Raw genomic sequence first — 57,671 nt, 5'->3', positions numbered from 1 at the left:
GGACGTTTATATTTTGTAAGCTCGCATGTGGAAGCCAACGCATCCAATCCCATTCTTTCCTCTCTTGCTCTTTGAAGACCATCACAAACTGCAATTCATGATAGCTATGAAAGAATGCTAGTTGTGCGATCATTTGTTTCAGTTGCTGCAAGACAAGTGGACGTTTTCCGATATAACCTACTGCACCGCTTCTTAAATCAGCTATAACCGGTGCATCGTCAACATGATTATACTGACGTTCTAATTCAATGGCTTTTTCCATCAGCGGATCTTCTTCTAAAGTGAATTCTTCTACATTAATTTTGATGGGAAAGCTACCATCCACTGGTCCCTTACCTAAGCGATAGGATAAGAAATCATTATGAAATGGCGTTTTTTCATACATTCTTGCAGATTGCTCCTGCAACAGCTGTAATAGCTCAGGTATCTGTGGAAAATGATAGGTTAATGCATCCGCCTGCTCTTTTTGTGCAAGATATAATTCCTTCGATTTCTCTCGAAGATATGCTTTGAATTTTTCATCTCGTTCTTTCATATTTTTTTTGTATTTTTTCACATTTCGTACATAAGAGGTAACCGAGAAAATGACAGTCACAATGGTCGCTGAAAGCATAACAACAATATAAATACCATAAGGCCTAAAGATGGATACCAAAATCATGGCAGCCAACATCACTAATGGCGGCACAATCAATCTTCCCAGCTGTTCGCTTGGTTTAGATGGCCTTGTTGGCGGATTGGCAATAATTTTTTCCTCATCAGGTTGGTGGTATCGGACACGCGGTGAACGATGATACGTATGTTTTACTACTGGATGTTTAATGGCCAGGCTTGGCAAATGAATCTTACAGCTGTTTTTCGGAGTATACACGAATAACTGTGAATCCTGAATAGTGAATAAAATATCGGCAATTGCTAACAGATCACCATCAAAAAATTGTCCTTCTTCTTTAGCGTACATATTGACAATAAGCTTGCTATTAACAGCAAAGAAGGAATATTCCTGCTGCCCTGTTTTTTGGATAAATATTCTTCCTGGATTCTCCTTATGTAAATAAATTGAATCATCTTCCTCATTTCCGATTGTCCATTGTGTTATATCTAGTAAATCAAAACACATTTCTTCCATTTCATAGACAATAAGTGAGAGGGATCCAATCGTTTCGACTTGGTTAAAGTTTAGTAATCTATCATCTGCAGTTAACTCTCGGCCATCCCACTTGCAAATAATCTCGCTCTTTGCAGAAGACATCGTAATCGTTGCTTTTGTATTTCCACCAATCGTGATTTCCTCTGGTTGAGATGCGAGGAATTCATATCGATGGAAGGAGTCTCCATTAGATACCGTCAATATATATTTCATTTCCTTCACCTCCTATTCTTTGTCTGTTTTTTTATCTTGTTTATCCTTGCTTTGCTTCTTTCGCTTTTCTACTTTCTGTTTTTCTTGTGCCTCTATTTGTTTTTGTTTTTCTTCAGCTGCTTTTTGCGTTTCAGATTCTTGAGCTTCTTGTGCAGCTGCTTCTTCTTCAGTTATTTCATTTAATTGAACTTCAAGATCTTTTAATTTATCCTCTTTTTCTTGTTGATTCATCTTTGTATTTTTTTTCAACTGATTTTCATACAAGATGATGCTGAACTTTTTCAAATCGTTTACATCTAGGCTTTTTGCAATCTTTAAGCTTCCATTAAAATCGTTTCTTGCAATATCAATCCAATAATTTAAAAGACGCTCATCTGAAATAGACGATATAGAATTTATTGCGTTTGTTTGTTTTTCTTCCTCTTGCAAACTAGTTTTGATACTAGAAATCGCATAAATCTTTTTTATACTTTTGGGTATATCCTCTATTTTTTGATCTTTCAAAGATTCTTTTACATCTATATAATTTTCATTGATATAGGATGCATTTGCTTGGTTGTACAGCTCTTCTGTTGGGATTTTAGAGCTAAAAGCATATAAAACAAGAGAAATTAACACAATACTAACAACACCTAAAGCAATCGTTGCAATTTTAAAACCTTTAAATTGAGCTTTTGATACTTTTTCAAACTTTAGAGCTGCTTTCTTATGTTCTTCCTCATAATATATTTTTAATAATGCTTGCAGCTCTTCTACGTTCTGTGACTGATGGACAGCTTTTTCGAAGGATGTCTGCTTTGCTCGTTCATAAGCACCGTTCATAAGATCATCAAATTTAAATTCCTTAGAAAACGTAGCAATCGCTAGACATTTATAAGCCTTTAAAAACACTCCTTCTTCATGCTGGAATGGCGGAAGAATATTTTTTATGCCACGATAAAGCATATAAGGCATTAAGTTGATATCAAAGACTAGATTATCCGGATGTAAAACGAGAGTTGTACGCCCGTTTAACATAGAGCTGAAACGCCCTATATTAAAGAGCATGCGTAATTTGTGCTCTCGGTCTAATTGTTTTATCTGTTCAAAAAAACGCATATCTGTTAATAAGTAATGAAACTCTAAGTTCTCGTCTTGCACCTGAGCATCAGCTTGTATAAAGTAATTTTTGTCTTGATTTAAAAGCTGTAATTCCTGTGTATTGCGAAGAGAGGTATCAGCTTGTGGCAAAGATAGAATTAGTCGGTCATCTTTCTTTTTTGCAGATAATTCGACCGCTCCTAATATTAATTTGTCTTCCATTATGACTCCCCTTTTTTGTCTTGTTCGATGTAGACGACCAGTAGTTCTCCATTCGATATTGAATAATCCATGAATCTGTCTTCAGGCATCATTGTTTTTTGTTTTAAAGGTAATTTAATAACGCTATTCAAATCGATTGAAGTATGCAAACTTGCGGCAAGAGCCTGCAATAATTGTTTGACAGTCATTTTTTGAGAAATGGCAATATCGTAGCTGCCGCCACCGCTCTGCATAAAATCAATTGTGACGCGTTTATGATTCATCATATGTTTCACCTACACTTAGCTTTTTAAGTAAAAGGAACAGTCCTGTACAAAAAAGACTGATAATCAGAGCAATAATAGTGACAAAGAGCCAGCTAATCGCTGGACTCTCTGCAGTTTCTTCTCGTTGTATATTACTCAGACTAATTGGCTGCTTGAATAATTGATCTGTTGAAGGTGTTTGTTGTTCCATAAAGTCATTTCGAAAAAGGGAATGTAGCGTCTCTGATTTCTTATCTGTCTCTTTTTGTCTGATCTCTTTATCCAGTTGAAGACTTTCATCAGTAAATAAATCTTCCGTCCCTTCAACAGAATGATCGGTTCTGTCGACTTTTGTTTTGTTTTGATTAATGCGATGGATATCAATGTCTAACTGTCCATTCTTTTCATCAGCTTGGACAGACACTGCTTGCATGATCCAAGCGATAACAATTAACAGTAATATAATCCCCTTACGCTTCATACATCACTTCTTCTTTCGGACGTATAAATTTAAAAACAAATAGGTTTAATACAAAGAAAATCAAACCTAAAATAACGATTATAGATATGGTTAAAAGACTGCTACTATTTGTATTTAAAATAGTTGAAATTGCTTTTTCTAAATAATGCAATGGTGATAGACGAGAAAATTGTTGAATAATATGGGATCTTTCAAAGTCAAAACCAAGCGCTTCAGTAAAGAATAGGTACATACTAATCACCAATAAGATAATAAACATACCAACCATTTTCCATTGGCGAAGTAAGTATGTTGCTGCAAGTACGAATAAAACCATACATAATGCTGTAAGCGCCATCCATATCGACGGTGAAACAATGGCTGACTTATTAATGCTTAGGGAAATCGCACCAACAATTAACCCTTCTATAGTAGCAATAACTGTCGTAAATAAAGTGATTGGCAAATTGGTTGCCATTATACTTTGTTGTGCAGCGTCTTCAAAATCTGATTTCTTAAAGCTGAATCGTTTAAATCCAGCAATTACATATGCTGTAAACAAAGCTAAGAATGAAGAAATTATAAGTAAATAGAATGTTGAACGAGTATCTCGTGCATTTTTTATCGATGATTTTGACATATCAATAGGGCTTGATAAGAATGCATAGAGTGCTTCATTTGATTTATTACCAATTTTGCTATTCGCAAGGACATTGCTAAAGTTTGATGCATAATCATTATCATTTGATACCTTTTGAATAAGATTATCAGCTAACTGATCAGCTTTGTGAGCAATGTTTGTTCCGCCTATTTTAATTTGCTCTGCTTTTTGATTTATGCCATCAAATGTATCATAAACAGTGCCAGCTTGAAGAGATGCTGCCTCTGCTCGACTAGCTACCGTGTCGCTTGCGGTTAATAAATCACTAAGACCATCCTCCAATTCTATGCTTATTTTTCCTCCTTTTTCATTTTGCTCAGTTAACTTCGAGCCAGTATCAGCTAGATGACCACTTGCTTCTTTCCATTCTGCAGCAGTTGGTATTAGTGCATCAATATCAGCTACTTGTTGTTCTGCGACTTCTTTCGAATCATTTAGTTGTTGCGATAGGTTAGGTATCTTCTCTGCAATACCATTCAGTGCATCATTATAAGAAATGACTTGTTTATTAAGAGATTCCATATCATTCGTTAGTTTTGCAGTAGTACGGTCTATTAATGTTTGTTTAAGAGTAGAAATGATGAATTCCTTCATCCCTTTATTCGAAAGAGCATAATAAAGGGAATCAGCATTCGCACTACCTACTTGCTCAAATGAGGAGTGGCTTAATTGTGCAAATTGCTCCGGATTCGTTACATCGATACTATAATAAAGGTTCAATAATGCTTGTAATCGCTGATAATTCCAAATGGACATGACTAGTTGAGTCGGAATATCCTCCTGCGATGCAAGTATTGTTGTTACCTCATGGTGTATCGCATTATCGGTAATAGTTTTTGTTTCGGTACTCTTTGGTTTTTCAGGTGACTCTTTTTCGTCTGAATCGCCTGTTTTTGTGGATTGTTTCTCCTTAATCGTTGCATTTTTAGAAGAGTTTGATTGTACATTTGGATTCTTTTCCTCTGATTCCTTTGGTTCGTTCGTTGACTCTTCATTTTTATCAGTTGTTTGATTAGATTCATTTGTCTTGCCAGTATCTTTATTATCTTCTGGTTTTTCGATAGTTGTTTCTTGGGCCTCCTCTTCAATAATAGGTGCATCTTGCGAGGGAACAGGTGCCTCGTTTGTATTTAGTGAATTAGCTGGCAGTGACACACGTGTCACCATATTCTTCATCAATGCTGTATTTGTCTCTTCGCTATGGCTATTAATTGACCAAGACCAATGAACTGGAGCCAGAATATCTGTAGCGTAATCAGCTAAGACAAACGTTGCATATACTTTCATTTTTCCTTGCGGTACGGTGGGCAAATCAATTTTACCTGGTTGAATATTATTTAAAACAACGCCATTTGGCAGCATTAATACAATATTCTTTGTTACAAATCCATTTGGAGCACTAATAGCGAATGTTCGGCTGCCAGCTTCTTGCGCAGGAATATTTACTTCATCAGCGATTACTGCCCCTTCGGTCGCAAGCTTTTGTTTCATTTGTTGCATATAATCATTAATAGATAACTGGCCATTTGAAATAATAGGATGCTTGTTTTCAACAGCATATTGTTTAGCTGCAGCCATAATCTTACGTAATTGATCTTTCGTTGTATCAGATACATCTAAATCTTTTAATTGCTCTTCGTCTAGGGAAGGTAGTTGATCAATGCTGTTTAAAATATTTTTTTCGATCGTGCCCTTAGGAACAGAGAAAAGAGCATTCAATTTTGCTTCATTTTTAGGATCTGATAAAGAATCGTTTAATGATTCATTAATTAAATCTGAAGCTTCTTTCGATAAATCATTATAAATTCGTTCCTTTAAAGTTACGGTAGAGCGAGATATTTCATCTCTTGTAGAATTTAAAGATGTTTGAATCTCTGTTAGTAAACCTGTATCTGCTTCAAATGATTCGTTTAATTGTTTTTGTTGGTCTTTGATATATTCTAATGATTCCTCAGTATTGCCGGCCATTAAAGAATCATTGTTTTCGGTAATTTTGCTTATAAGCGAATTAAGTCCATCATTTCCATCCGTTATATACTGTTGCATCATTGTCATCGTATTCGATAATCCTGAAGTACCATTGACACTTTTTTGAGCTTCTTGTGCAAAGTTGTTTAACCCTTTGTTCAGTTTTACAAATGAGTTTCTTGTTCCATTCGTGCTGTCTTCAATTTGCGTTAAGGTAGAAGAATAGTCTCTTAATGGATCATGGATATCTGAGGTGTAAGTTGCTGCTAGTTGGTCTTGCTTTTTCACAATGCCTTTTACATTATTTTGAGCAGATTGCAGGTTCCCTATCACGCTTGCAAAAAAGACATCAATTACTTTTTGATTAAATGAGTTTAATAAGTCACCTGATATTTTTTGAGCCTGTGCTTTTGTAATTTCATTATCTGATTCGTTTAATTTGTAGGAAAGCTCTATTGGCTCAGGGCTTACCTTATCGATTGAAAGTGCTCTTTTTGTAAAATCATTTGGAATGGTAATTGCCATATTATAACGTTTATCTGCAATACCATCCTCTGCTTCTGCTGTATCTACTAAATGGAAACGATGTGAATCGTCATTTTCCAAACTCTTTTTAAATTCTTCTCCAAAGTTATATTTCTTCCCATTATAGTCTACAGGTTCATCCAGATTAACAATTGCGACATCCATTTTAAAATCTGCTTTTTCTGTTCTTTCTTTTGTTGCCGATTGAAATGGTATGTATGCAATGATTGCCGCTAAAAGGAGAGCTAAAACAATAAAAAATGGCAACCGATATTTCTTCATTTCTACACCTCATTATTTTTCATCTAAAGAGCAATAGGACCGTCGAAAGTTTTCAACGGTCCTCAAGCTAGTAGGTTTACTACTAATTTATTTCGTTTACACCAGTGAACCATCGTTGAATAAAATGACACCTCACTCAGCAGTCGTTTCTACACAGCTGAGCATTATTCCGTTCGCAAACATTCCGATCTTGCTAAATATTTGTTCTCCGGGCAGTTAACCCTCACTTTTGTTGTTTCGTTAGAGGTGAAGGTAAGACTGCAAAATGCTGGATAACGAATTTTTATTGTAATCCGAAGTTTTTAGAAAGTTGTACATCATGTTGTTCTACAGCATCTGCTGTTTGGTCAAGTTGATCTTTGATTTGATTAAGTAGTTGTGCAAAGTTCTTAACCTTTGGTTTCAGTTGTTCGAATTGGTCGTCAAATCGTTCAAATGCTTTACCTTCCCATTCAGAACGTAATTGTTCTTGAAGGTTTGATAACTCATCTAATATTGTTCTAATTTGATCACTGCTTGACCCATATTTTGTAGCTTTACTTTTTAATTCTTGGGGGGTCATACGAATTTGTCCTGACATTCTCAACAGCTCCTTATTTCTTAAAATTTCCTCCATACTTAGCAAATGGAAAATTGATTACTATAAAAATTTTATTTGACAAGGTCACTATGGTCAACATAAATTATATTAATATACTTATAATCTCGAATATGAGATAACATATTCCTTATGTATGAAACCAGCTATATCAAGAGTTTTTTTCCATAATGGTAAATGATAATCACATTAATCCAAAAGTACCTTTTTTTCTCAACTCCCTCTTTAGAGGGCTAACTATCGGACAATTTTTTAAAATTAAATAGGCAAAAATACTTAAAACTATCTTAAATAATAGAAAATACCTTTCCAAGCTATATAATACTCCAAGTACATTTGCTCCATAAACTAACTGAGCTTCTCTTTCTTTTCTCTTATTTATCCAATTACATATAAATACAGCATAATAATGGATATAAAATTATATTAAAATAATTAAATAGGTTATATTATTTTACAAAAAAACCTCCAAGCAAGTATACTGACGTTTTTGCTTTGAAGGTTATAATCTATATTAGAAATCCTTGAGGAGTTTTCTTTTTCAAATCACATTTTTCTTTTGACAGACTATTGGAAACATAGCGAGAACATTCTCAATGATAAACGTGCGAATACTACCCTTACTGAAACAATACGCTTGAAACTTGTTGCCTACAATCTTAATTACTCGAACTCGCCTCTTAGTCATTTTACCACCCTTAGCCATATATACCACCTCGATCAATTGGTTATACTGCATGGCTTTTATCAGCTGCTCTTTCATTTCATTGCCTCCAAAAATAAGAATATATGTTCTTATTAATTATACCGAACAAACGTACTTACTTCAATTAGTAATGTTTGGTATGACTTTAAAATAGACGTTCTCTTTACTCCCCTTTTAATTCTCTCAAAAATCGCGTTAGCGCTTCCTCGTTATTGTTCACATTCTTCCGAAAATGACGGAATAAATCTCCCTTAGCGCGTACCCTTTCGATCATGACTGGTATTGTAAATTGATCCGGTGTTAAGCCTGGTTTCACTTCTTCCCATTCAAGAGGGGTTGCAATAAACCCGCTTTCGTTCCCCCTTGGTGAATAAGGAGCGATAATGGTTTTTCCTTCACGGTGTTGGACATAATCCAAGTAGAGTTTTTTCCTCCTATTTTTCTTGAGCCGCTCAATTGTATAAAGTGATGGAGCTTGTTCGATTAAAAAGTCGCAGATAAACTTTGTAAACAATCCTGTGTCTTCATAGGTAAAAGAATTTGCAGGTAATGGGATATAGATCTGCATTCCTTTACCTCCCGATGTTTTTATAAAAGATAAGAAACCTAGCCCATCAAAAATTACTTTCATTTGTTTTGCGGCCTCAAGGGTTAAATGAAATGCTTCAACAGAGGGAGGGTCGAGATCAAAGACAATTTCCGTGGGACCACTTGAATTCACTGGCTGAAAAGGAATATGATATTCAATTGCTAGTTGATTTCCAAGCCAAAGAAGCGTTTCAACATTATTGCAATATAGCTGATCATCTTTTACTGTCACAAATGAAGGTACATGGACTGGGGCACTTTTTTGGTAAAAGCTTTCTCCCGGCACACCATGTGGGTAACGAATTAATGTGAGTGGACGATTGAATAAAAATGCCAATAGATAGGGGGAAATAACTTGCAAGTAGTACAAATAATCATCCTTTTTAATCCTTACCAATGGGAAAATTGGTTTGTCGGGATGAGTTATTTCAACAGAGGAAGGTAAGGGGTATAGATCTTTTTCTAGTTTATGCCATGTACAATCTTCTGGCTCTATATTGAACTGAAATGCTTCAAATCTAGGCTCTCTCAATTTCCCTCCAACAAAATCGATACAGGCAATTTTAACACCAATCGATGGAGATAGCTCCCACCGGTTTTGGTTTATTTTGACTCCATTTTGTTTGAATAACTGGGAAAGAATTTTTATCTCCTCTTCTTTCATGCCATGTTTAAATGTTACAACTTCTACAAATTCTTTTTCACTAAGAACACTTCCTATAAAAAAGTTATTTTCCTGTTCATATGCGGTAACCATAACATTTACATATCGCCAGTTTTTTATTTTTAGCCAGCTATTGGTACGAGTATTTTCTATCCACTGGCTTGATATTTCTTTCGCAACCAATCCTTCCCCATTATATATAACTAGTTGTTTCCACAATTGATTGGGATCGTCAAAAGGTTCTACCATTTGCACTGATGCTAAATTATTCTGCATCACCGTAACTGGTAATGATACTTTTTCAAATAGTTCCTTTAGCTTTTCTTTTCGCTTTAAGAAAGAAAGATTCGTGATATCTTTCCCCTTTATTTGTAATATATCGAAAACAACAAATTGACATGGAAAATGATTGCGTTGATCATTAATTTTTTCCTTGCTACGAAGACGCGCTCTGCTTTGTACGATGGAAAATTCACTTTTGTAATCATTGGCTAAATAAACTAGCTCGCCATCCAGAGCTAATGGTAAATAACTTTTCATTTTCTCTTTAATAGATGCTAAAAAATCTAAAATCTCAGGAAATTGCTTACTTAGATTCCCTTCATTCCTGCTATATAGCTCTATATCCTTATTCCATTCAAGAATGCAGCGAAACCCATCATATTTTGTTTCAAATAGCCAGTCAGCACCAGAAGGAATAGTCTCTGTAGCTGTTAAAAGCATTGGTTTCAAAAAAGTACACCTTCTTTCTTTTTCCATTTATCCTGAATCAACTAGCATTAATTACTTCCCCATTTTGTTAGATATGAAAAACTTATACGCTCAGTAGTTTTCACTTAATTTAATTTGGCATACATAAAACCTAACATCCATTCAATACTAAAGGAAAAGAGGGTGATGATTATGCATACCGTTTGGAAAGGAAGTATCAGCTTTGGATTGGTAAATATTCCAATCAAATTGCATGCTGCAACAGAAAACAAAGATGTGAAGCTACGCCAGCTTCATAAAAAATGCAATACTCCAATCAGCTATAAAAAGGTGTGTGAGGGGTGTGATCAAGAGGTCACAGAGGATGAAATTGTTAAAGCATATGAGTATGCAAAAAATAAGTTTGTGGTATTAGATCAAGAAGACCTTGAGAATTTACGAAAAGAAAATGAAGACAAGGCAGTCGAAATAATTGATTTTGTAAAACTTCAAGAAATTGATCCAATCTATTTTGAAAGAAGTTACTATATGTCACCAGATGCTAATGGCAGTAAAGCATACACTTTATTAAGAAAAACGCTAGAAGAATCAGGTAAAATCGGAGTGGCCAAGATAATTATTCGTTCAAAAGAACAATTAGCCATCGTAAGAGTGTTTAAAGATGCACTTGTAATGGAAACCATTCACTTTCCAGACGAAGTAAGAAGCATCGGTGAAGTACCAAACATTCCAAGTGAACAAGCTGTTGTTCAAAAAGAATTGGACACTGCTTTGCTATTAGTGGATCAACTCACAACAGCATTTGACCCTAATAAATATCAGGATGAATATCGTCTACGTTTGATGGATTTAATTGAAGAGAAAAAAGCAGACAGTACGGTTACTGCATCTGAAGCTAAGCGGCCTTTGCCTGATAATGTCACGGATTTAATGTCAGCATTACAAGCATCCCTTGATAAAACAAAGCCGAAGAAAACAACACGTAAACGCAAAACTTTGAAAGAAAAAACTTCTTAAGTTAAAGGCCTTCAGAGATAATTCTGAAGGTCTTTTAGCATTTCCTTATTAAGTCGATTTCAAGATGCCTTAAAAGGTTTAATTCTAAAGACATACTTAGAGTACTTTCATTATATATTAAAGAAATCTGTTCTAAGAAAGTGAGGTTTAAAATGGAAAGGCCAGCGGGAGTTACTTATATTAGCTTTTTATTCATCTTAGGAAGCACTTTCTTAATATTCATTACTTTTTTTACCCAGCAGTTGCCTCTTTCAATTGAACACGCACCTATTCTCGGCATTTCTGACTTTCCAGAGGATTTGCTTCGTATATTGCTAGCCAGCATTGTATTGGGTATAGCATACGGCTATATGCAATTAAAGAAGTGGGCATATATTGGAATGATTATTTTTTGTCTATTGAGTTGGTATACATTTTTTCTCGCTTCTCATTCCTTCTTTAATCTTTTCGGCACTCTTTTTGTTGTTTGGACTGTAATAGTGATGATGTATACATTGCTTCAGTATAAATCTTTCTTTAAGCCTGTTAGAAAAGTCGCTCAACAAAAGAAATTTTTATAGTTCGACAGAAAATCTTTTTACTTGCCCTTTTATCTCATTCTGGTGAATCATGTCGAATGAAGTACAGGAATTGTTTACTTTTTAATTAAGTATCACTTTAACTACCAACCAAATTTCGACAACGGTTATTCGACATTGAGTTTCATTCATAATAATTATGTAAACTATTAAATTTCAGCTTGTGAACCACCATTTGTTATCAAAAATAAAAGCTCCAACTTAATGCTTAAAGCATCAAATTGGAGCTTAATAAAGATAACCCAACTAATCGTTATTTAAGCTTCTCAGTAATAAGTTGAATAACCTTTTCCTGTGTTTCTTTAATAGAAAGCATTTTATTTTCTAATTTTCTAACTGTAATGTCAGCAGTTGTAAAGTCTCATCGAGTTGGTGTTGCAAACGCAATTGCTTTTTCCTCTTTTTATAATATTTCTTATCCTAATTTTGTTATTAAGGGCTGAGGATTCCTTACAATCTATTGAACACTTCAGCTTTATTTTGAATAGCTTCCTCTAATTGAGTTGTAATTTGATCGACAATCTTAAAATCAGTAGCATTTACATAAATGTTTTCTAGTTTTTCATGTGCAGCTTTTGCTTTTGCCAAGTAGACTGTCGCTTCATCCATTGAACTTTTATAGGCCTCTTGAATCTCTTGAAGTTCGCTTTCATATTTTTCATCTGTACCCGAAGTGATGGCTAGGTTATATAGATCAATGATTTCATCACCTTCCCGGGTAGGAAAATATTCATGAGGCGCTGTGCTATCAAAGATTGCTATACCTAATTCTCTAAAAATCAACATATCTAGACTGTTTGGATCAAAACCACAATGGTATATTTCTACGTCAAAGCCCTTTGCTTTCGCCGTTTTAGCTAATCTTTTGAGTAGTGTAGATTTACCAGTACCTGGTCTTCCTTTTAAGAAATAGCGCTTGCGCACACCTTCTGTAAGGTTTGGTACAAAATCAACTGCTCCGATAGGTGTGGCAGCACCTAAGAATCTATGAAAGATTGCTGAATCTTTATTTAAAGTTAGATCGCCAAAAAATTGTTTTTGAAGATCTTCTGCTAATTCATCTAACTGATCGTAGTCTGTATTGCTGATAAATATAGCTTCCCATTCATCATGGATTGCAAGCGCCTTGTTATAGTTTTCATACGCAGTAGTATAAGCTTTTTGTTTTTCAGCAGATAATTGTTGAATGACATCCTTATTTTCTGCAAGCTGTTTGGTATCCCATGCTTCACTTAGATTAACGTATTCCTCAACAGCACCTGGAATCTTTGGCTCAATTACATGGGGAGCTGTTCCATCAACTATTCCAATTTTTAAAGAAGGGATGACTATACCATCCAATGAATCAGCATCTGATGAACAGTGAAGATATTCTGTATCAAAGCCTGCTGCCACCATTGACCCAGCAATCTTCTTCATTAAAGTCGACTTGCCGTTTCCTGGTCCTCCCTTTAAGATATATAACTTATCTAACTTGTTAAGTGCAGATTCAAATAAACTATAAAAACCCTTTGAGGTATTGCCCCCTGCAAAATAATGAAATTCATTTCCTTTCAATGATGTATTGCCCCTCTCATAGTAGATGTATTACTTAATTAGCATATGCTAAGAAGGGCCTATAGGTGACTGCCTAACAAAACTTTTAAAGAGGGAAAACATTACTTTATCTATAAATTGCTGATTTCTTAACCTCAAAAGAAATAATACTCAACTCTAAGTTTATTCTACCTATTGAATCTTCTCTAATTTTAATTCTTCTTTTTCCCTATCTTCAATAGCTTGATTTAATTCTTGATGAGATGACTTCTTTCTATATAACAGACCGCCTGCTACAAATCCTAAAATAGCGGGAACCAACCAAGCAAATCCATTCTCACTGAGTGGTAAATACTTTAAGCCGTTAAATAGTAATGGCACTTTAATACCTATCCCTCCAAAGGTCTCAACAAGACTAACAATAAACGTCAAAAGTATCGCTCCTCTATAGGAACCTGAATTAGGTACAAAACGATTGAATGTACCAAGCAAGATTAATACAATGGCGACCGGATAAAGAGCTGTGAAAATCGGCATAGTATAATCAACTATTCTAGCTACACCTAACGACCCCATACAAATACCAGTAATGCAAACAATCGCAGCCCATACTTTATAGCTCAACACTTTTTTAGTTAAATCATCTAAGAATTCCGCTATTACTACAATGACACCTATAGCCGATGTCAGACATGCCAAAGCAATGGCGATCGCTAAGAGTACACCTCCAAAGTCCCCCAAGATCGCGTGAATTAGCTCCGATACAAGCGCTGTATCAGCCAAATCTTTTGGAAATATACTGCTCCCTGTTGCCCCAAGGTATAACAAACCTCCATAGACAATGAATAACCCTGCCCCAGCAATTGCTACTCCTCGCCATGCTATCTTTTTCATAGAAGCACCTTTATAACCATACCCCACTATGGCAGCGATAAAGATGGGTGCACAGAAAATGCCTGTTACGACATCTCCAGTTTGGTATGCATGAATAAATGCATTCGAAAAAGCATCTTTCACTGAAGGAGGAGCCGGCATACCAATTGGACTAAACATACCTTTAAAAACGATGATGACTAAAACAACAACAAGAACAGGTGTAAGCCATTTCCCTATACGATCAATTACATTCGACCGATCCATTACGAAATAGAAGCTAACGGCAAAAAATAAAACAATCGTAAAGAAAGAAGGTATATAAGGAAAAATTTTAGATACTCCTAACTCATGCGTAGTAGCTGCCATACGTGGAATAGTAACAAACATACCGATTCCTACCATGAGCAATAAATTAAACACTTTATGAAACCATGGGCTAATAGGTTTTGTTAAGTTTTCAAATTTCCCGCCTACATTTAGGATGGCAATGACCGCCATGAGCGGTAATGCAATACCTGTTATACAAAACCCAATAAGAGCAGGTATCCAACTGGTGCCAGATACATTACCAATGGAAGGTGGAAAAATCAAATTCCCAGCACCGAAATATATCGCAAACAAAGCGAGCCCGACAATTATACTGTGTTGAAACATTTTAGACATTGAAAAACCTCCTTTTTCAAGTAAACATTTGTCCTTCCCCAAGAACATTAAGTGTCAAATTTTGTTGACTTTTTTATCTTAAATTAAATATTCAGATAAAAAAAGAAGGGAAAAATTTCCCCTCCTCCGTAAAAATTTTTTTACCTTAAATGATATTTTTGCATCTTATACTTTAATAATTGTTTTGAAATCCCTAATTTTCTTGCAGTTTCAGCTAACTTGCCATGTGAATTTTTTAATTCCTTAACAATTAAATCCCTTTCAAAAAAATCTACACATTCTTTTAGATTACCTTTACTTTCATATTTATTTATTACTCTTGATTCCTGTTGAAAATCACAATACGTTTAGGCAAATCTTCTATTTTTATAGAAGAATCTTCTGTATGGTTATATGCTGTTTCAATTGCATTTTTTAGTTCCCTAACATTCCCTGGCCATGGATATTGCTCAAAAAGCTCAAGCACCTTCTCATCTATATGAGTAATTTGGACATGCATATGTTGATTAAAGAAATGAATAAAATAATGTACCAATACACTAATATCTTCTTTTCTTTCTACTAAGGGAGGCATTTGAATCGACACTACACTCATACGATAGAAAAAATCTTCTCTAAGTGTTTGTTCTTTAATTAATTCTTCCCCTTTTATTGGTGTGGCAAAAACCAAACGAACACTTACTTTTGTTGGGTCATTACTATTTACATTAAAAACTTGTTCTTCAATAACTCTGTATAGTCTCACTTGTGTAGTTAATGGCAGCTTGTGAGCATCATCAATATACAAAGTTCCACCCTGGGCCTCTTTAAGAATACTAGGTTTTGTATGTTCAGAATGACCAAATAAAACAGCATCAATATTCTCTTGTTCGATGGCACTACAATTAAAATATATATATGGCTTTGTAAATCGATCACTTAAATTATGTAAAGACTGAGCAATGATTTCTTTTCCCGTGCCTTGTGGACCCTCTATCCATATTGGTGAATCGGTTTTAGAAATTTTATTAATGATATCTTTAATATGTTGCATAGATGGACTGCAAGTTAATAAATCATCAATCGTGTAAATGGTATTATTTTTTCGATAAATTTTGTGAGATGAATAACTTTCAAGAGTTTGTATATTACCATTTCCATAATAAATTTTGGAAAACTCTATTGCTCCCATTGTCTTCCCATTCACTTTAATCGGAAACGTAGAATTAAAGGAAGAATATGAAAAACCATTCTGTGCGGTTAATCGCTGGGTTACACCACACAACGGCTCCCCTGATTGAAGCACGCTTAATATGGTACTTTCTTCGTTAGGTAAATCTTTATATAGATGGATCACTTTTTCCCCAATGAAGTTCTCAGGTTTAAATCCTAAATGTTGAAGTATAGATAGATCAGCCATATCATAAAAGATTGTTTTTCCTTCTTCATTAACGATCAAAATATTCTCATAATCATGTAGAGGCGTAATTCCTTGTAAGTGCATCACTCGCACTCCTTTTGGATATTTTTCTATAATAATATCACAATTTTCGAAACTCTGGACGTAACCAAACTTTATAGAACTAGTAAAAAACCTTTCAAACTGTAAGCAGTTCGAAAGGTTTGAGATTGAATAAAAGTTAATCTACATATATATTAGACTTTTTAATACATTTAACCATTTTGCTATTCATTTGCTGGCTGACTCTGTATATTGGTTAATGCTAGCGAAAATCGTTCCGCTATATTTTGTTCCATCTTCTTTCACTTTGGACATATTGCCTGTGTAGTCTTTTAATAGTAACCAGTGGTCCTTTGCCTCTATGTTTTGTAGAGGCATCACGTGCTGAAGAAGAACTGATTTTTGTCTTGTAGTTGTATTCCACTTATATAGATTTGAATCATTTGGTAATGTATAAAAAACATTATTGTTGTCTACTGTAAATGCTTGAGCATTCATCAAACCTTCGTATTTTTTGCTTTTCGCTTGAAAGAGCGAGTCATAATTCCACATATGATCTTTTGCAAGTTGATTATCACTAATCAAAAAGTAGTTAAGTCTATATCGTTCACCTCGGTCAGGCATAGGGTCATTCCAAGTGATATCAAGGTTGTACCATTTACCATCCAGCTTTACTTTATTCCAGGCATGGTTTTCACCTTTAACTTTACCTGTAATGTATTTGGTTTGCAGTCCTGATTCTCTTAAAAGCAAATCTGCAGCTAATGCGTACCCCTGGCATACTGCTTTATGGTCAAATAATGCAGCATATGCAGAATGACCACCATGAGTTGCATTTTCGCTATACTCAATATGTGAGGCCAAATAGCCATTGATGAAAAATACCTTTTCAAAATCCGTCATCTTCTGAACATGATTATTTTGAATTATTTTTTTTACTTTGTGGTGTATCTTTTTCTCTTGATCTGCAGTAGTTAAATAGAATGTTTTTATTTCGATTTTAGTAAAGCCCATATTGGAAGATATATAGTAAGAGTAACCATCTAAATTGCCAAAACCATAATTGCCGACAGAACTTATTTCTTTAAAGACGCTTTTCAGCTGTTGTTCTGCTTCTTTAGCCTTATAGATGGGGTATTTTGTTTGAATGGTGAACTCTGGTTTTACTTCATTCAAGTTTTTTAAGATTTCGTGCTTTAATTGCTGCTGAGACTCAACTTTCGGCGTACCACCTGATGCATATACATTTAAATGGATATAATAAATGGCAGCACCTAAAAAAATGAAGATTCCAAGCAATACGGCAAGAAATTTCTTCATATGCTTTCCTTCTTTCAATATTATAATCTATCAAAAACATATCATTTTAAGTGAATCTATATATTAACTATAATACAAAATCACTAAATTGAAAGAAGCATATTTTGCCACTCTATCCAACGTATTGTCTATGTTATGCAGTGTCTTGATATTTGCCACAAGAAAAGATACTGAGACAAGAGTATTTTAGGTATTAAAAAAACCGAACTCTATGTGAAATCAATTTCACATTTGCCGGTTTTTTTTTAATAATTTTTCTCTTGAATGTAGTCATAATGAAAAACTTACATAAAATTACGATCAACCGTGTTCCGTTCCATTTAAAATTATTATATAAAGTTCAATTATTCAACATTGGAAGGAGCTAATTTTTTATGTCCCAGCCTCTTGCGCTTTTGACGTTTATAAATAATCAATAATACACCAATACATCGATGCACTACCTGCTAAGACAAATAAATGCCAAATTGCATGGTTGTAGGGAATTTTATTGTTTTGGTAAAAATAAGCACCGACAGTATAAAAAATGCCACCTGCTAGCAAAATCAAAAATCCCGTCCATGTAATATGTGCAACTAATGGGTTAATAGCAATAACTACAAGCCATCCCATGCTAATATAGAATAATAAGGATAGCTTTTTGTAGCGATAGATGAAAAAGCATTTGCAGACAATTCCAATGCACGTCAGTATCCATTCAATCAAACAAATGGTTATGCCTAGCTTGCCACCTACCCCAATAAGCGCAATTGGCGTATATGTACCTGCTATGAAAAGATAAATAGAAAAGTGATCTAACTTTGAAAAAATATGCTTATATTTCTTAAATCCGTGAAATAAAGTGGAAGACAGATAAAGAATCATCATAGTTAATCCAAATACTATAAAGCTTGCCATATATATTGATGATGAAACAAGATTTGCTTTGTGCATTAACAAAAATAAAGCGGGAATGGATAGCAAAAAACCCACACCATGTGTGATGACATTCCAAAACTCCTCGTTTTGATTATCATGTTCTGCCATATTTATAGATTCGCTCATAACTAATCCCCCTTCGTTGTTGCTTGTATAATTATTATGAAGGTTCTTAGGTATTTTACCAACTGCCCGATGTCACTAATCGACTATTACAATTATCATATTGGTGGAAAAAAGAAAAGAAAACTCCCCATGACGAACATACCCAAAATAAGATATTTCAAAACATATAAAAATGAAGTGCGTCCTGCTGCTTCCATTATAATTTCCTTCCAAACTACGCTTATAATCATTCCTATAGAGAAACTAAGAAGAATAGCCCAAAAAATTGGATAGGACGCTCCAATGACACTCCCAAGAACTGCTCCAAGTCCTACTGGAAATGATACTGCTAGCAGAATGAATATGTGTCGTTTAAATGATATCTTTGCAAGTGATAAAGGAATAAATATTGCCATCCCTTCAGGAATATTATGTAAAATAATAGGAAACAGTAATGAACTACTCATTCCAGTTGTTTCACCGAATCCTAATGACAAACCTAGAGGTAGATTGTGAATTGCTATACTTAAGGCTAAAATAGCTCCTGCCCTACCATGTTGCTCCCTTTGAAAATTCATTGATTCCATCTCACCGTGCATGAATCCATGCAATACGCTAAACGCAATTATTCCCCAAAATACACCTATGCCAAATATCATCACACCACTTAACTGTAAGCTTTCTGGAATGATTTCGATAAAAAGCAGCCCTAGGAGAATACCTGCGCAAATGCCATTAATAGCAGCCGCTTTTCGTATTGTTCCTTTAAAAATAGTTGCAAGTATACCTCCAACACCAAGGCCGCTGGCAGTTGCCAAAAAGCCAATAATTCCCATCCCCATATATCCACCTCCACATTCTGTTAAATATATGGATATAAGCTTCATTTTATTCAAGTTGTTGGAAAGGGATATGTTACAATTGTAGAAAAACTTGAAGGAGATTGTAAATTGCGAGTCCTAGGAAATGTTATTGATCAAGAAACACGGTGTACTCACTATCATACAGTTCTCGATGTCATTGCTATCAAATTTGCTTGCTGCGGCGAATATTATCCTTGTTATAAATGCCATGATGAAAACGCCAATCATCCAATTCAAAAATGGACTAAAGGAATGTTTGATGTACAAGCCATATTATGTGGGGTTTGTAAAACTGAGCTCACTATTCATCAGTATATGAATTCAAATCGCTGCCCCTCTTGCAATGCAAAGTTTAATGACGGCTGTGTAAATCATTACCCGATTTATTTTGATATGGATTGATAATTTTTAAAATTTAATTGACCCGTTTCTACTATAAAAACCGACGTATATGTGACATTAAATATATTTTGGTTTAATTTTTTTTATCATCTTTTCTCCTTTGCATTTGTGTACTTAACGCTGTTTGAACATTGGCTTTTAATTGATTTATCCAAAAAACCTAAAAAACACCCCACAATTCAAATTACTGAATTGATGGAGTGTGTTGGTTAAAAAATCGACCTAAAAACAACGTAATTTTAATGGAGATAAGGGGAATCGAACCCCTGATTCCACAATGCCATTGTGGCGTATTCCCGCTATACTATATCCCCGAGAAAATATTTGGAGTTTGCTAATGCCCCGTTTTTATAGATTTATTATATCTTATTCTCTGTGTTTCAAACAAGAGAATATTATCTTGTTATTAGTTAGAAATAATCTTAAGTCTATAGACAAAACGCCCAATCTTATGATTGAGCGTTTTTTTGAATTCTAATTTTCTTGTGATTTCCCAAATATTCCTTTTAGGAGTGGAGGTGTAGCTAATGTTGTAATAACGACAACAATAATCATTGGCGTATAATACTCTGTTGGCAATAGTTTTGAGTCTAGTCCCATTGCTGCAATAATTAATGCTACCTCCCCACGAGATATCATACCTGCTCCTATACCCATTGATGATCGCATAGAAAAGCCTGACATTTTTGCGCCAAGACCCGACCCGATGAATTTCGAAAGAAGCGCAATCAATGAAAATACAACGATAAGCCATATTTGATTTCCGATACCTGCAAAACTAACGGATAAGCCAATGCTTACGAAGAAAAATGGTACAAATAAGCCATTTGCAATCGGCTCAACCCTTTCCTCAATTTCCTCTTTAAATTTGGTTTGAGATATGGCAATCCCCGCGAAAAACGATCCAATAATCGCTGCAATACCTAAAGAATCTGCGAAATAGGCAAAGCCAAAGCAAATAATTAACGCTCCACTAAGCAATGGCACTGTTACTTTTAATTTTGAAAACAGTCTCAAAAACGCAGGTACAACCCAGATTGATACTAAAATAATGATAGCAAAGAAGATGACTTTTTTACCGATCAACCAAGTAATGCTAACATCAGAGTCCCCAAAGAAACTCATTGCTACTGCCAACAAGACGACGACAATAATATCATCTAAAACTGCCGCACCTAGCAAAGTAGAACCTTCTTTACTATTTAACCAACCAAGTTCTTTTAATGTTTGTACCGAAATGCTGACGGAAGTAGCGGATAAAAGCAATCCTATAAATATAGCTTGCGCTGTTGATAAGCCATAATAAATGGATCCTGCATATCCCAATAAAATAGGTACAATGATACCACCTACTGCAACTAGTAACGCAGCCTTTTTGTTTCGATTTAGATCCGATAAATTTGTTTCAAGCCCCGCCAAAAACATAAGGAGGATAACACCGATTTCACTGAACTGTTTCACAATATCCGTATCGTCAATCCATCCTAATAAAGCAGGTCCAATAACAATACCAATAATAATCTTCCCTAATACAGATGGCTGCCCTAGCCTAACACTCAAATGGCCGGCCAATTTAGTCGCTAGTAATACGAGCACAATTTGTAAAATAAACACATTTTCCCTCCTTGAAAATAAAAAAACACATGGCGGTGCCAGATTGACTGACTCCACCATGTGTTACATTTAAATATTAATTTATACACCTAGTATACTATACTCCATGCCATCTGTAAAAGAATTAGTCTTATTTTACAAGCTGTATACCTTTGATTGCACTTTCCACTTTTACAGCGTTATGCTGGACGATGAAAACCTTGCTATACTTTTCATAGTACCTGTCATCATGTGCTTTAGGTGACAAGATAATAAGCTTGCGCTCTAGTTCTCTAGCATACAATTCAAAAACCTTTTCTTTTCGGTTTTCATCTAATGCACTATCAAATTCATCTAGTATTATATAACCTGGTGTTGTATCTAAATGTTGCAATAAGGTGAGTGCAAATAGGAGTGAGCTTAATGATTCTTCCCCGCCCGATACACCCTTTCCATATTTTCCATTTCTCGCTTTTACACTCACATCTTGTAGCCTTCTGCCATGACCCGCTTTATGCGCCTTTACATATAATTTAAAAATAGCTCGTCCTCGTTTGTCTTCATATCGTTCCCACCTGATTTCGCTTTCAAAGTTAAATAGGCTCATATAGGTTTGGAATTTCTTGTTCAAAGCTTCAACAAGTCCATGGATCGTTGTATCCAACTTAACTTCTTTATTTACTAATAGAAGTCTTTTTTCTTCTACTAATTCTTCCATCAAAGCGGCATCAGATTGTTTTTTCTCGTACTCTTCTTTCCGTTTTTTATAGTTTTCTTCGGCTTGTGGATCAACTTCTCCCTTACGTGCATTTTCAAAGGCAACTCGCGCTTTTTCATTTTCCGAGAGCAGTATTGGCATCGACTGGCTAGTATCAATTTGCTTCTGCATTGCTATTTCGTATAAATCAGGAATGAGGTGTTTTAGCTCCTGCAGAAGAATTTCGTAGCGGGTAATTTCCGCTTGATTAGCTTCTATTTTTTCTTCTAAATGTGTTCTATCCTTCTCCACATTAGTCATTTCCCGTTTATTGTCATCTATATCAAACCCTAAATCTCTTATATTGCGGTTAAAATCTCTTGTAAAATCATGCAATGATTGCACTTTAACGTAATACTCTTCTTTACTCGCTCGAATAAGATTTAATTTGTCTAGTATATCTCTTTCTTCTTGTTCTAGGTTGGTTAATTGCTGCTGTTCTTCTTTTAATTCACCAATCCGCGAATAAATATCAAGTTGTTGCTCTAGAAATTGCATGCGATGCACTACAAATGCGAACTCTTGCTGTAGATGTATTATTTTCTCTTGTACATCCTCTGATTGTTTTTGCTGTTCTTCCAGCTGCTTGTTTATTTCTGCAATAAGCTTTACTTTATCGTTTCGTTGGTCTAGCTCTAAATTGAATGCTTCTGCTTTTTTTACATCTTTTAATACACTTTGCAAGTCACCAATTTCTTTTTCATATTTGGCTAAATTGACTTTGATCTCCAATTTTTTTTGTTGATTATGTTCGAATCTTTTTTGTAATAGTATCAATCTTTCTTCTGAAGATCTCGTACTAAGAATGAATGTATTCTTTTCCTGACTCCCTCTGAGGCCTCGTGCATCTTCAATACCATTCATCTTCAAGAGAGGGGTGGTTTGTAAAAATTGATCCACCCAAAAAAGTACTTTTGATGCTAAAATCACTTCTTGCTCTTTGAGTCCCTTTTTTATTTTTAATTTTATTGTCGGCAAACTGTCTATAAACTTAGTTGGTATGATGGATGGCAAAGGCACATGGTATAAATCATTCGCGGGCTGACATGTCCTTGCCATGTAAAATATAGTGTATTTAATAGGGTCAAGTACTATTTCATCTTTCAAAGTTGCACGTTCATCCAACTCTACTAAATCTCTCAATGTATAGGCAGTGATTCCTTGTTTCCTAAGGGTTGATATTGCATCTAATTGGCGACGGGATAGCATTTTATCTTGTTTTAGCAATTTAATTTCTTCAGTCAACATTGTTTCTGCTTCTTCAATTCTTGGCAATTCTTTTGCTAAGTCATTATATTCCTTTTTATTTTCCAACAGCTTTACTTCTACTTGATGGCTGCTTATGTAAAGAGATAATATATTTTGATAGTCGTCTTCTCGCTCATCAAGAGACTGTATCGATAATTCTTCTTGTACTTTTCTATACTGTAAGTCGTTGATTGTCCTGGAATGAAGCCTTTTTTCATGTACGAATGAATCGATATCTTTAGTCAGCTGTTTCTCTCGTATTTTAGACTTGTCCATTTCTACGACTATTTCTTCTTCGGTATACATCATTTTTTTTCGGAGTTGTTCTGTGTCTTTCAATTTTTCTTGCAATCGTTGAATTTGTTTTTTTATAACTACATTTTTTTGATTTAGCTTTTTTTCACTGTTCTTCAATTGTTGAATGTATTGCTCCGCTTCGTTCAGTTGCTGTTGTTTTAGTGTCTTTCTATCCTTTAATTCTGCCAACTGCTGTTGCATGATCTCTCGTTTTTCTACTAGCCCATTTATATATCTTTCCTTTACGGCTATATCTTCTTCATGTCTATTTTTTTCAACTCGTAATTTTTCTCGAATACAGTGCATTAACCATACATTTTTCTCACCATTTTTTTTCAACGTTTTTTTATTATTACTAAAGTGTTTATAGGCATCCTCTGCCATTTTTAATTGGCTTTCGATTAACTTCAGATTGCCAATTGTTAACTTAAAATCTGCTTCGATCTGCTTAAAGCTTTCAACGCTTGCTTCCCATTCCCTTTGCATTTCTTCTATATGGTACATTTCGCTGAACCGCCGAAAACGCTCTTCAGGTGACATAGCCGCAAATTGATTGACTTCGTTTTGATACCATATAAGATAAAATACATCTGGATGTATTTGGTACTTATATTGCAAATCTTCCCTATACTTGGATAGATTACTTTTTTGGATATCGCCTGATCGATATGTCGTTGTCAACTCCATCTCTTCAGGAAATTCCCCTGTATACACAGCGTATTGCCGTTGGATCACATTTCCTGGTTTTTGTTGTATCAAAAGCTGAAAACCCACATATGACGGAGCGTCAATCTGTGAAAGCCCTGTATTATGGAATGTTAGAAATACCTCTGCATGCCATGGTTGATCAGGAGGCAAGTTGGCAGAACGGAGACCTTCAATGTCAACTTGAGAAGAGTACAAAGCAGCTCCTATTGCGAATGTAATAGTTGATTTCCCTGCACCATTTGGACCAGCAATCAATACATGTTCACTTTCACTTCCAAAAGAGATTTTCGTTGGTCTATAATCTCGGATGCCACTAAATTGCAAACTGTATGGAATCATTGGTTCTCCTCCTGCTCATATAAATTATAGCGTCTAAAGAATTTAACCACTTCTTCCTTGCTTAACTGTGATGATTGAGCAAACTCTGTCGCTCTTCTTAAGAAAGAGTTGGAAAACATATGTACACCGATCGCCGTTACCTTATATGCCTGTTCCTGCTGTACTCGATGTACTTCTTCTACAGCACCAATCTTTTTTAAAATATCTATATTATTCTGTAGTTTACGGCTTGCATGCTGCATTTCGTGACCAAAATCTGTAAGTAATTGCTGGAGTAGGGTAAATTCATGGCTTAAGACCTCTTGTTGATAAAACATATAAAGTAATATGGCAAGCGCCTCTTTATTTAAAGTAGTTTTTGCTTGTTTAGCTGGTACTCGCATCATGATAATCAGCTGGTCTCTTTTTTCATCATAAATCACTTTAAAATATCTAGCGATTGCTTGATTCAAGCGATTGATAAATGAGTAAAATGCATGATCATCATTCTTAATACCTAGCATTTTTTCAGCTTCTTTTTTCTTCAAACCATAATTTTGACCTCGAATGGCAGAGGAAGAAGAGAACAATAGCTGCATAAACACAAGCTCCTCCTCAGTTGTTAAAAACGCTCTAAGATTTTGCAACATTGATAACGGATTTAGATTCTGGGTTATATTGCTTGAGTGTATATTTTCTATCGTCATCATTAATCCACTCCCATTCCTTGTCATATGTTTGGACTGCCTTTTTTGATTCCTCTGTTATTTTGTGATTGCCTACTAATGCAGACAGCGCGAGCATTGTCCGGATGCTATCTCCCCAACCTGGAGATGCTGATTCTATTATTAGTTGTTCTACTTCAGCTTCTTCCGTATTTTCTAAATACTGTTCTACATTATCCGTTGAAATCATGGCTTTGGTCATTTGCCATGATGCTTCTTGAAAAGCTTCATCTATTTCATCTTGATTAATTAATAACTCTTCGAATAATATTTCACTTTGCTTTATATCTTCATCTGAGATTTGAGGTTCATAGTTCTCCAAATAGTCTATACTTTCCTCAATATCTAAAGGACTGATGGGTGCTGTAAATTTTATGGGCAACCATATACCATCAATTACTTCATCTTCATAAAGCCCCTGCTCCATAAAGCTCAGAATTTCGTGAGCATTCGGAATATTAGAGTCGTTAGAAGGCTCATACATAGCAATGATAAATTGACGTACTTTCTCAAGTGAAATGTTTCCTGTCAAAGGTGTATCATTCATCAAAGTAAAACGATTATATTTATTTAACAGACCACTACTTAGGGCTGTTCCCTTTTTGAGAGAAGATTTCCCTCTGCTTATAAGTGGGCTTTGATTTAATACATCTTCTTCTAATAAGCGTTCGGATAACTTTTTATCAAGTTCCACCATCAGAAAATGAATTTTTTCTAACTGAGGCAATGCGTTTTTATCTGCCAAGAACTCTAATTGCCTTGATTCGATTTGGTCTATAGCATCTTCTAAATTTTGAATCATTGAAGCTAACGTATGACCGCCAGATACCCCTTGAGAATCATAAGCTTCACTAATCTCTGCGTCTCGCTTAGCTTGATATAGCAAACGTGAGATATCATCTTGCATATGGTAAGCAAGTGAATCATTAGCTAGCCTGATTAATGAGTCGATCATCCTTTTGCCTCGGTCAAGTAATTTTAGCTGAGTTGACTCCTTAGAAATCCAGCTGTGCTTTGAAAGCGTATTGATAATCTGTTTAACTCGCTCATTTGATGGCGCTACCCCCTCCTGATAATACTCGCAGTAGCGAGAGAGTAACATATCTTCATCATCAATAGCTTCCGCTAAACCAACTGCTTGTAGTTTTAGCAATTCGAGCATACGTAAAAACTGAATAATTTCCAAAGGTGATTGATACATTTGTTTGGCAGATAGTTCATTTAATACACCGGAAAGTGAAGCAATATCCCGCATAGTTTTATGAAATTCCCCACGTTCAATGTTCTCGTTAAAAATTGAAATTGACTTCATAATTTTTAAAGATTCCAACATTTCCAACCACTACACCCCCAGTTATTTTTTATTTTATGAAAATGTCATTAATTAGAGCATACTTCAAGCACTGTAGGTGAAAAGTAGCTATATTAGTGCATCTATGTTGTTCAACTCTATACATGCACTTTTTAACAACCTGTTAGCTGTATCTTATTCTATATATAACTATATCATAGCACGTTAGACTTTAAGCAAAAGAGGGTAAAAACTCCTATAGAAAGTGAGTGAATAAAATGGAAATACATGACGGAAAACTTTATTGGCCAAATACAGTCCCTTCTTTTGAACCGAAAGAAGTAACACCATCTGAAATTTATGATGCTATCATAGTAGGCGGGGGCATGTCTGGCTGCTTAACTGCTTATGCGCTTGCAAAAGAAGGTTTACAGGTTGCTATATTAGAGAAAAGAGCCTTCGGAGAAGGTAGTACGAGCGCCAATACAGGATTGCTTCAATATGAAAATGACATTATGCTTTGTGAATTAATTGATAAAATCGGTGAAAAGGCAGCTATATCTTTTTATAAATCTTGTGATATGGCCATGTCGGATCTAGAGTCTTTGACTGCCCAATTGCCTGATGGAGCAGATTTTATACGCAGACCTAGTATCTGCTATGCAAGTACAGAAGAGGATATTGCTAAAATACAGCGCGAATATAAAACATTACAAAAGAATGGATTTGATTGTGACTATTGGAATGAGGATGAAATAGGCAGTAAGATGCCATTTAAAAAACCTGCCGCCCTTTTAACATATCATGATGCAGAAGTGAATCCTTTAAAACTAGTATTTGGTGTATTACGAAAAATTGAAGATCTTGGTGGTCACCTATTACCGTTTACTTCTGTATTAAATGTCGAAGAAAACGGCGAACTTCTATCCGTTAAAACATTAGATGGTGTTTTCAGTACAAAGCATATTGTCTATACAACCGGCTATGAGCCAACACCAGTAGGTAAGAGAAAAGGAGCTATCCTCAACCGTTCGTACGTCATTGTAACAAAACCAATCAAGGACTTAACAAGTTGGTATAAAAAAGCCCTCATATGGGAAACAAAACGTCCTTATCTCTATTTGAGAACTACAATTGATGGTTCAATTATTGTCGGCGGTTTAGATGAAGAGAATCCCAATAGTGATATAAACGATGAATTACTAAAAAAGCAATCTCAAAAACTGCTTGAGGAAGCACAGAAGTTATTTCCAACGCTGCCTTTAGAGATTGAATATTCCTATGTTGCGACATTTGGAGAATCGAAAGATGATTTACCTTTTGTTGGAGAACACCCTACGAATAAGCATCAATATTACCTATTAGGATATGGAGGCAATGGAACAGTGTATAGCATGATGGGCTCTAAAGTCATTCGTGATTTGATTCTTCATAAGTCCTCTTCGAAGACGAAGACCATTCAAGTGAACCGCAAATACGGCATATCTTAATATCTTCATAAAAAAACGATTCTCCTTAGAGAATCGTTTTCTAGTTTAATATTTCAATACTAGTTATAAAGTAATCTTTATCATTTTGAGGGATTAAACCATTCATTTTGATTTTTTGAAGTTTTTCTCTTTTTTTCGAAGACAAGTTATATGTTTCTATAAAAAAGTTCCCTCCCTCATCTGAATAAAGATGGTGGATTCGGCCATTTTGGAATCTAACTTGCTCAAGCCTGTGATTCGCCGTTGACTCAAATTCTAAGTTCAAATATTTCTGTATTTTCCCATCCCTACAATTATACCGATACACTTCTCCTAAACCGTTTACATAATAAAAATGATTTTTGTATAGATAAGAAGAATGGTTAAAGTTATTAGGCAATCCATTATCTACTTGTTCTTCTGAACGATAGCTGATAAATGGTTTAATTTCAGTTTCTTTTGTTTGTCTATTATAAATAATTAACGATAGGTCTTCTCGTTTTTCTGATTGATAATCCGTCATTACAAAATAGTAGCTGTTTTTATCTGCCATAATCGGACTTATTATATCTAGATTAGATGGATGTTTTAATGGAAGTTCTGTTAGTTTTATAACTTTGGCCTCTTTTTCTCGAAGAAATACTTCTTGCAATGAAAAATGATCATTAATTAAATTTTGGGTGAGTACAACTAAACGGTCTGATAATTCCCCTACTCCAGAGATAAAGCTAGGGACTTGTGATACGTGGAATCGTTTCTCTTTACTATTGCCGAAACGAATAGATGTTTTGTAATCATATTTCGTGCTGAAACCTGTATTATACAAGCTATAAAACTGATCCGTTGCTGGCAGATAACCCGATTTTATACCTCTCAATTCGCTAGGCATCTTTTGCTTTTTTGTATTCTTTCCGATTAAAAAAATTTGATTAGCGTCTTCTATATAAAGCTTCTTTTTATGATAGTATGTACTTCCGCTTTCCAGTCCGTCTAACCGTAAGCGTTGTGCATTGCCATCCTCATCTATAAAAATAGCTTGGCCGCTCCCTTTTCCCTCTTGGAGTAGTTCTGTTGTGTGAGAAGCATATAAAACAGCCTGCTGTTTATGTAAAAAATCTTTTTTCTTTATATCCTGAAATGTGAGGTTCGTTTTAGCACTTGTTTTAGTTGTTTTGAAATGACGAAAACCAAATATTCCTCCTAAAAGGACTAACACTATGCCGATAAACACGGTGATTTTCTTGAAGCTCATATATGCCTCCTGATTCATTTTCATTCTCTCTATTAATTTACCATAGATAGCAGGAGAAAAAAGCATACAATGGAAAAAAGTTATCTAATACCAAAAAAGGTGAATTAGATAACTTTTATATTCTCAGCAAGATTTTAGCTGACAGCCTTATATTGCTCATACCAGTTTAAGAAATCCTCTCTTCGAATCATATTTAAGATACATGGGGTTCGTTCCTGCTGTTCAAGTTTCTTCCATTCATGTTCAAATTGGCGTTCAACATGCAATGTTATATAAGGTAGTTTGGCTTGTGCTTTTTGAGAACGTATATTTCCTAAACGCGCTCCCGCAAATACATATTCCAAATCTAATTGCAAAAAGGCAATTTTTAATATCTCTGCCTTAGCCAATTCATTATATCCTTTTCCCCAGTGAGCTTTGCCTATCCACGTACCAATATGGCAGGTTTTTTGTAATTCATCAATCAACTTTAATGAAATAACACCTATTAATTGATTTCTTTCATTAAAAATCATACGTGAAACTTGTTGGCCCATTCTTTCTTCTAGCTGAACAAGGCGTATAAAATCACGTGTCCCTTCCAATGAGCATTGGGCATCTGTCATACCAAGAGCTTGCCGAATTGCTGGATCGCTTGTCATATTAGACATCTCTTCAGCAAAGCTTATATCATGCGGAACTAATGTAATAGATACCACTTGAATAACCTCCCTGAATTTATTTTACAATAGAATATATACATTATAGACACAAGTTAGACACAATTCAAATAATAATATTCCCCTCTCTTCTATTGCCTAAATTGCTAAACGTAAACGATACCTCCTCTTTTTAATGAAAATATTAATTTTCACCTATATTAACTACTTAAATAACCTCAATTTTGAAAAATTAATTAATATTAAAAATGATAAATTTGGTTTTAGAATTTTTTACATATATACCTATTACTTTTTTAGAATAATATTATTGAGTACTTGCAATTTTATTATAACCCCAAATTTCTATCTATATGAGTGATTCCCAGTATTATAAGAAAAAGAGTGTAAACCGGATTGGTTTACACTCTTTTTTAAATTATTTATTAGTTATTTAATACCTCAAAAAATTTAATATTAGAATCGAATATCGGCAATTCTTTGGTTTCTTCAGCTTGTTTCACCAAACTGACAACCAAATCATTATATGGAGTCGGTATTCCCTTTTCTAGTGCTAAACGAGGAATAACCCCATTTATATAATCAATTTCAGTTTTTCTGTTCTTTTCCAAATCTTGCAGCATACTTGCCTTTAACAGTCGTGACGATTTCATAATATCACGCAGTGTTTGAATACGTTCAGGAATATCTTTTCCACTTTTCACTTCTAATGAAGCTATATCAAAACCGCCCATATCAGCAAATTCCACACCATTTGCATGTGCCACTTTAATTGTTTCATCTGCAATATGCACTGCACTTTCTATACTAATTTCATGATCAAGTACCCCACCAAACTCTGTATTAAGAGATGCAGATAAGCCGCTAAATGCATTGTTAATTAACAGTTTGGACCATTTTGTTCCAACTAGGTTAGTAGAAATATGAGTACCACCTACAAGATCTAAGATTTTTTTGATTTGCTCTATTCTTTCTGTTACTTCGCCAGTTAATTCACCAATCTGAAAGGCATATTCTTTAAAGCGATTAAACTCCGTTGTTAGCTCTGATACACCTGGTTTAATAAAAGTCGCACCAAATTCTACAGAACCTGCAACTACTCGTTCTCTCCCAACAATAGATGCTACCTGTTCTTCAGGTATACCATTTTGCAATGAAAGTACTGTGCTTTGGTCATTCAAAAATGGCAACAAGTCTTGTAAGATTGAATGGTTATAAAGCTGCTTTGTTAAAAGTAGCACTAAATCATATACCCCTGACATATTCTCTGGTGTAATCGCTTTTACCTCTGCATGAAAATCTGTAGTACCAGTTATTTTTGCTCCAGTCTCGTTTAAGGCGTCTACATGTGCTTGATAAACATCAATCAATTCTATATCTTGTCCGCCGGCAGCAATATAAGCACCGGCAATAGTTCCTAAAGAACCTGCTCCTAACACTGCAATTCGCATTTTAAATTCCCCTTATCTTTTTCATTTTAGAACACCTATTTTTTTCTGACCAATTATTAATGCCTGCCTATTTATCCGCTAGATAATCATAAATAACAGTTGGCGACGCTAATGAAAGCTCGGTCAGGATGTGTGAAGCTGACACTACCTCAAGTACAGGCAAATCCGCCATTGGAGCCAATGCATGGGCAAACAGCTCCAACCTCGCAGGTCCTGACCAGGCTCCAAGAATTTTCACATCTGTAATTTGGCTTCGGACCAATTCACAAATTCTTGGATACCCATCATATCCAGGCATCTTTTTAAGCATATAGTTTGGTTTAACAATTTCTTTTAGTGCCTCTGAATGGTCGAGAGGATAATGTTTGTAACCCATAGTAGCTGTTGCTACTCTCAAAGAACCATAATCTAATGTTCCAACCAAGGCGTCTGAATCTATATATAGATTAGGCTTGCCTAGTTTTTTTGGGTATGCCGCTATCTCCCTACCGGATGCAATTGCCGGAAAGCTGTCTACATACATGGCATGTAGATAATCACCCTCTTCTCCTTCAAAGCTTACAGGTATGACCTGCCCGCATTCCGTGTAGGATCCAAGACCAGTTACATCTGGCATTTTCATTATTTCAAATCTCACGAGTGGGTCTTTAATCTCTAAAGGTTCGGGTACGATTTTCTTTAAACTTTCAAGGTCAGTTCTATATAAAATATTTAAATATTCTCGGTTATAAAAATGATATGGTCCAACCGGGAACGCCCCTGCATCTAACGGAGTAGTAAACTGTCTAACTACTTCTTCCTTCCTCATCTAATAAACACTCCCTTTGAAATTAGATACTTTATATTTTCTTCTTTTTGTTCCTAACACTCATCATTTTAAAACGTATTTTACATTTAATCTAATACATAATAATATATAAATGTATTTATTATAATAAATAGGTGGTATTCAAAACATGGAGTTACTTCAGTTACACTATTTTCAGACAGTCGCCTACACTGAGCATATTTCTAAGGCTGCCAAACAATTAAATATTGCTCAGCCTTCGTTAAGCCTTACTATTAAGAGACTCGAGGATGAATTAGGGACAAAGTTATTTGACCGGAAAGGAAGAAATATTCATTTAAGTTCGTCAGGAAAAATTCTTTTGAAACATGTGAATAAAATTTTTACAGAAATTGAAAATGCAAAAATGGAGATTCAGTCAAAGGATCAAGAAAATACAAGCACAATTAAAATATCTATTTCCAATCCTCGTTTTCTCACAGGACTAATTAGTGAATATATCGCACTCAATCCTGATACAAAAATTCAACAGGGTATTGGAGTTAAACGTGGCATTATAACAAGCTTGAAAAAGGGGGATATAGATTTAGGTATTGCAGGTCCGCCTATAGTGGATGAAGAAATAACAAGTTGCGTTTTGGTAGATGAGGATATTGTCCTTGTATTACCTATTAGTCACAAGTTGGCAGATCATTCGGAGATTTCTTTAAGAGATATTGCAAATGAACCTTTTATATCTCTAGCCGGTAATGAAGAATACAGTAGATTTACAAACGAGCTGTGCGAAAAAGAAGGTTTTACACCAATAAATAATTTTGAAGTAGATTCTAGCCTATTGGCAGAAATCATTAAACTTGGACAAGGTGTGGCGTTACTTCCCATTTCGGTATGCAGAAAATACCATTTACATTACGTAAAGATAGCTGATATCCGCCCTACCTACACTGTCGGCCTGTCATGGGTAAAAGATGGTTTATTATCCCCATCAGCAAAAGAATTTAGAGACTTTATTATTACTTATTTTAAAGAGAACTCTAAAATGTTCAAAATTACTTGAAAATAGATTAAAAGTGTTAACGATGGATATTTAAGCAATTTTTTATAAACAAACAATTAATGTGAAAATTTTCAAAAAAAAGAGGTTAATCCATCCTTCATAGCGAATTTATAAGCATACAAAAGTAAGGAGTTGTTGTTTACATGAAGGATTTGAATACAGCCATTTTCCTCTGCGTATTAGGACTTTTATTACTAACTGCAAGCATTTTTGCACCCATTTATAGTATAGTCATCCGACTTCTGCTAGCTATGTTTAGTGTTGTATCATTTTATAATAGTTATTCCATGTACTTTTCAAAAGGACGAAGGAGAGAAGATATAATCAGCTCTTAATATAATATAGAAATGCCAGCATATCACAGTTGATTATGCTGGCATTTTTCTTTTAAAATAGGTTCGATTCAATCCACTTATTTTACATCATTATTTGCTCGAGCTTCAGTCATCTGTTTCCAGACAGATCCCATGGCCTCTTCCCCTTTAGAAATACGGGCAATGGCCATTTCCACTTGCAGCTTCACTTCGAATTCAGGATCGTTGTTCGCTTTTTCTAATGCTTCAAGGCTTGCTGGGGTACCTGTTTCATATAAGAACATGGCAGCCCTCCATCGAACAAGCTTATTTTTGTCTTGCAGAGCTTCTATTATTGCTGGTTCAAATTCAACAAACCCTAGATCGCTCATGCAATCTCCAGCTGTGCGACGAACAGAAGCACTTTTATCTTTTAATGCTTTACTTAAAAATGGTACGACTGCTTTGTCCTCAATCATTCCTAAATATACCGTTGCCAAGCGGCGTATTGACATTTTTTCATCATTTAACGCAAGTTCCAATAATGGAAGGTCACTTGTATCCGGGTCAGCCATTTGATCAAGCAATTGGAAACGTGTCTCCCAATCATCTGCTTCAAACTCCTGAATAGTAATTTTTCGTTTTTCTCTTGTTACTATGTTCTTTTCTTCTTTACTTGCATCGATTATTTCTTGAATACGTTTTTCAGGATATGCGGCCTCCAGTTCATCCACCATGCTCTGTCCAATTTGATCCTTATCACCGTAACGGACACCATAATCTACCCATTTACGCTCCATAATATAGTTTTCATCTTTTTTCAGCATATCGTTAAATGCATCAACAAATCTTTTTGAAAGACCAAAACGTTGTTCAGATAGACTATCGAACACTTTTACTTGCAATGGCATACCTTTAAACATTTGGACATGTACATATACTTCGCCATAATGTTCGTCCACTTTTTGAGCCTCTGAAAGCTCGTTATTTTCTCCAAAAGCATTGCGCACTGCGGCCAATAGCTGAGCCCAATCATACTTAGCATTTCGTTCGACTGCCAAAAAGTCTGCAACATGATAAACGCCTTTCACACCCTCGATTTTCAATATTTCTTGGATTACTTGTGGTGCGTCTTCTTTATTGTTCTCAGAATAATTATGGGCTGTCCCAAAAGGAAGCTCTTGGTCTAATATGACTTTCATTGTATTTGGGCTTGGTGTAGGTTCTATACTTTTAATATTCATATTTTCTTTCATTCCTTCCTATTCGTTCATAATCCCTTGTAAATACTCCCATCTTTCTATGAGCTCTTCATATTTTGCATTTTGATGCTCTAAGTCAGAAGTTAAATTTTGAAGCAAAGTAAAATCTGAGCCGGCTTTAGCAATTTCCTCTTCTAATGCCATAATGGCTTCTTCCACTTTTGCAATTTCCCCTTCTATCGATTCCCACTCTAATCTTTCTTTATAAGTTACCTTTTTCTTTTGTGTTTTTTCTTTTGGTTTAGCCTTTGGAGTTTGAGCAATTTTTTCTGATTGCTGTTCTTGTATTTGCTCAATTGCTAAGTAATCGCTATATGCCTCCAGACTTTGTTCTACTGTTCCATCTTTTAGAATCCATAACTTCTTCGCAATTCGGTCAAGGAAGAAGCGATCATGTGATATTGTTACAACCACACCCGGAAATTGTTCAATGAAGTCTTCTAATATCGATAGGGTTTCAATATCCAAATCATTTGTCGGTTCATCAAGCAATAAAACGTTCGGTTGTTCCATTAGTAATTTTAACAGGTGCAACCTTTTTCTTTCGCCACCAGATAACTTTTGAATGATGGTACCATGAGAGTGCATTGGAAATAAAAAGCGCTCTAGCATTGCAGCTGCAGAATGGTGTTCACCTGAAGCATCTTCAATATCATTTGCTGTTTCTCTAATGTATTCAATCATACGCATATTGCCGTCCATTTTAGGAAGCTGCTGTGTAAAATGTGCAATTCGAACAGTCGAGCCGAATTCAATAGTTCCTTCATCCGGCTGAATATTGCCTGCCAGGATATTCAATAATGTACTTTTCCCAGCACCATTTGGGCCTATAATACCAATACGATCACCTTGTTGTAAAAGGAAGGAGAAGTGGCTTATTAATTGTTTTTCGTTATAAGCTTTTGAAACTTCATTACCTTCGATCACTTTTTTTCCTAATCGTGCTGTTGCAAGACCAATTTCTAATGAGTCTTCCTCTTCTATTTTGTCCAGGTTCTTGGATAATTCATCAAAGCGTTGAATACGAGCCTTCTGTTTTGTAGATCGTGCCTTTGCTCCTCTACGAATCCATTTAAGCTCGGAACGGTAACGATTATGCATCTTCGCATTTGTTGCTTTCTCTATCTCTTCCCTTAGTGCCTTCGCTTCTAAAAAGGCTGCATAATTCCCTGTATGTTTATATAGTGTTTGGTTTGCCAACTCATAAATATGGGTTGACACAGCGTCAAGGAAGTAACGATCATGTGTAATAAAAATGACTGCTCCCTTTAAACGAGAAACCATATCTTGAAGCCACTCCGTTGACTGAACATCTAAATGGTTCGTTGGTTCATCCAATAAATAGAGATCTGCCGGCTCTATAAGAGTTTTGGCTAAGGCTACACGTTTTTGCTGGCCACCAGATAAGTGACTCACTTGTTCTTCAAATTGATCGATGCCCAACCTTGTCAATGATGATTTAGCTAATGCATTAATATCCCATGCCTGTTGTTGTTCCATTTGCTGTTGAAGCCGAAATAGCTTTTCTTGCAGCGATGTTGAATCGGGCTGGCTGCTTAAAGCAAAAACTGTTTCCTCATATTCTCTATTAAGAGCGAGTATTGGGGAATCGCCAGAAAAGACCGCCTGTAAAACGGTTTCTCCTTCTTTAAAAGTGGGATTTTGTGGCAAGTATGCAATCCTATATTTATTTGGATGGTCAAGTTCTATCGTATCAGCTTCCAAATCGCCTGCTAAAATAGACAGCAATGTGGATTTCCCCGTACCATTAATACCGATAAGTCCTGCTCTTTCACCTTCTGTTATAGTAAAATCAATATTTCTAAACAGTGTTTTATCTCCTACTGTTTTAGTAAAATTAGATACAATTAAGTGACTCATAATTTTCCTTCTCTTTCTAATGGAGTTGATATATAAAGTCTACCATATTTTAAAGCCTTTCTTCAGCCATTTGAAAGCTTTGATTCCGCATAATAGACATGATCTATTTAGTATACTTCTCTTAGGCTCAAATCTCGCCTAAAAAGCTCTTAGCTCATCTATTGTGAGAGTTATTTGACAATTTTTATATAATCATGTATAGTTTACCCATCACTGATGAATACTAGAATGAGCCTTAACTTGCTCGTTTAAAGATTTCATCCAGAGTTTAATCAGTGTTCAGCAATGAATTTAATTAAATATGGACTGTTGTGAGGAGGATCATGAATGCATCAAGGAAAGGTAAAATGGTTCGATAACGATAAAGGCTATGGTTTTATAGAATATGACGGCGATGACGTTTTTGTCCATTTCACCGGCATTCAACAAGAAGGCTTTCGTACTTTAGATGACGGACAAGAAGTAATGTTTGATATCATTGAAGGAAATCGCGGTCCCCAAGCAGCAAATGTTGTTAAATTATAAATCAACAATGATATTTGCGAAATTTTTGTAAGTTAAGATAAAGTTTCTATCAGTTTTATAGTTAGCGTTTAATGCTGCTGTATATAAAAATGGAGCTATCAACTAATTACTTATCAAGACTTAATAAATAAGATAAAAAAATTTAAGGGTGCTACATATCTAATATGTAGCACCCTTTCTTCTTTTACTAAAGCCTCGTACAATAAGTTCAACAGAAAAGACCATCAAAAGTGATGGTCCTAATTCATAAATTATCATACAGTCGTTAAAAATAAGGAAGTTTTAGTTAATAAAATACTTCATCTTTAATTTTATCGTTCCATAACATTTCTAACAAACAATTGCTTATTTTTGTGAGCAATTGTACTTACAATCGCAAGTAATAGGCCCGATATAACGAATACCATTCTGATTCCTAAAAAATCTGCTAATACTCCCATAACAAGAGAGCCAACACCAAAAATCCCAGTTCCGATAGCCCCTAAGGAGGTATAAACAGTTGACAACTGTTCTTTTGATACACTAGTTTGTATAACCGTTTGTTGAGGAATTTTTTTAATTTGTCCAAAGAGTCCCACACAGAGTGATAAAAGTAAGGATATAATAGGAATGCTGTTTAGGCTAAATAATATTGTGAATAAGAAACTTGAGAATGAACCAACAAAAATAAAGGTTCCTATTTTCTTCTCTACAAAAGAAGAAAATTTAATACAATAAGCACTTCCTAAAATCAAACCTAAAAAGTTAGCTCCATTGATAAATCCCCACCATTTTTCTTCAACGTTTAATGCATCGCTGACAAACACATATAAAATAGCAGCTATCCAAACTGTGGCTGCAATTGTTTCCAAAAATTCTATCCAAGCAATCCTTCTTAACACTGGAGTATTAGATAAAGTTTTCCAACCCTCTTTAATCTTTTCTAATTTCCCTTTTATCTCGGTTGTTTCATGATTGCTAACACTTTCTAAAAGGCAAAGTAATATGCTTGCAATTATAAATAAACAACCAACTAACCAAATAAGTTGTTGAGAGCTCACAATAATCAACAATGAACTTCCTACGAACCACATACCTGCTTGTATTACTTGCGTAACAGTTTCAGAAATTCCATTAGCTTGAATTAGATGCTCAGGTTTAACATAGTAAGGAGTCAATGTCTGTCTTATTGGATTTGCACAACCGTCAAAAAAAGCAATCCATCCTATTATTAAAAAGATAAAATAATAATTGGTTGCTGTTAGACCTATTAACATAAACCCAAGAATAAAGAGTAAAATAGTTTTTGCAATTTGTGACCCAGCAAGTAACCATTTAAGATTTAATTTCTCAACCAAGAGAGGTGTCAGCAGACTGGATATAAACATGGAAGATGCAATTGTAAAAGGCACGAACGATGCTGCAATTGCTGAACCTGTTAATACAAAAATTGTACTTATTACACTGACTATATATAAAACATCGCCTATATTTGCGAGTGATTGACCCAATAGTAATAAAGAAAAATTTCTATTCAATTTCATTATATATCCCCCGATATTTCATTTGGATTTTGGCTTAATCGGGGAATATTATATTGGACTATTCATTAAATTTTGACTCCTTTCATATATGAGATAAATCTGGGGGATTTAGATTCATCAAAAGTTTTGTATTAACAAAAAATATTTCTTTGAATTATAGCATGCTTTTCAATATGTTACACTCTATAGTAATAAGTAATTAATAGCCACATATTTAGGGCTTTTTCCTACCCTATCTAAATACTTTATATTTCACCTTAACAAATCTAATATATAAAAGAATAGAGGATTTATGCTCATATTTTGAACATAATATCCTCCTACTGGTTTTAGTCTAATTTAATGGCTAATAATCCTTTTAAATACTTACTTTTTTTGCTTCGACACGAATGATTTGATGTTTATTCACTTCTTTTACAATAAATTGGAAACCGTTTTTCTCAAAAAATACGCCTTCCTTGATATTATCATGTTGTGACATAAACCATCCGCCAATTGTATCTATATCTTCTTCATCTATTTGAACACCTAACATAGAATTAACTTGTTCTAATAGCACTTTTCCATTAAATTTAAAATGGCCATCAGCTACCTTTTGAATTTCAGGCTCTTCATCCTCATCAAATTCGTCTCGAATATCTCCAACAATTTCTTCTATAACATCCTCTATAGTTACGAGACCTGACGTACCTCCGTATTCATCTAACAAAATGGCCATATGAATGCTTTCCCTTTGAAATTTTAGTAAAAGGCTATTGATTGGTACCGTATCAATAATACGGATGACAGGCTGCATATACTCTTCAACGGTTTTTTGACCATTTGCGGCATCCATCACAATAGCTGATAAGAGATGCTTCATATTAACAATGCCGATGACATGGTCTTTATCACCATCCATGACCGGATAACGAGTGTATTGTTCTTCATTCATTAATTCAAATACATTATTTAATGTGGTTTCTTTATTAAAGCCAATCATTTCAGTACGAGGAATCATGATTTCTTTAGCAATTCGTTCATCAAATTCAAAAATGCGATTAACCAATTTATATTCAGATGGATTTATTTCTCCACTTTTATAGCTGTCTGATAAAATCATGCGCAATTCTTCCTCGCTATGTGCCTCTTCATGCTCTGTTGACAACTTCAAGCCGAAGAGACTTGTTAACACTCTTGCTGAACCATTTAATATTTTGATGAGTGGATAAGTTACAATGTGAAAAATAATTAAAGGACCTGCAAACCTTAATGTAATCTTTTCTGCCTGTTCGATTGCAAAAGTTTTTGGCGCCAATTCCCCAATAACCACATGCGCAAACGTAACAACCGCAAAGGCAAAGGCGAAAGAAAGCCATTTAGCTAAGCTTCCATCAATACCAGCCATCTCCATTAGGGGTGTAAAGACTTTATGGGCTGTTGGTTCTCCAATCCAGCCTAAGCCGAGGGCTGTAATCGTAATACCTAATTGACAAGCTGATAAGTATTCGTCCAAATGACTTAATACTTTCTTGGCTTTTATAGCTTTTCTATTACCTTCCGTAATAAGTTGATCGATTCGCGTTTGCCTTACTTTTACAATCGCAAATTCTGTGGCGACAAAAAACCCTGTCATTGCAATTAAAAGCACAAACAGAACTAAATTACTGGCTATCTCACTGTCCAAATATGATTTCTCTACGTTATTTGTTTTAACGCAGAGAGTTCACCTCCTGTTTTTTCAACTACTTCTTATTAAAAGGTTAAACATTCAAAAATGCAAATGCTAACCATTGTTTAACGAAAAATTTTAATATTTTGTCATTCAATGCTCTTTTGTCTATGATGTGCAGCTGAATGTATGTTATTAATAGAAATGATGCATTTTGATTTATCTTTAGGCAACTGCCTTTTAATATAAGTTTATTTTTTAATTGGCATACGCTGCCATTGCGAAAAATTCTTCATATAGTGATCTAAGAATCGTATCTTCGTATTTTTCAAGTATACCAAACGCTAAACTAACCTCAGATGATCCTTGATTGATCATTTCTATATTAGCCCCTGTTCTTGAAATGGCAGTCGCTGCTCTTGCGGCTAGCCCCGTACTATTATTCATTCCTTCTCCTACAAGAACGACCATTGAAAATCCATGCCGGAAATAAACATCATCTGCATGCAATTCATTGTATGCCCTCTTAATAATCCTTTCTTCCTTTTCAGGTGTTAATTGATGGCTCCTTATAATAACAGAAATATCATCAAGACCAGAAGGTGTATGTTCATAAGAGATATATTCCTCTTCAAGAATTTGGAGTAGTTTACGGCCAAAACCAATCTCTCTATTCATTAAGTATTTGCTGATATATAAGATTGAAAATCCAGCATCAGCTGAAATACCTGTAATAGCATGTGGGTTTACGTTCCTTTTTTCAACTATTTTTGTTCCCTTTGCTTCTGAATTATTTGTATTTTTTATATGAACCGGTATACCCAATTTCACCACTGGCATCAGTGCTTCATCATGAAACACCGAGAAGCCTGCGTAAGACAATTCTCGCATTTCTCTATATGTAATCTCCTGAATTTCTGAAGGGTGGTTGACAACTTTAGGATTGGCAGTAAATACACAATCTACATCCGTAAAATTTTCATATACATCTGCCTGAACAGCCGCTGCTAAAATAGAGCCTGTAATATCTGAACCCCCTCGGTCAAATGTCCGTAGCCTACCCGCTTTTGTGAATCCAAAAAAACCCGGAAAAATAACAATATCTTCTGAATTTTTCAAAGCTGCTAGATTCTTATACGCTTCATCTATTGCCATTGTTCTAGATGGGGCTTCGTTTACAATAAGCCCCGCTTCCTTTGGGCTAATATATCTTGCTTTTACCCCTATTTTATTCAAATATGCTGCAATCATTCTGGCGCTATAATCCTCACCGCAAGCTTTTATTGTATCAAACAAATATTGCTCGCTGATCTGTATACTATGATGAATGCGTGTGTTCAAATCTCTTCTTAATTCTTCAATAATCGTATCATCTAACCCTAGGTCAACTGCATTCACATGAAAACGAGATACAACCTTTTCAAGTCTCTCTTGATAATCAACTCCGGCAATGACACCATTAACCAAATCGATAAGCAAGTCTGTTACTTTGATATCTTCCGGAAATCTTTTTCCTGGAGCGGATACAACGACTAAGCGTCTTGTTTTGTCCGATTTAACGATTGATGCAACTTTTTTTATTTGTTCCGCATTCGCTACTGAAGTACCGCCAAATTTACATACTTTCATCAAATCATCTCCCAATTATGTACAACATTTTGAATAATGTTTTAAAACAGTGTATAAATAATACAATATTTAGTCAATAAATATAAAAATATTTATCTAATTTTTCTTAACATTAATTTAAATTTTATTTTTATATGTAAGCTGGCCTTTTATACTTATAGGTAGGCATAGTTCAATAATGAAGAAATTTTTTTGATTATTTACCAACTCTCTTTAGAATTTGATATCAGCATTCAGTATCCCTACTTCTATATAACTTCTTTTTAATTTCCAATGACCGTAATTATTCATCTAAACGTCTGGAAAAATAAATGTGCTGCTTCTAATGCTTTACCATTTATAACTAGTGGCTGTTCTGTTACAATGACCATTGTTTCATTATCCTTTAAAATATATATCAAAAAGTGCTCGACAAGTATTTTCTTTACATAATCCTCTAAAAAAACATCTACCCTTTCATTTTAACCTTTTGTAGGCTTCACCTTTGTTAAAATTATCTATATTCCTTCATTCCATTAAGAATTCCTAGTACAAAAAAAGTATTGAGAAAAATACTCTCAATACTCTAATTTATAGTACAATCTATTTACTATAGACTTTTAATAATTCTTGTCCTAAGAAGTGCAATTGTTCGCCAACCGTGCAGGATTCAATACAAAATTTATGAGCACCGGCTTTACCGCGTTCTGTACGCAGTTGTTGTTTGGCGAGGCAGCCATCACAATAATTTTCTAATAATTCATCGATTTCTTTAACGACGGTGACCTGGTTGATCAAAATATATCACCTCTTTTTCGTATACGTTTTATTTTACTAAAAATAAGCGATAACATGCAAGTGAAGGGAGTTTAGACATGCTAGAAGTTTACATTGATGGAGCAAGTGCTGGAAACCCAGGCCCTAGTGCCATAGGGATCTTTATTAAAGGGGAAGACCATTTCATAAAATTGAGCGAGCCTATAGGTATGGCCAATAACCATGTAGCTGAATTTATGGCACTTGTACGTGGCTTAGAAGAAGCAAAAAAGTTAACGAAGGGGATGGTATCATTTCGATCCGATTCCAAAATTGTCGTGGCTTCTGTAGAAAAAGAATTTGTGAAAAATGCAGAATATCAGCCATACTTGGAAAAAGCACTTGTTTTAATAAGAGAGTTCGACTTTTTCTTTATCAAGTGGGTTCCTGATACGCAAAATAAAGCTGCTGATGCCCTGGCGAGAGAAGGTATACAAAAAAATAATGCATAAGAATATGCCAGCAGCAACCGCTGTTGAGCTTGCTACTGGCATTATTTGCATATTCAAAAGTAACGAGTAAAACTATTGTGTAACATTAATTAACGCACCAATTGCTCCGCTAAAACCATGATCTTCTAAAAATACAGGCGTTTTCTTTTTTAATATTGTATAGTCGGCGATAATATCTCGTAGTTTTTCATTATTATCTAATGTTGTCCCGATATATACAATTTGCTCTACTTCATTTTGCTCTGCAAGTTGAATACTAAGCGTAGTAATTACTTCACCAACCAACCCTTGAATTGTTGCTAAAATATCCTCTGTCTTATATTCTAAAACATCATTAATTCCAACCTTGCCAAAATTGCTGGCAGTCAAGGTAGGAGAGATTGGTGTTTCCATCCCCTGATAAATATCTTGTACTAAAAGATCAATACCCATTCTACTTCCTTTTTTAGCAAGTTGAAGTATCTCTTGGTAATTGATAATACCTGTAGTAAGAGCTGACAAGCCAATTAAGGTGCCTCCTCCGACTCCTGTTCCCCCAACTCTCATATGCTCTATTTGATTCATGTAATGGATAGATGTGCCTGTACCAATATTTGTAATGATACATTTGTCGAAATTGTGGTTTTCTTTTTCCAGCTGATACCGAACACCTTTTAATGTAGCTTCAAACTCAACTATATAATGTAAGTTTGTATCTTGGTCAAGCATTGTCTTTACTTGTTCGGCACGGCCTCCAGTAATTCCAATTTCCTTTATATTATGCTTCGAATTAATCCAATTTATAATAGCTGGCATGTTATTAGAAGGAAAGTGCTTTAATTTTAATTGGTTGTTTTCATCTAAATATGCAAGTTTTGTAAGAGTTCCTCCTGCATCTAAACCGATTGCTTGTGACATATATTAATCTCCTTTTTCCGCCCACTCCTACTTTACTCTGTATGAAGAAATTGTGCAAATAGCTTTTTAGCTTCTCCAAAAAGTCCCATTACGAGCTCGTTATTATAAAAAAACAGAAAAGTAAAGTACCCATAAGAAAGAGTTAAACCTTTCTTATGGGTACTTATGTTAATCCAACTGAATGGATCTTTTTGAGTGTTTAGAAGCAAGATAATGGCTACTCTTAACGAATGCCAATAATCTTAAACCTAAATTTTGTAGGCGAAAAATGGGGACTTTTAGTTATTGATCATTTAATTTTGTATAAATAGCTAATAGATGATTAATATCTTCATCAGATAAAACTTTAAAATATTCTCGTTTCATATCTTGACCTAGGATTGTTGCCTCTTTGAGTACATTTAATCCCTCATCAGTGATTTCTAAAAATGTAATACGACGATCCTTAGAACTTGCGTTTCGGACACAGTAGTGATTGGCAATTAACTTGTCCGATAAATGCGTCAAAGATGCAGGAGCAAATTCTAGATATTTTGCAATATCAGAAGGTCTGCTTGGGCCGTGTTCTTTTAGATAACTCAGAACCAAAATATGAGAAATACCGATATTTACTTTAAATAATTTCTTCCAACGGATAATCATTTTCCCATTTACTTTATCCATTTCATGAAGCAATTCAAATAAGGAAGGATTTTCGGTCATATGCATCACCTTCTTTTCTAAATTTACGAATCATTATTGTGCTGAATATCCACCGTCAATAACTAATTCTGCACCTGTAATATAAGAAGCTTCATCAGATGCTAAGAATAAAGAAGCATTCGCTACTTCTTCTGGTTTACCTAGACGGCCCATTGGAGTAGCACGGATTAAACCATCCATTGCTTCTTTAAATTGACCAATATTTGCAGTCATTGGTGTTTCAATTACACCAGGGAAAACAGTGTTAACACGGATGTTATGTTTTCCAAGTTCAGCAGCTGCTGCACGTGCAATCGCACGAAGTGAACCTTTAGATGCTGTATATGGGTTCGTACCTGAACCGATTAATGCAGTATATGAGCAAGTATTTACAATTGCACCTTTGCCTGCTTCAATCATATACGGTTTTACATGTTTGATTCCAAGGAATGGTCCAAAAGAGTTGATTTTATGCAATAAAGCCCAGTCATCTGCCGTAACATCATCAGGTGATTTTTGAGATGAAATACCAGCATTATTGATTAAAATATCAATGCGACCATATTTATCTACGATGTTTTTAGTCAATTCAGCCCAATTTTCATCTGAAGTCACATCTAGTTTCATACCTTCAACGCCGTCAATTTCTGAAACATTAGCTAAATTTTGTTCGCTGATATCAGCCGCAATAACAGTTGCGCCTTCTGATGCGAATAATTTTGCCATTTGTGCACCCATACCAGAAGCTCCACCTGTAATGATTGCAATTTTATTCTCTAAACGTCCCATGTAAAAAATCTCCTTTTATTTTCAAGTATTTAAGCATCTAAATAATATCATAATAATTTTGTTTTAGCAAAACTATAGATTATATTTTTCATTTTTCATTAATTGATATAGGATAGTTATAGAATATGTTTGAAAGTGAACGGAGGAAGTTTTAATTGGAAGCACACAAAGATATATATAAAGAAGCAATGACTGTTTTAAAGGAGACAAGCCGTACGTTTTTTATTCCTATTACATTTTTGAAAAAGGACTTGAAAACAACAGTGGCTGCTGCCTATTTGTGCATGCGGGCAATCGATGAAATCGAAGATCATGAAGAATTGCCGACTACCGTAAAAACAGACTTGTTAAATGAGATTAGCCAACTATTAAAATCTTCTGCAAACGAGGATGCCTATCAATTACTGATCGCTCCTTATAAAGACAAATTACCAGAAGTTTCTCTCCGCCTTTTTGATTGGCTATCACTCTGTCCAGAGGGTATTCGCAAGACAGTTGCAGATTCTACTAGTGAAATGGCAGAAGGTATGGCCAAATGGGCTGCAAAAGGATGGATTGTTAAAACGAAAGAAGACCTCGATGAATATACTTATTATGTAGCTGGCTTGGTAGGCACCATGTTATCAGATATATGGCTATGGGGAGCTGGAGTTGAGACTGATCGTGATCTCGCTATTGGTTATGGGCGAGGACTACAAGCTGTTAATATTTTGCGGAACCAGGATGAAGACAGTGAACGTGGCGTAAGCTTCATGCCTGAAGGCTGGACACGCGATGATTTATTTAAATATGCAGAGGAAAACCTAGCAAAAGCTGATGAATATAATAAAAGCATTAAAAAACGCAGTATCTTGATGTTTTGTAAAATTCCTTTAGCATTAGCTCACAAAACACTCGATGCAATGAGAAAAGGCCATGTTAAAATGACGCGGAGCGAAGTAGAACAAACTGTAGAAGAAGTAACTTCAGATATAAATTAAAGTTCTTCACACCAATTTTAAGTCTCAAGTAAAATCAATCTAGAAAAAAATAAAGCTGGCGGTTAATAAATGCCGCCAGCTTTATTTTCAAGAATAGATAGACAAAGGCTTCTAAATTTCTCGATAAAGCGCCCATTCATTTCTTTCGTTCTTTTCTTTGGCCCTTTCGTTCTTCCACCTGCTTGGCGCACCTTTTGATTAAAATGCCTTGCATAAAGAAGCTGGTCAATATTCTCTGATGTATACTGTAAGCCATTTTGGTTAATAGCAAAACCTCCTTTAGCTAACACCATTGCTGCTAGACCATAATCCTGGGTAATAGTTATATCCCCTTTTTGGATTTGATTTACTAAAGCAAAGTCAACCGCATCGGCTCCTTTTGAAACAATAACGGTCTGCACTCCGTCTATCTGTATCAAGTGCGCTGTATCACAGAAAACAATTACTTCAAGTTCAAGCTCTTTTGCAACCTGAATACTTTCAGGTACTACAGGACAGCCATCTGCATCAATACAAATTTTAGGCATTCCATTCACTCCTCAACACTTTCACTTTTCATGCTAACAGTAAAGTACTGATCTGTCACATATGTTAACGCTTCCGTATTTTTATAATAATAATTGATTGAAAATTCACATCATTTTGTATAATATAGAGAGATAAGTCTAATTATATGGGGGTATTAAATGGTTACCAATATGAGAGATTCAAAGCAAATCGCAACTTCCTATATTGATAAAGTATTCAATAACCTGAAAGAACATCACGGTCATGAACCCGAATTTCTTCAAGCAGCGAAAGAAATCCTCTACTCATTAACGCCCGTATTTGAAAAGAAGCCAGAATATATGAAAGCAAGCCTCTTAGAACGGATTGTAGAACCAGAGCGTGTAGTGAAATTCCGTGTTTCGTGGGAAGATGACAGTGGAAAAATCAAAGTAAACCGTGGCTACCGCGTTCAATTCAGTTCCGCAATCGGACCTTATAAAGGGGGCCTTCGTTTTCATCCTTCTGTCAATGAAAGTATCGTGAAATTTTTAGGCTTTGAGCAAATATTTAAAAACTCTTTGACAGGCCAGCCAATCGGCGGCGCAAAAGGCGGTGCCGATTTTGATCCTAAAGGAAAATCTGATGCAGAAATCATGCGATTTTGCCAAGCATTTATGACGGAATTACATAAATATATTGGACCCGATGTCGATGTTCCTGCTGGCGATATTGGAGTTGGCTCACGTGAGATTGGATTTTTATTTGGCCAATATAATCGAATACGAGGCGCATACGAACCTGGTGTCATTACAGGCAAACTCCCTAGATTTGGAGGATCTTTAGCGAGAAAAGAAGCTACTGGATATGGTACTGTTTACTTTGTGCAAGAAATGCTGAAAGAAAAGGGTCTAGCATTCGAAGATGCTACGGTTGTCGTATCCGGAACAGGTAATGTTTCCACGTATGCTATAGAAAAAGCGCAGCAGCTAGGCGCCAAGGTAACTGCTTGCTCGGATTCAGATGGATATATCTTTGATCCAGATGGCATAGACTTATCGGTTGTCAAAGACATCAAAGAGATGAGAAACGGCCGTATTAAAGAATATGTAGTCTCCCGTCCGAATGCAACCTATAAAGAAGGCTGCAAAGGCATCTGGACTATTCCATGTGACATTGCCCTCCCCTGCGCTACTCAAAATGAAATCGACGAAGAATCGGCTAAATTGCTAATTAAAAATGGTCTCAAAGCTGTTGGTGAAGGAGCTAACATGCCCTCAACCTTACAAGCCATTCAAGCATTTTTGGCTAATGATATATTATTTGCTCCAGCTAAAGCCGCTAATGCTGGCGGTGTAGCTGTATCTGCGTTAGAAATGGCTCAAAATAGCATGAGAATCTTTTGGACTTTTGAAGAAGTAGATGAAAAGCTGCATGATATTATGAAATCAATCTACGAAAACAGTAAAAACGCAGCAAAAGAATTCGGACATGATGGAAACCTTTTGATTGGCGCCAATATTGCTGGTTTTCTAAAAGTAGCAGATGCAATGATTGCTCAAGGAATTATATAGTAAGTGATAAATTGAAGTTTTATATTTATAGAGTTTTATTTTTGTTATTATCAAAAGCAATAACTTGACTTCCAATCCAATTTGTCAGAAATGTTTTACTTTATAGAATATAAGATTTATAATAGAGATGATTCGTGTTACGAAATAAAGGAGTGGTAAAGATGGTCGAAAATATACTAAAGCGTAATGAAGTACCTGTAGAAGAAACATGGGATTTGACTCATCTGGTTTCTAATGAGGAAGCTTATGAGGAAGGCGTAAAAAAGCTTATAAAAGACACAAATGAATTTAACGTTAAGCATAAGGGGAATATTAACAACGCCCAACAAGTAATAGAAGTCATACGTGACTGCGAGGCACTTGTCTCTTCACTAATCCCTTATGCAACATATGTCTCTCTCCAGCTTGAAGAAGATCAAACAAACAATGAAGCGCAAATCCGAGCAAGTAAATTTAGCACGGTTTCTTCTCAGTTTGCTAGTCTAGTATCATTTATAGATGGTGAAATATTGGAACTTTCATCAGAAGAATTAGAAAAAGCGATAGAAATAGAGCCGACATATGCACACTATCTTAATCGATTAATTGCCAAAAAAGCTCATCAGCTTCACCCAGAAGTAGAAAAAACGCTGGCAGCACTTAGCTCAACATTAGATGCGCCATACGGATTATACAATACAACCAAACTAGTAGATATGAAGTTTGATCACTTTACAGTTGGCGGTAAAAGCTACCCACTAAGCTATAACCTTTTCGAAGGAGATTGGGAGTTGGAATCAGATACAGAAGTTCGTCGCGAAGCATTCAAAGCTTTCTCAACAAAGCTGGCTGATTATCAACATACTACTGCTAAAACATATAATACCCATGTTCAAACAGAAAAAACTCTATCTGATTTACGTGGATATGATTCAGTAACGGACTATTTATTATTTGACCAAGAAGTTGAGCAAGATTTATATCACCGCCAAATCGATTTGATTATGAAAGAATTAGCACCTCATATGAGAAGATATGCTAAGCTTCTCCAAAAAGAGCATGGCATTGGCAAGATGACATTTGCCGATTTAAAAATCCCATTGGATCCAAGTTATGAACCTTCGGTTACGATCGAAGAATCTCGTGATTATATGAAGAAAGCGCTGGGCGTCATGGGTGAGGATTACCTTGCCATGATTGATGCCGCTTTTGATGAGCGCTGGATCGATTTCGCCAATAATGAAGGAAAATCAACTGGTGCCTTTTGTTCAAGTCCATATGGATTCCATTCCTATATCTTGATTTCTTGGACTGAACGCATGAATGAAGTATTCGTTTTAGCACACGAGCTTGGCCATGCAGGGCATTTTAGAAATGCTCAAAAACATCAAACCCTATTCAATAGTGATTCTTCTAAATACTTTGTTGAAGCACCGTCTACATTGAATGAAATGCTTATGGCGAATTATCTGTTAAAGAATTCAGAGGACCCCCGCTTTAAACGCTGGGTTATCTCAAGCATTATTGCACGCACGTACTATCATAATTTTGTGACACACTTATTGGAAGCTGCTTACCAGCGTAAAGTGTATGAATTAATCGATGCAGGTGAAAGTGTAAATGCAGCTATTTTAAGCAACATTACGCGCTCGGTTTTAGAAGAATTCTGGGGCGACGATGTTGAAATTAACGATGGAGCAGAGTTGACATGGATGCGCCAACCACATTACTATATGGGCCTTTATCCATACACATACAGTGCAGGGCTTACCATTTCTACACAGGTATCAAAACGTATCCTAGAAGAAGGCCAGCCTGCTGTGGAAGATTGGCTAAAAGTATTGCAAGCAGGTGGTACAAAATCGCCTGTTGAACTTGCAAAAATGGCCAATGTAGATATCACTACTGACAAACCATTACAAGAAACCATCGCATTCATTGGTTCTTTAATTGATCAACTAGAAGAATTAACTGCAGAAATTCATCAAACAACAAACTAATATAGAAAAAACGTAACAATGCTGTTATTAGCATTGTTACGTTTTTTAGTTCTCCATTTTAGAGTAATTAGCGAGTGAATCATAGACGATGCATACACTTTATTTTATATTCCTAACTTGTCTCTTTTTTGTCCAGAGCCCTACGAGTATAAGTAAGACCATACTAATGATTGGGATAATTATATTCATAAGTGGTGTTGTAGCTTCAACTAGCCGATGTCCATATTTGTCATTGACAATCATATGCCCTGCCGTATAAGCAATGAGCAAACCGCCAATCCATATTAAAATAGGGAATTTCTCCATTAATTTAATAATGATTTGGCTACCAAAAATAATTAAAGGAATACTAACAAGCAGGCCTAATGCAACAAGGCCATTATGACCATTGGCAACACCTGCAATAGCCAAAACATTATCAAGACTCATAACGAAATCCGCAACTATGATGGTGCGTACAGCAGCGAATAAGTTATTGCCGCTTTTTATATCCGGATCTTCTTCTTTTGAACGAATTAAATCATACGCGATATAAAATAAGAGCAAGCCGCCTACCACTTTTACGAATGGAATTTGTAGTAGCCAAACAGCAATAAATGTCAAGACGATCCGTAAACCGATTGCACCGCCTGTTCCAATCAATATGGCTTTTTTTCGTTGGTTTTTTGCTAGGTTTCGGCAAGCGAGTGCAATGACTACTGCATTGTCTCCACTTAATACAATATCTAGCAAAATAATTGATACAATCTTTGCAATAAATTCTGCTTCCATTTATTCTCCTACTTTCTAAAAGCTCTCTAGTTTATTGTACATTACTCCCTCAAAATAAAAAGCAAAAAACTTCGATATTTATATTTTTATGTACGAGGTATTCTTTCTATGCATCGTCATCTTGAACCCTCAATAAACTCTTATCAAGAAAATCCGGTATAAAGTAATCCCCCATTTCAACCTCTATTACTCATCTAATGAGAGAGTATAATCATACTTCTAACCAAGTTTAATGAACATTAAATAAGGTATATTTTTAAGTATTAAGCAAAAAATAACCTATATGTATAATGGAAGGAATGGTGGCATTGCTTAGTAAAGAAACAATGGAAATTATTAAATCTACTGCCCCCGCCTTAGAGGCACACGGTAAAAAGATTACAACGATCTTTTACAAACGGCTTTTCGAAATACACCCAGAACTATTAAATATTTTTAACCAAACAAACCAAAAACAAGGACGTCAGCAATTGGCGTTAGCTAATGCCGTATATGCTGCAGCTGTTCACATTGAAAACCTTTCGGAAATTATGCCTGTCGTTAGACAAATTTCTGAGAAACATCGAAGTCTTGGCATTAAACCTGAGCATTATCCAATCGTGGGTAAGAATTTATTAATCGCCATTAAAGAAGTACTTGGCGACGCAGCAACACCAAAAATCATGGATGCGTGGACTGAGGCATACGGGGTGTTAGCGGATGCCTTCATCAATACTGAAGAAGAGATGTACAAGGAAACAGAAAATAAACCTGGCGGATGGAGATTCTTTAAAGACTTTACCCTGGTTGATAAAATTCCAGAAAATAGATTAGTGACTTCATTCTACTTAAAACCCGCTGATGATGCACCACTACCTGACTATAAGCCAGGTCAATATATTACAGTACATGTACAGATTCCCGGGCAAAAGTATGCACATAAGAGGCAATATAGTTTGTCTAAAACCTATGATGGAGAATCATATCGAATTTCTGTTAAACGCGAAATCATAACTGACCCAGCAGGCATTGTTTCCAACTATTTGCATGATTCATTAAATGTAGGAGACAAAATACAAATCAGCGCACCAGCAGGGGAATTTTTCTACCACACAAAAGCTGACACTTCTGTCGCCTTTTTAGCTGGCGGCATTGGAATTACACCACTTTTTAGTATGGTTCAATCAGCTGTTAAAGAAAATAAGGAAAAAATCCATTTTATCCAAAGTGTTAGCACCCGAGATTTATTAACATTCAGTGATGCCTTGAATGAATTAGCGAAGGATCATTCACAGCTATACTACCATGAGTTAATTACTCAAACTGATGGCTTTGTATCAAAAGAGTTTTTGGAAAAGCATATTGATTCTTCTACAGATGTCTATATTTGCGGACCCATTCCTTTTATGGTGGCCATGGTTAAACATTTGCTAGCTATGGGACTACAGGAAGACCACATCTTCTACGAATTCTTTGGTCCATCTATGACAATTGATACGGAGACACCTGAAATATAAAAAGATTAAGCGATTAAGCTTAATCTTTTTTCATGATGTTTCAGTTGCTATTTAACTTGTTCATTGGTGTATAATTAAATTACAAATTCTATTTTGAAGGTGTTATAACATATGGATTCTAAAGCAAATACGTTTCTTTCTAACGAAGAAATGGAAATTTATGAATATGCTCTAAGAGATGAATTTAAAGGTATGCATATTCCAAGCGAAAAGCAAGATGAATATATTGAAAAAATACTAACAGCTGATGAAGAAGCGATCATGCACTTAAGAAAAAAAGGTGCGATTGCGATTTCACGTGAAATTTTACAAGAAGACAATATTTTCAATAAAAAATAAGGGTGTGTTCATAATTGCACATCCTTATTTTTTCTTTAAACGCGGATAACCGATTAAAATAGCCCCTACTGCACAAACAGCCATTAAAACAGGATAAAACGAATAAAACATAATGCTTACCGTTGAGATACCTGCAACACTCGCCGCAGCTAGTAACTGAGGAGAATAGGGAACAAATCCTTGCCATACACTAGCAAATATATCTAATAAACTTGCAGATTTTCTAGGATCGACTTCATATTGATCTGCTATTTTTTTTGCTAGAGGTCCTGTCATTAAAATCGCAATTGTATTATTAGCAGTCGAGATATCAGTCACACTCACTAAACTTGCAATGCCGAATTCTGCCCCTTTTTTTGAACGAATTTTTTTGGATATAAACGTTAGAAGGAAGTCAATACCTCCAGCATGCTGTATTAATGCTACAAGTCCGCTGATTAATACTGCAATAATAGCAATATCCTCCATACCAACTATTCCTTTACTCGCCGCTTCTACAAACGAGAGAACACTTAATGAGCCATTTATCAAACCAATTGCAAAAGAAACAATAATGCCTCCTAGCAACACTTTTATTACATCCACCCCAATTATGGCTGCAACCAGCACAAAAATGTAAGGAACTATAGAAAGGATTGAATAATCATAGGAGTTTTTGAGTGCATGACTGTTTCCTGCTGTCAAAATCCCTATAATAATTGCTGTTACCACAGCTGCAGGCAACACAATCCAAAAGTTCACCTTGAATTTATCACGCATATCTGTACCTTGTGTTCGAACAGCTGCAATAGTGGTATCTGATATAACTGATAGATTATCGCCGAACATGGCTCCTCCTACCACTGTTGCCATGGTTAAGGCTACTGAGATTTCAGTAGCATCTGCTATCCCAACGCCAATAGGAGATAACGCCACCACAGTCCCCATCGATGTGCCCATCGACAATGAAATTAAACAGCCAATAATAAATAACCCTACTAATAAAAAATTCTGTGGCAGGTATGTTAACCCTAGATTTACGGTTGATTCCACAGCGCCCATCTCTTTAGCGACATTTGAAAATGCCCCTGCTAAAAGAAAAATTAAAACCATTAGCATGACATCTTTGTTTCCCGCACCTTTTAAAAATACTTCTAGCTTTTTCTCTGTTCCATCTCGGCGATTCATTACAAAAGCAGCTATACAGGCAATTCCAACAGCCATATTAAGTGGCATAGCTGTAAAGTCTTTTGTCAATATGCCAGAACCTATGAATAAGAGTATAAAAATAAGAAAAGGCAATAATGCCCATTTGTTGCCATGATTCATTCAAAAAATCCTCCACTTTTTAAATACACAAAGTTAATCATACCGAAATGGTTTTACAATGTAAATTTTTATTGTTTTCAGTTTTCCCTTCGCGCTTTTTCCAATAAATATTTACTTCCCTCATAATCATTAAAACATGCAAAAAAGCCGAAATTTCCTTACTTGAGGAAATCCGGCTTAGGATTAGTACACAATAAAACCAAATGTAATGACAAGTAGCAAAACAATTCCGATAAGAATTAATCCAATTACAATGCCTGGCAATACGAGCGTAAAAAATGATCGCCAGTTCGAAAAGCGATGTGCAGTTGCGACACTTCCCACTTGGATGACAAAAGTCCAAATAGTGACTATAAAGACCGCTAATGACAGCACAATACTAATAATCGCAGCACCATTTGTTAATGCTTCATCGTTCATATTAAAAAAACTTTGAGGAGCATTAGCCATCCATACTAGCATAAATGGAGCAAGAGTAATATTAGGAATCGATGATAAACTAATTACTTTAAATATATCTTCAAAGCTTCCTTTTCCTTTAAATAATTTTCCTACAAGCCAAATGACGCCTGAAGAAATAATGACGCTGACTGCCCCTATGAACGGTCCCGCTAAAATACAGCCAAGCAACAGTAGCCAAATGGAAAAAGAAGGATATAACTCTTGTCCAGACAAGCCTATCATTGTGCTCGCCATTCCGCCAAGTATGACGTAGAGAATAACATATGTCCAATTCTTATGTTCGATCACATAGCTGGCAGTTTTCTTTGGATGGAGCCATATTGAAAAGAATGGCTGAATTTTATAGTCGTCAGGTTGATTCATAGAAAATAATACTCTCCTTTTTCTTTTTAAAAAGTCTTTATAGTTCATATACCTCTTTTATATTAGGCTAAACTATCCTCCATAACTTTCATATATCTAAGCATTTAATCTCGCGAAAATGCCGCCTTTTTCCATCAATTCAGTAAATGTTCCATCTTCTGCTATACCATCTTTTGTTACTACCATAATACGATTAGCATTCCGAATTGTTGCAAGTCTGTGAGCAATAACGATAGTAGTACGGTTTTTCGCCAATTCCATTAGTGAATCTTGAATAATTTTTTCGGTCTGTGTATCAAGTGCAGAAGTCGCTTCGTCTAGGATTAATATAGGAGGGTTTTTAAGGAACATTCTAGCGATCGCTAAACGTTGCTTTTGCCCACCTGATAATTTTAATCCCCTCTCACCAATTTCTGTTTGATAGCCATCTGGCAAACTTTCTATTAGTTCGGAAAGATTTGCTTTTTCTGCAGCATATTGAATTTCTTCAAATGAGGCTCCTAGTTTGCCATATTCAATATTCTCCTGAATGGTACCAGTAAACAAAAATACATCCTGCTGAACTATACCAATTTGTTTGCGCAATGAATGCTTCGTCATATCACGAATATCTATTCCATCAATGGTAATTGAACCACTATTAACATCATAAAAACGTGGAATAAGCGAGCTAATTGTTGTCTTCCCCGCTCCTGAAGGCCCTACAAAAGCCGTCATTTCGCCTGCTTTTAAATCAAAAGATAAATTCTGTAGAATTTCATTTGAATGATCATAACTAAAATCTACATTATTGAAGGAAATAGCACCTTTTAAATGTGGAGCAATTAAAGCATTCGGCTTATCTTGAACTTCGGGATCACGAGCGAGTAAATCTTGAAAGCGTTTAAAGCCCGCCATGCCTTTCGGATACAACTCCAGTAATGCTGTGATTTTATCAATCGGCTTAATTAACACATTTGTATACAAGATAAAGCTAACCAGCTCACCATATGACAATTTGTCATGAAAACTTAGCCATGCTCCCACTACAAGGACTAGTAAAGTCAAGAGCCTCGTCATAAAATAGATACTAGCATTTGTCGCTCCCATGACTTTATAAGCACTTAATTTAACGAGGCGAAATAATCCATTCTGTTTTTTAAAACGATTTTTTTCATAGGTTTCATTTGTAAACGATTGTACTACTCGAACACCTGAAACGCTATCCTCTACTCGTCCGTTGATTTCAGCTATTTCTCCGTACATACCCGTCCATGCCCTATTCATTTTTACATTAGATACATAAACAAGAACCATTAAAATTGGAACCATTACAAGCACAATCCATGAAAGCGTTGGATTCACGGTAAACATGATCCAAAAAGCGCCAATAAAAGTCATGATAGCGATAAAGAAATCCTCTGGCCCATGATGTGCAAATTCGCCAATATCAAATAAATCATTCGTTATTCGGCTCATGATATGGCCGGTTTTAGTATTATCAAAGAACCGGAAAGACTGCTTTTGAACATGTGTAAACAATTCTTCTCTCATATCAGTTTCAATATTTATACCAAGTTTATGACCAAGATAATTAACAATAAAGTTTAAGATGGTACTCAATAGATACACCAGAAGCAAAAGGCCTCCTACTTTCGTGATCATTCCCCAGTTGTTTGTAGGAAGCAGCGTATCAATAAACTTTTGAACAGCTACAGGAAACGCTAGCTCTAAAATAGCCACAATAATGGCTGAACAAAAATCAATTATAAACAATTTCCTATGTGGTTTGTAGTAACTAAAAAACTGTTTTAGCATATGTATGAAGTCCTTTCTGAAAATTTCGTTATCCTAAATATCATACAGAACTTTTAAATAGAAAGCGACCCATTTTACCTAATTTAATTGTCAAGATAGGTTTAAACCTCATATTAGCAAACAGTCTATGGAAAGCTATTATATTTTTTAATAAATAAAGGCTGGCACACTTCAAAATTTATGGTAAACATCTTTTTGCATACAAAAAAACCTTCAGAACAATACAGAATGCTCTGAAGGTTAGGTTATGTAATGACCCCTACGGGATTCGAACCCGTGTTACCGCCGTGAAAGGGCGGTGTCTTAACCGCTTGACCAAGGGGCCATTATTGTA

Annotated in this window: 48 protein-coding genes, 2 tRNA genes and 3 pseudogenes (1 of these 53 running past the window's edge); 12 read left to right on the top strand and 41 right to left on the bottom strand. The window is 35.3% G+C overall.

Going from position 1 to position 57,671, the window contains the following annotated elements; genetic code table 11:
• The 8 genes from essC to RST01_RS10980 all read right to left on the bottom strand — a co-directional run.
• A protein-coding gene (gene essC, locus RST01_RS11015) for a type VII secretion protein EssC (protein WP_147196784.1) crosses the window boundary here: on the bottom strand, positions 1-1,363 show its 5' portion. The gene continues 3,098 nt to the left of window position 1, outside the view; the window shows 1,363 of its 4,461 coding nt (coding positions 1-1,363); its start codon is at positions 1,361-1,363; its stop codon lies off the left edge, out of view.
• Between the two features lie 12 nt (positions 1,364-1,375).
• Complete coding sequence (essB, locus tag RST01_RS11010) at positions 1,376-2,665, bottom strand: type VII secretion protein EssB (RefSeq protein ID WP_147196782.1); 1,290 nt, start codon at positions 2,663-2,665, stop codon at positions 1,376-1,378.
• Positions 2,665-2,928 carry an EsaB/YukD family protein gene (locus tag RST01_RS11005; protein ID WP_147196781.1) on the bottom strand — a complete coding sequence of 88 codons (264 nt, stop codon included), beginning with the start codon at positions 2,926-2,928 and terminating at the stop codon, positions 2,665-2,667. Before RST01_RS11005 ends, essB begins: the two co-directional genes overlap by 1 nt.
• Positions 2,918-3,391 (bottom strand): type VII secretion protein EssA, encoded by a 474-nt coding sequence (gene essA / locus RST01_RS11000; RefSeq protein WP_147196779.1) that lies wholly within the window; start codon positions 3,389-3,391, stop codon positions 2,918-2,920. The genes RST01_RS11005 and essA overlap by 11 nt, the downstream gene beginning before the upstream one ends.
• Complete coding sequence (esaA, locus tag RST01_RS10995) at positions 3,381-6,806, bottom strand: type VII secretion protein EsaA (RefSeq protein ID WP_147196777.1); 3,426 nt, start codon at positions 6,804-6,806, stop codon at positions 3,381-3,383. The genes essA and esaA overlap by 11 nt, the downstream gene beginning before the upstream one ends.
• A 283-nt stretch (positions 6,807-7,089) precedes the next feature.
• A complete protein-coding gene (locus tag RST01_RS10990; RefSeq protein WP_147196775.1) occupies positions 7,090-7,386 on the bottom strand; it encodes a WXG100 family type VII secretion target in 297 nt (98 codons plus the stop codon).
• A gap of 559 nt (positions 7,387-7,945) precedes the next feature.
• On the bottom strand, positions 7,946-8,167 hold the full coding sequence (locus tag RST01_RS10985; RefSeq protein WP_147196773.1) for a WYL domain-containing protein: 222 nt from the start codon (positions 8,165-8,167) through the stop codon (positions 7,946-7,948).
• Positions 8,168-8,273: 106 nt separating this feature from the next.
• Entirely contained in the window at positions 8,274-10,085 is a 1,812-nt protein-coding gene (locus tag RST01_RS10980) for a DNA ligase D (protein ID WP_244946708.1), read from the bottom strand.
• Positions 10,086-10,265: 180 nt separating this feature from the next.
• Between RST01_RS10980 and ku the strand changes: the two genes are divergently transcribed.
• Positions 10,266-11,090 carry a non-homologous end joining protein Ku gene (gene ku, locus RST01_RS10975; RefSeq protein ID WP_147196769.1) on the top strand — a complete coding sequence of 275 codons (825 nt, stop codon included), beginning with the start codon at positions 10,266-10,268 and terminating at the stop codon, positions 11,088-11,090.
• Between the two features lie 152 nt (positions 11,091-11,242).
• A complete protein-coding gene (locus RST01_RS10970) occupies positions 11,243-11,650 on the top strand; it encodes a hypothetical protein (RefSeq protein WP_147196767.1) in 408 nt (135 codons plus the stop codon).
• A gap of 468 nt (positions 11,651-12,118) precedes the next feature.
• Here the strand turns inward: RST01_RS10970 and RST01_RS10965 are convergent, their stop codons facing one another.
• From RST01_RS10965 to RST01_RS10935, 7 genes are all read right to left on the bottom strand, one after another.
• Entirely contained in the window at positions 12,119-13,225 is a 1,107-nt protein-coding gene (locus RST01_RS10965; RefSeq protein WP_147196765.1) for a PRK06851 family protein, read from the bottom strand.
• Positions 13,226-13,396: 171 nt separating this feature from the next.
• Entirely contained in the window at positions 13,397-14,743 is a 1,347-nt protein-coding gene (brnQ, locus tag RST01_RS10960) for a branched-chain amino acid transport system II carrier protein (protein ID WP_244946705.1), read from the bottom strand.
• Between the two features lie 140 nt (positions 14,744-14,883).
• Positions 14,884-15,057, bottom strand: coding sequence for a helix-turn-helix domain-containing protein (locus tag RST01_RS16305; protein ID WP_147196932.1), 174 nt, complete (start codon positions 15,055-15,057; stop codon positions 14,884-14,886).
• Complete coding sequence (locus tag RST01_RS10950; RefSeq protein WP_147196763.1) at positions 15,057-16,226, bottom strand: sigma 54-interacting transcriptional regulator; 1,170 nt, start codon at positions 16,224-16,226, stop codon at positions 15,057-15,059. The genes RST01_RS16305 and RST01_RS10950 overlap by 1 nt, the downstream gene beginning before the upstream one ends.
• Positions 16,227-16,412: 186 nt before the next feature.
• Positions 16,413-17,504 carry a transglutaminase domain-containing protein gene (locus RST01_RS10945; protein WP_147196761.1) on the bottom strand — a complete coding sequence of 364 codons (1,092 nt, stop codon included), beginning with the start codon at positions 17,502-17,504 and terminating at the stop codon, positions 16,413-16,415.
• Positions 17,505-17,906: 402 nt separating this feature from the next.
• Entirely contained in the window at positions 17,907-18,548 is a 642-nt protein-coding gene (gene trhA / locus RST01_RS10940) for a PAQR family membrane homeostasis protein TrhA (protein ID WP_244946704.1), read from the bottom strand.
• A 95-nt stretch (positions 18,549-18,643) separates the two neighbouring features.
• Positions 18,644-19,369: a ZIP family metal transporter gene (locus RST01_RS10935; protein WP_184117460.1), complete on the bottom strand. Its 726-nt coding sequence runs from the start codon at positions 19,367-19,369 to the stop codon at positions 18,644-18,646.
• Between the two features lie 108 nt (positions 19,370-19,477).
• Between RST01_RS10935 and RST01_RS10930 the strand changes: the two genes are divergently transcribed.
• Complete coding sequence (locus tag RST01_RS10930; RefSeq protein ID WP_147196757.1) at positions 19,478-19,792, top strand: CHY zinc finger protein; 315 nt, start codon at positions 19,478-19,480, stop codon at positions 19,790-19,792.
• A 243-nt stretch (positions 19,793-20,035) separates the two neighbouring features.
• On the opposite strand, the gene RST01_RS10925 is transcribed toward RST01_RS10930, so the two are convergent.
• The 5 genes from RST01_RS10925 to RST01_RS10905 all read right to left on the bottom strand — a co-directional run bounded on the left by RST01_RS10925 (position 20,036) and on the right by RST01_RS10905 (position 26,777).
• Positions 20,036-20,106 (bottom strand) — tRNA-Ala (locus RST01_RS10925).
• Positions 20,107-20,266: 160 nt separating this feature from the next.
• Positions 20,267-21,406: a cation:proton antiporter gene (locus RST01_RS10920; protein WP_147196755.1), complete on the bottom strand. Its 1,140-nt coding sequence runs from the start codon at positions 21,404-21,406 to the stop codon at positions 20,267-20,269.
• Between the two features lie 130 nt (positions 21,407-21,536).
• Entirely contained in the window at positions 21,537-24,734 is a 3,198-nt protein-coding gene (locus RST01_RS10915) for an SMC family protein (RefSeq protein WP_147196752.1), read from the bottom strand.
• Positions 24,731-25,312, bottom strand: coding sequence for a hypothetical protein (locus RST01_RS10910; RefSeq protein ID WP_371859443.1), 582 nt, complete (start codon positions 25,310-25,312; stop codon positions 24,731-24,733). Before RST01_RS10910 ends, RST01_RS10915 begins: the two co-directional genes overlap by 4 nt.
• Positions 25,313-25,346: 34 nt before the next feature.
• Positions 25,347-26,777: a hypothetical protein gene (locus RST01_RS10905; RefSeq protein WP_371859442.1), complete on the bottom strand. Its 1,431-nt coding sequence runs from the start codon at positions 26,775-26,777 to the stop codon at positions 25,347-25,349.
• A gap of 230 nt (positions 26,778-27,007) precedes the next feature.
• Here RST01_RS10905 and RST01_RS10900 point away from each other — a divergent pair, with 230 nt between their 5' ends.
• The gene (locus tag RST01_RS10900; RefSeq protein ID WP_147196748.1) at positions 27,008-28,219 is read left to right on the top strand and encodes an NAD(P)/FAD-dependent oxidoreductase; all 1,212 of its coding nucleotides are present in this window, start codon (positions 27,008-27,010) and stop codon (positions 28,217-28,219) included.
• 40 nt (positions 28,220-28,259) lie between these two features.
• Here RST01_RS10900 and RST01_RS10895 read toward each other — a convergent pair whose 3' ends face one another.
• The 4 genes from RST01_RS10895 to RST01_RS10880 all read right to left on the bottom strand — a co-directional run bounded on the left by RST01_RS10895 (position 28,260) and on the right by RST01_RS10880 (position 32,368).
• Positions 28,260-29,450 carry a YycP family beta-propeller protein gene (locus tag RST01_RS10895; protein ID WP_147196746.1) on the bottom strand — a complete coding sequence of 397 codons (1,191 nt, stop codon included), beginning with the start codon at positions 29,448-29,450 and terminating at the stop codon, positions 28,260-28,262.
• Positions 29,451-29,584: 134 nt separating this feature from the next.
• Positions 29,585-30,148 carry a GNAT family N-acetyltransferase gene (locus RST01_RS10890; RefSeq protein WP_147196744.1) on the bottom strand — a complete coding sequence of 188 codons (564 nt, stop codon included), beginning with the start codon at positions 30,146-30,148 and terminating at the stop codon, positions 29,585-29,587.
• A 386-nt stretch (positions 30,149-30,534) separates the two neighbouring features.
• Positions 30,535-31,560, bottom strand: a complete 1,026-nt coding sequence (locus RST01_RS10885) for a ketopantoate reductase family protein (protein WP_147196743.1) — start codon at positions 31,558-31,560, stop codon at positions 30,535-30,537.
• A gap of 67 nt (positions 31,561-31,627) precedes the next feature.
• Entirely contained in the window at positions 31,628-32,368 is a 741-nt protein-coding gene (locus RST01_RS10880; RefSeq protein WP_147196741.1) for an acetoacetate decarboxylase, read from the bottom strand.
• A 148-nt stretch (positions 32,369-32,516) separates the two neighbouring features.
• Here RST01_RS10880 and RST01_RS10875 point away from each other — a divergent pair, with 148 nt between their 5' ends.
• Positions 32,517-33,404, top strand: a complete 888-nt coding sequence (locus tag RST01_RS10875; RefSeq protein WP_147196740.1) for a LysR family transcriptional regulator — start codon at positions 32,517-32,519, stop codon at positions 33,402-33,404.
• Between the two features lie 412 nt (positions 33,405-33,816).
• Here RST01_RS10875 and RST01_RS10870 read toward each other — a convergent pair whose 3' ends face one another.
• The 4 genes and pseudogenes from RST01_RS10870 to RST01_RS16335 form a co-directional block, all read right to left on the bottom strand.
• On the bottom strand, positions 33,817-34,941 hold the full coding sequence (locus RST01_RS10870; RefSeq protein WP_066791884.1) for a conserved virulence factor C family protein: 1,125 nt from the start codon (positions 34,939-34,941) through the stop codon (positions 33,817-33,819).
• An 18-nt stretch (positions 34,942-34,959) separates the two neighbouring features.
• Positions 34,960-35,163: pseudogene (locus RST01_RS16345) on the bottom strand (ABC transporter C-terminal domain-containing protein); the annotation flags it as partial.
• 327 nt (positions 35,164-35,490) lie between these two features.
• Positions 35,491-35,808 (bottom strand): annotated as a pseudogene (locus tag RST01_RS16340) (ATP-binding cassette domain-containing protein); the annotation flags it as partial.
• Positions 35,809-35,991: 183 nt separating this feature from the next.
• Positions 35,992-36,840 (bottom strand): annotated as a pseudogene (locus RST01_RS16335) (ABC-F family ATP-binding cassette domain-containing protein); the annotation flags it as partial.
• Between the two features lie 327 nt (positions 36,841-37,167).
• Here RST01_RS16335 and RST01_RS10860 point away from each other — a divergent pair.
• A complete protein-coding gene (locus RST01_RS10860) occupies positions 37,168-37,365 on the top strand; it encodes a cold shock domain-containing protein (RefSeq protein WP_066788321.1) in 198 nt (65 codons plus the stop codon).
• A gap of 311 nt (positions 37,366-37,676) precedes the next feature.
• Here RST01_RS10860 and RST01_RS10855 read toward each other — a convergent pair whose 3' ends face one another.
• From RST01_RS10855 to RST01_RS10840, 4 genes are all read right to left on the bottom strand, one after another.
• A complete protein-coding gene (locus RST01_RS10855; protein WP_147196736.1) occupies positions 37,677-38,888 on the bottom strand; it encodes an MFS transporter in 1,212 nt (403 codons plus the stop codon).
• Between the two features lie 358 nt (positions 38,889-39,246).
• A complete protein-coding gene (locus RST01_RS10850; RefSeq protein ID WP_147196734.1) occupies positions 39,247-40,554 on the bottom strand; it encodes a hemolysin family protein in 1,308 nt (435 codons plus the stop codon).
• A 243-nt stretch (positions 40,555-40,797) separates the two neighbouring features.
• Positions 40,798-42,168 carry an aspartate kinase gene (locus tag RST01_RS10845; protein WP_147196732.1) on the bottom strand — a complete coding sequence of 457 codons (1,371 nt, stop codon included), beginning with the start codon at positions 42,166-42,168 and terminating at the stop codon, positions 40,798-40,800.
• A 582-nt stretch (positions 42,169-42,750) separates the two neighbouring features.
• Positions 42,751-42,942, bottom strand: a complete 192-nt coding sequence (locus RST01_RS10840) for a zinc-finger domain-containing protein (RefSeq protein WP_147196927.1) — start codon at positions 42,940-42,942, stop codon at positions 42,751-42,753.
• An 80-nt stretch (positions 42,943-43,022) separates the two neighbouring features.
• Here RST01_RS10840 and RST01_RS10835 point away from each other — a divergent pair, with 80 nt between their 5' ends.
• Positions 43,023-43,415 carry a reverse transcriptase-like protein gene (locus RST01_RS10835; RefSeq protein WP_147196730.1) on the top strand — a complete coding sequence of 131 codons (393 nt, stop codon included), beginning with the start codon at positions 43,023-43,025 and terminating at the stop codon, positions 43,413-43,415.
• A gap of 72 nt (positions 43,416-43,487) precedes the next feature.
• On the opposite strand, the gene coaW is transcribed toward RST01_RS10835, so the two are convergent.
• The 3 genes from coaW to RST01_RS10820 form a co-directional block, all read right to left on the bottom strand.
• A complete protein-coding gene (gene coaW / locus RST01_RS10830) occupies positions 43,488-44,312 on the bottom strand; it encodes a type II pantothenate kinase (protein WP_147196729.1) in 825 nt (274 codons plus the stop codon).
• A 282-nt stretch (positions 44,313-44,594) separates the two neighbouring features.
• Positions 44,595-45,014: a MarR family winged helix-turn-helix transcriptional regulator gene (locus tag RST01_RS10825; RefSeq protein ID WP_066788341.1), complete on the bottom strand. Its 420-nt coding sequence runs from the start codon at positions 45,012-45,014 to the stop codon at positions 44,595-44,597.
• 33 nt (positions 45,015-45,047) lie between these two features.
• Positions 45,048-45,782 carry an SDR family NAD(P)-dependent oxidoreductase gene (locus RST01_RS10820; RefSeq protein WP_147196727.1) on the bottom strand — a complete coding sequence of 245 codons (735 nt, stop codon included), beginning with the start codon at positions 45,780-45,782 and terminating at the stop codon, positions 45,048-45,050.
• A gap of 188 nt (positions 45,783-45,970) precedes the next feature.
• Here RST01_RS10820 and RST01_RS10815 point away from each other — a divergent pair, with 188 nt between their 5' ends.
• Positions 45,971-46,762 (top strand): squalene/phytoene synthase family protein, encoded by a 792-nt coding sequence (locus RST01_RS10815; RefSeq protein WP_147196925.1) that lies wholly within the window; start codon positions 45,971-45,973, stop codon positions 46,760-46,762.
• Positions 46,763-46,824: 62 nt separating this feature from the next.
• Here the strand turns inward: RST01_RS10815 and RST01_RS10810 are convergent, their stop codons facing one another.
• Positions 46,825-47,289: a YaiI/YqxD family protein gene (locus RST01_RS10810; RefSeq protein WP_147196725.1), complete on the bottom strand. Its 465-nt coding sequence runs from the start codon at positions 47,287-47,289 to the stop codon at positions 46,825-46,827.
• 159 nt (positions 47,290-47,448) lie between these two features.
• Here RST01_RS10810 and gdhA point away from each other — a divergent pair, with 159 nt between their 5' ends.
• A complete protein-coding gene (gdhA, locus tag RST01_RS10805) occupies positions 47,449-48,822 on the top strand; it encodes an NADP-specific glutamate dehydrogenase (RefSeq protein ID WP_244946703.1) in 1,374 nt (457 codons plus the stop codon).
• 161 nt (positions 48,823-48,983) lie between these two features.
• Entirely contained in the window at positions 48,984-50,801 is a 1,818-nt protein-coding gene (gene pepF, locus RST01_RS10800) for an oligoendopeptidase F (protein ID WP_147196723.1), read from the top strand.
• Between the two features lie 99 nt (positions 50,802-50,900).
• On the opposite strand, the gene RST01_RS10795 is transcribed toward pepF, so the two are convergent.
• Complete coding sequence (locus tag RST01_RS10795; RefSeq protein WP_066788352.1) at positions 50,901-51,572, bottom strand: TerC family protein; 672 nt, start codon at positions 51,570-51,572, stop codon at positions 50,901-50,903.
• A gap of 308 nt (positions 51,573-51,880) precedes the next feature.
• Between RST01_RS10795 and hmpA the strand changes: the two genes are divergently transcribed.
• A complete protein-coding gene (hmpA, locus tag RST01_RS10790; RefSeq protein ID WP_147196721.1) occupies positions 51,881-53,068 on the top strand; it encodes an NO-inducible flavohemoprotein in 1,188 nt (395 codons plus the stop codon).
• Between the two features lie 111 nt (positions 53,069-53,179).
• Entirely contained in the window at positions 53,180-53,407 is a 228-nt protein-coding gene (locus RST01_RS10785) for a hypothetical protein (protein WP_147196719.1), read from the top strand.
• Between the two features lie 24 nt (positions 53,408-53,431).
• Here RST01_RS10785 and RST01_RS10780 read toward each other — a convergent pair whose 3' ends face one another.
• The 4 genes from RST01_RS10780 to RST01_RS10765 form a co-directional block, all read right to left on the bottom strand.
• Entirely contained in the window at positions 53,432-54,715 is a 1,284-nt protein-coding gene (locus RST01_RS10780; RefSeq protein WP_147196717.1) for a Na+/H+ antiporter NhaC family protein, read from the bottom strand.
• Between the two features lie 183 nt (positions 54,716-54,898).
• The gene (locus RST01_RS10775; RefSeq protein WP_184117459.1) at positions 54,899-55,540 is read right to left on the bottom strand and encodes a Yip1 family protein; all 642 of its coding nucleotides are present in this window, start codon (positions 55,538-55,540) and stop codon (positions 54,899-54,901) included.
• Positions 55,541-55,636: 96 nt separating this feature from the next.
• Entirely contained in the window at positions 55,637-57,337 is a 1,701-nt protein-coding gene (locus RST01_RS10770; protein ID WP_147196713.1) for an ABC transporter ATP-binding protein, read from the bottom strand.
• 253 nt (positions 57,338-57,590) lie between these two features.
• Positions 57,591-57,662, bottom strand: a tRNA-Glu gene (locus RST01_RS10765).
• Between the last annotated feature and the right edge of the window lie 9 nt (positions 57,663-57,671).

The organism is Rummeliibacillus stabekisii (genome assembly GCF_007988965.1).
In the GTDB taxonomy this organism is placed as follows: Bacteria; Bacillota; Bacilli; order Bacillales_A; family Planococcaceae; genus Rummeliibacillus; species Rummeliibacillus stabekisii.
Note: the sequence above shows the minus strand (reverse complement) of the source record. Positions and strands in the feature narration are given on the sequence as shown.

Bases quoted from the DNA above. Each gene is read 5' to 3' on its own strand.
- RST01_RS10815 (WP_147196925.1), top strand. From the start codon at position 45,971: ATGACTGTTTTAAAGGAGACAAGCCGTACGTTTTTTATTCCTATTACA.
- RST01_RS10780 (WP_147196717.1), bottom strand. From the start codon at position 54,715: ATGAATCATGGCAACAAATGGGCATTATTGCCTTTTCTTATTTTTATA.
- RST01_RS10900 (WP_147196748.1), top strand. From the start codon at position 27,008: ATGGAAATACATGACGGAAAACTTTATTGGCCAAATACAGTCCCTTCT.
- RST01_RS10835 (WP_147196730.1), top strand. From the start codon at position 43,023: ATGCTAGAAGTTTACATTGATGGAGCAAGTGCTGGAAACCCAGGCCCT.
- RST01_RS10860 (WP_066788321.1), top strand. From the start codon at position 37,168: ATGCATCAAGGAAAGGTAAAATGGTTCGATAACGATAAAGGCTATGGT.
- RST01_RS10935 (WP_184117460.1), bottom strand. From the start codon at position 19,369: ATGGGGATGGGAATTATTGGCTTTTTGGCAACTGCCAGCGGCCTTGGT.
- RST01_RS10785 (WP_147196719.1), top strand. From the start codon at position 53,180: ATGGATTCTAAAGCAAATACGTTTCTTTCTAACGAAGAAATGGAAATT.
- RST01_RS10990 (WP_147196775.1), bottom strand. From the start codon at position 7,386: ATGTCAGGACAAATTCGTATGACCCCCCAAGAATTAAAAAGTAAAGCT.
- esaA (WP_147196777.1), bottom strand. From the start codon at position 6,806: ATGAAGAAATATCGGTTGCCATTTTTTATTGTTTTAGCTCTCCTTTTA.
- coaW (WP_147196729.1), bottom strand. From the start codon at position 44,312: ATGTCACAAGCAATCGGTTTAGATGCAGGAGGAACTCTTACAAAACTT.
- RST01_RS10980 (WP_244946708.1), bottom strand. From the start codon at position 10,085: ATGCTTTTAACAGCTACAGAGACTATTCCTTCTGGTGCTGACTGGCTA.
- essA (WP_147196779.1), bottom strand. From the start codon at position 3,391: ATGAAGCGTAAGGGGATTATATTACTGTTAATTGTTATCGCTTGGATC.
- RST01_RS10950 (WP_147196763.1), bottom strand. From the start codon at position 16,226: ATGCACTTACAAGGAATTACGCCTCTACATGATTATGAGAATATTTTG.
- essB (WP_147196782.1), bottom strand. From the start codon at position 2,665: ATGGAAGACAAATTAATATTAGGAGCGGTCGAATTATCTGCAAAAAAG.
- RST01_RS10970 (WP_147196767.1), top strand. From the start codon at position 11,243: ATGGAAAGGCCAGCGGGAGTTACTTATATTAGCTTTTTATTCATCTTA.
- RST01_RS10795 (WP_066788352.1), bottom strand. From the start codon at position 51,572: ATGGAAGCAGAATTTATTGCAAAGATTGTATCAATTATTTTGCTAGAT.
- ku (WP_147196769.1), top strand. From the start codon at position 10,266: ATGCATACCGTTTGGAAAGGAAGTATCAGCTTTGGATTGGTAAATATT.
- RST01_RS10845 (WP_147196732.1), bottom strand. From the start codon at position 42,168: ATGAAAGTATGTAAATTTGGCGGTACTTCAGTAGCGAATGCGGAACAA.
- RST01_RS10770 (WP_147196713.1), bottom strand. From the start codon at position 57,337: ATGCTAAAACAGTTTTTTAGTTACTACAAACCACATAGGAAATTGTTT.
- RST01_RS10825 (WP_066788341.1), bottom strand. From the start codon at position 45,014: ATGACCGAAAATCCTTCCTTATTTGAATTGCTTCATGAAATGGATAAA.
- RST01_RS10915 (WP_147196752.1), bottom strand. From the start codon at position 24,734: ATGATTCCATACAGTTTGCAATTTAGTGGCATCCGAGATTATAGACCA.
- RST01_RS10895 (WP_147196746.1), bottom strand. From the start codon at position 29,450: ATGAGCTTCAAGAAAATCACCGTGTTTATCGGCATAGTGTTAGTCCTT.
- RST01_RS10885 (WP_147196743.1), bottom strand. From the start codon at position 31,560: ATGCGAATTGCAGTGTTAGGAGCAGGTTCTTTAGGAACTATTGCCGGT.
- RST01_RS10910 (WP_371859443.1), bottom strand. From the start codon at position 25,312: ATGCAGCTATTGTTCTCTTCTTCCTCTGCCATTCGAGGTCAAAATTAT.
- RST01_RS10870 (WP_066791884.1), bottom strand. From the start codon at position 34,941: ATGAATATTAAAAGTATAGAACCTACACCAAGCCCAAATACAATGAAA.
- brnQ (WP_244946705.1), bottom strand. From the start codon at position 14,743: ATGTCTAAAATGTTTCAACACAGTATAATTGTCGGGCTCGCTTTGTTT.
- gdhA (WP_244946703.1), top strand. From the start codon at position 47,449: ATGGTTACCAATATGAGAGATTCAAAGCAAATCGCAACTTCCTATATT.
- RST01_RS10775 (WP_184117459.1), bottom strand. From the start codon at position 55,540: ATGAATCAACCTGACGACTATAAAATTCAGCCATTCTTTTCAATATGG.
- pepF (WP_147196723.1), top strand. From the start codon at position 48,984: ATGGTCGAAAATATACTAAAGCGTAATGAAGTACCTGTAGAAGAAACA.
- RST01_RS10880 (WP_147196741.1), bottom strand. From the start codon at position 32,368: ATGAGGAAGGAAGAAGTAGTTAGACAGTTTACTACTCCGTTAGATGCA.
- RST01_RS10945 (WP_147196761.1), bottom strand. From the start codon at position 17,504: ATGAAGAAATTTCTTGCCGTATTGCTTGGAATCTTCATTTTTTTAGGT.
- RST01_RS10810 (WP_147196725.1), bottom strand. From the start codon at position 47,289: ATGCCTAAAATTTGTATTGATGCAGATGGCTGTCCTGTAGTACCTGAA.
- RST01_RS10985 (WP_147196773.1), bottom strand. From the start codon at position 8,167: ATGAAAGAGCAGCTGATAAAAGCCATGCAGTATAACCAATTGATCGAG.
- RST01_RS10875 (WP_147196740.1), top strand. From the start codon at position 32,517: ATGGAGTTACTTCAGTTACACTATTTTCAGACAGTCGCCTACACTGAG.
- RST01_RS10855 (WP_147196736.1), bottom strand. From the start codon at position 38,888: ATGAAATTGAATAGAAATTTTTCTTTATTACTATTGGGTCAATCACTC.
- RST01_RS11005 (WP_147196781.1), bottom strand. From the start codon at position 2,928: ATGAATCATAAACGCGTCACAATTGATTTTATGCAGAGCGGTGGCGGC.
- trhA (WP_244946704.1), bottom strand. From the start codon at position 18,548: ATGAGCGAATCTATAAATATGGCAGAACATGATAATCAAAACGAGGAG.
- RST01_RS10820 (WP_147196727.1), bottom strand. From the start codon at position 45,782: ATGGGACGTTTAGAGAATAAAATTGCAATCATTACAGGTGGAGCTTCT.